Origin of the sequence: Massilia solisilvae (assembly GCF_024753215.1) — a bacterium.
GTDB classification, from domain to species: Bacteria; Pseudomonadota; Gammaproteobacteria; order Burkholderiales; family Burkholderiaceae_D; genus Telluria; species Telluria solisilvae.
Genome location: NZ_JANUGV010000009.1, coordinates 1 through 54,864, shown reverse-complemented (window position 1 = coordinate 54,864; position 54,864 = coordinate 1). Strand labels below are relative to the sequence as shown.

Sequence of the window (54,864 nt, the reverse complement as noted above, 5' to 3'; positions counted from 1 at the left end):
AAGAAGAAATGCACGCCAAGGAGATGGCGCGGCTGAAGAACGCCAGCGCCGCGCGCGCCGCCAAGTCGCAGCCGTCTCTGCCGCTGGCCGCGTACGACGGCGAGTACGAGGACGCCTGGTATGGCAAGGCGCTGATCAGCCACGTGGGCAAGAAGCAGGTGCTCACCTTCACGCGCACGCCGGACCTGGTCGGCGAGCTTGAGCACTTCCAGCATGACACCTTCATCGTGCGCTGGAAGGAGCGCAACTTCAATGCGGACGCCTACGTCACGTTCTCGCTCAACCCGGACGGCAGCATCGAGCGCATGAAGATGAAGCCGATCTCCACCGAGACCGACTTCAGCTACGACTTCCAGGACCTGACCTTCGTGCCGGTCAAAAAAGGCTGACCCCGGCGTAGGGTGGGCAGGTTTCCTGCCCACGCGTTCAAACTATGTTGGATTAGCCCGCGCGGGGGCGATGCCCGCAGGCGTTGAACGCGTGGGCGGGAGACCCGCCCACCCTACGATCATTCAGGCCGACTTCCCGTTCCACACTTCCATCATGTCCGGCGAGCCCTGCGTGCGGATGCCGTTGTCCTGCAGGATGCCGTCGGTCGCATCGAGCATGGCCTTGCGCGGCAGGACCATCGTTTCCCCATAGCGCTGGTCAAAGCGCAGCACGACGTTGTCGTCCTTCAGGTCGCGCAGCACCTGCACCAGGTGCCGCAGGCTCTTCACGTGCACGCCGTTGACCGAATCGACCACCGACGCAAAGTGCGGTCCGTAGCCGTTCACCAGCTTGTGCGGAAAAAACGGCGCTGCGATCACGACCAGCTCATCGTGCTCGGCGTCGGGCTGGTCGCCCCGGCGCGTGACCAGCGGGTTGGCGTTGAAGCTGAACGCGTTCAGCGCCGGCGCATTCGCGCTCAGGAACGACAGGTATTCGGCGGTCGCGCGCGAGAACACGATCGGGCCGTACACGAAGTATGACGGGTAGCCGCCGTTCAGGTCGGGGATGAGCAGCTTGCGCGGGCCGCTTACCGGCACCTGCACCTGCATGGTCTTGCCGGCGCGGACGATCGTCAGCGGCACCTTGCCGTCCCTGGTCACGTGCTGCAGGTGGTACTGGAAGCGCACCCGCAGGTTCTGCCCCAGCTTGACCATGCCCTGGTTGTCGATCGGGTATTCGCCGATGTGCGTCACCACATCCCATTCCTTCAGCGGATACGCGGCGTCCTTGCCGGCCGGGTGGCTCACCACCAGTCCCTCCACCGACTTGTCCAGCTTCAGGAACTGGCGCAGCACGGGGTTCTCAAGCGTCTGCAGGTCGTCGTGGATCGACAGCTTGTCGTTGGCCAGGCCGGTGGCCACGTTCTTGAGGAACAGGTCGATCTCTTCGTTCGGGATGATGTAGCCGATGTTCTGCGCGTTCGTCACGCCCGAGAACGCAAGGCCGGCCAGCTTGTCGCCGACCACCACCGCGCCGCCGCTGTTGCCCGGATTGATCGGCGCGTCCACCTGGATCCGCAGGCCCGAGTTGCCGTAGCTGTAGGGGACGAACTCGATGCGCGAGATGACGCCCTTGGTGGTGGACAGCGAGTTGCCGCCGATCGGATAGCCGTACGCGAACACGGGCTCGCCCACGTCCGGCAGCGCTTTGGCGCGCGGCACTGGCGGGTGCGTGTCGAAGAACGATTCGTCATCCAGCTTGAGCAGCGCAAGGTCCATGCCGCGCGAGATCGCCACCACCGTGGCGGGCATCTTGTCGCCCGACTGGCTGGCCTGCACCTCGACCTGGCTGGCGTAGCCGACCACGTGCGCATTGGTCAGGATGCGCTTGCCCTCGATGACCACGCCAGAGCCGCTGACCGACGAGGGCGCGGCCTTGGTCCACGGCTTGAGCGGGTCCGGGCGGCGCAAGGTGCTGAAGACCTTGACCACCGAGTTGCTCACGACGGCGGCGAGCGCCGGCGCCTGGGCTGGCGGGATGTTTTCGGCGGCGTGTGCGCCAAGGCTGGCGGCGGCGAAGAGTGCAACGACGGTCAGGCGGACGAGGTTCATGGGCGGCATCGATGAGTTAGGGTCATGTTGTTGAGGAAATATACACGACCGTGTTTGCCTGTGGCGTGCACGGCCGCGTTGCGCCAGTGCGTATGCATACATACAGGATTTGTCGCATCTGGGCGAAATCCCCCAACTTGCTGCGGCGCGTCATCGAAAAACGATAAAAAAGTTGCGTGACCGTGACTCGTCTTGCCTATTCAAACTCTTGAGTTGCTGATATGGTTCTTGGGTTTGCCGTTTCGCGCTGTAGGGCAAGCGGCACCCGTTGCAGTTGTAAATACGAGAGCGGCCGACAAAGGCTGCTGCCAAGAAGAGATGGGTTGATTTCAGGAGACAGAATGGAACGTCGCACCTTCCTCAATATCAGCGGTCTGGCCTTCGGGTCGATGCTGGTCCCGGTCTTCGGTCGCGCGATTGCCGCCGAAGAGCTGCTTACCCCGATGGCCGTGGGCCTGAAGAAGACGCTGGCCGACGTCGCGCTGAATGCCGCCACCAAGGCCGGCGCCAGCTACTGCGACGTGCGCATCGGCCGCTACCTCAACCAGTACATCATCACGCGCGACCTGAACGTCGAAAACGTGGCCAACACCGAGTCTGCCGGCGTGGGCGTGCGCGTGGTGTGCAACGGCGCCTATGGCTTCGCCGCGACCTCGGACATGTCGCCCGATGGCGTGGCAGGCGCCGCGCGCCAGGCGGTGGCAATCGCCAAGGCCAATGCCAAGCTGCAGGGCGAGCCGGTGCAGCTCGCGCCGGTCAAGGGCGTGGGCGAGGTGTCGTGGGTCACGCCGGTGAAGAAGGACTGGCGCGCCGTGCCGATCAAGGAAAAAGCCGAACTGCTCATCGCCGCCAACAAGGCCGGCATGGATGGCGGCGCGAACTTCATGCAGTCGATGCTGTTCCAGGTGAACCAGCAGAAGTACTTTGCCTCGACCGACGGCTCGTACATCGACCAGGACATGCAGCGCCTGTGGGCGCCGCTGACCGCGACCGCGGTGGACAAATCGACCGGCAAATTCCGCTCGCGCGCAGGCCTGTCGGCGCCGGTGGGCATGGGCTACGAGTACCTGGACGGCCGCGCCGAGGACAAGATCAAGGCAGCCGGCGGCGTGGCCACGCTGTATGGCAAGTCGTACGACATCATCGAGGACGCGCGCGCCGCGGGCCGCGATGCCAAGGCCAAGCTGACCGCCAAGTCGGTCCTGCCGGGCAAGTACGACCTGATGCTCTCGCCGGAGCACATCTGGCTCACCATCCACGAGTCGGTTGGCCACCCGACCGAGCTCGATCGCGTGCTCGGCTACGAGGCCAACTACGCGGGCACCAGCTTCGCCACGCTCGACAAGTGGAAGACCGGTAAATTCAACTACGGCTCGCCGAACGTGAACATCGTGGCCGACAAGACCACCCCGGGTTCGCTCGGCTGCGTGGGCTACGACGACGAAGGTGTGAAGACGAAGCGCTGGGACATCATCAAGGACGGCATCCTGGTCAGCTACCAGGCCACGCGCGACCAGGCCCACATCATTGGCAAGAAGGAGTCGGACGGCTGCTCGTACGCGGACAGCTGGAGCAGCGTGCAGTTCCAGCGCATGCCCAACGTATCGCTCCAGGCGGGCAAGAAGAAGCTCACGCCGGACGAAATGGTCAAGGACATCAAGAAGGGCATCTACATCGTGGGCGACGGTTCGTTCTCGATCGACCAGCAGCGCTACAACTTCCAGTTCGGCGGCCAGCTGTTCTACGAGATCAAGGACGGCAAGATCGGCCAGATGCTCGAGGACGTGGCCTACCAGGCCAATACACAGGAGTTCTGGAACGCCTGCACGGCCGTGTGCGACGAGCGTGACTGGCGCATGGGCGGTTCCTTCTTCGACGGGAAGGGCCAGCCGCCGCAGATCTCGATCGTCTCGCATGGCGCATCGACCGCGCGCTTCAACGGCATCAACGTGATCAACACCGCCCGCAAGATCGGCTAAGGCAGGAACAGAACATGACCATTTTGACCCAGGACCAAACCAAACGTATCTGCGACCGCGTGCTGTCGTTCTCGAAAGCCGACGAGTGCACCGTGACCGTGAGCGGCGGCCGCAACGGCAATATCCGCTTTGCGCGCAACGCCGTGTCCACCGCCGGCCTCGCGGATGACACCAGCATCGCCGTGCAGGTCGCCTTCGGCAAGCGCCAGGGCACCGCCACCATCAACGAGTTCGACGACAAGTCGCTTGAAAAAGTGGTGCGCCGCGCCGAGGAACTGGCGCGCCTGGCGCCGGAGAACCCCGAGTTCATGCCGGCCGTGGGCAAGCAGGAGTACAAGGCGTCGCAAACCTTCGCCAAGCGCACCGCCGACATCGACCCGGAATACCGCGCGCAAGTGGCGGCGTACAGCATCGAGGCCTGCCGCAAGAACCACCTGGTGGCTGCCGGCTTCTTCACCGATAACGCCTCGTTCCAGGCGGTGGCCAATTCGAACGGCGTGTTCGGCCACCAGGAGACCACCCAGCTGGACTACACCTGCACCGTGCGCACCGAAGACGGCCGTGGTTCGGGCTGGGTCAAGCGCAACGCGCGCGACGCCGCCAAATTCGACGCGCGCGAAGCGATCGAAGTGGCGGTCGAAAAAGCCATGCGCTCGGTGGATGCCAAGGCGCTCGAGCCGGGCCGCTACACGGTCATCCTGGAGCCGGCCGCAACGTCCGACCTGCTCAGCTACATGTTCTTCGGCTTCGATGCGAGGAGCGCCGACGAAGGCCGCAGCTTCCTGTCCAAGAAGGGCGGCGCCAACCGCCTGGGCGACAAGCTGTTCGACGAGCAGGTGAACATCTGGTCCGACCCGTGGAACCCGGACGTGGCCGTGGTCCCGTGGGACAGCAATTCGATGCTGGCGCGCCAGCGCATGGACGTGATCAAGAACGGCAAGGTGGCCAACCTGGGCTACTCGCGCTACTGGGCCAAGAAGAAAGGCGTGGCCGCGACCGGCCTGCCGGGCAACTTCATCATGGCCGGTACCGACAAGTCGACCGCGGAACTGATCGCCAACACCAAGAAGGGCGTGCTGGTCACGCGCACCTGGTACATCCGCATGGTCGATCCGCAGTCGGTGCTGCTCACGGGCCTGACCCGCGACGGCACGTTCTACATCGAGAACGGCAAGATCAAGCACCCGATCAAGAACTTCCGCTTTAACGAGAGCCCGGTCACGATGCTCAACAATATCGAGGAGATCGGCAAGCCGGTCGTCATCGGTGGCGAAGAGTCGCCGTTCTCGATGATGCTGCCGGCGATGAAGGTGCGGGACTTTAACTTCACCTCCTTGTCCGACGCCGTGTAAGCGCCTGTTGAACGCGTGGGCAGACGAGCTGCCCACCCTACAGATGCCCGTAGGGTGGGAGGGTCTTCCGCCCACGCGTCCAGCTCCCGCTCGCACATCGGTAAATTGGAAAGAACAAGATGGAACGACGTACATTTTTGAGAATCGGCGCCGGCGCCGCCGGCTCCATGCTGGTGCCGGTGTTCGGCAATGCGATCGCGGCCGAAGAACTGCTCAACCCGATGGCCGCGAGCTTCAAGAAGTCGCTCGCGGACACCGCGATGAACGCGGCCACCAAGGCCGGGGCCAGCTACTGCGACGTGCGCATCGGCCGCTACCTGAACCAGTTCGTCACCACGCGCGACCTGCACGTGGAGAGCGTGACCAACACCGAGTCGAGCGGCGTGGGCGTGCGCGTGATCGCCAATGGCGCCTACGGCTTTGCGGCGACCAATTCGATGACGCCGGACGGCGTGGCAAACGCGGCGCGCCAGGCGGTGGCGATCGCCAAGGCCAACGCCAAGCTGCAAAGCGAGCCGGTGCAGCTCGCGCCGGTCGAGGGCGTGGGCGAGGTGAGCTGGGCAACGCCGTTCACGAAGGACTGGCGCACCGTGCCGGTCAAGGACAAGGCCGAGATGCTGCTGGCCGCGAACAAGGCCGGCCTGGACGCGGGCGCGAGCTTCATGCGCTCGCAGCTGTTCCAGGTGAACCAGCAGAAGTACTTCGCCTCCACCGATGGCTCGTACATCGACCAGGACATCCACCGTCTGTGGGCGCCGCTGTCGGCCACCGCCGTGGACAAGGCCACCGGCAAGTTCCGCTCGCGTGACGGGCTGGGCGCGCCGGTGGGCATGGGCTACGAGTACTTCGACGCGCGCCCCGAGCACAAGGTGCAGGCGGCCGGCGGCGTGACCACGCTGTACACGAAGTCGTACGACCTGGTGGAGGAAGCCCGTGCGGCCGGGCGCCAGGCGCGCGAAAAGCTGTCGGCCAAGTCGGTCGAGCCGGGCAAGTACGACCTCGTGCTGGCGCCGGAGAACCTGTTCCTGACCATCCACGAGTCGGTGGGCCACCCGACCGAGCTCGATCGTGTGCTTGGCTACGAGGCCAACTATGCCGGCACCAGCTTCTGCACGCTGGACAAGTGGCAGTCGAAGAACTTCAAGTTCGGCTCGGAGCATGTGAACATCGTCGCCGACAAGACGCGCCCGGGTTCGCTCGGCTACGTGGCCTACGACGACGAGGGCGTCAAGTGCAAGGAGTGGGACATCATCCGGAACGGCATCCTGGTCAACTACCAGGCCACGCGCGACCAGGCCCACATCATCGGCGAGAAGGAGTCGCACGGCTGCTCGTACGCGGACAGCTGGAGCCAGGTGCAGTTCCAGCGCATGCCCAACGTGTCGCTCGCGCCGGGCAAGAAGCGCCTCACGCCGGACGAGATGGTCAAGGACGTCAAGAAGGGCATCTACATCCTCGGCCGCGGCTCGTACTCGATCGACCAGCAGCGCTACAACTTCCAGTTCGGCGGCCAGCTGTACTTCGAGATCAAGAACGGCAAGATCGTCGGCCCGCTCGAGGATGTGGCTTACCAGGCAAACACCCAGGAATTCTGGAACGCCTGCACTGCCACCTGCGACGAGCGCGACTGGCGCATGGGCGGTTCGTTCTTCGACGGGAAGGGCCAGCCGAGCCAGGTAAGCGCGGTGTCGCACGGATCGAGCACGACGCGCTTCAATGGCATCAACGTGATCAATACCGCCCGCAAGATCGGGTAAGGGAAGCCGCATGAAACAGCTTAACCAGGAAGAAGCAAAGCGCATCTGCGACCGCGTGATCGGCTTGTCCAAGGCCGACGAATGCAGCGTGCGCATCGACGGCAGGCGCGTGGGCAACGTGCGCTTTGCGCGCAACAGCGTGTCTACCGCTGGCCTGTCGGAAGACACCAGCCTCGCCGTGACGGTCGCCTTCGGCAAGCGCCAGGGCACCGCCACGATCAACGAATTCGACGACAAATCGCTCGAGCGCGCAGTGCGCCGCGCCGAAGACATCGCGCGCCTGGCGCCCGAAAACCCGGAGTTCATGCCGGCCCCTGGCAAGCAGGAGTTCAAGGCATCGCAAACCCTGGTGCGCGAGACCGCGGCCATCGACCCGGACTACCGCGCCGAGGTGGCGTCGCATGCAATCCTCGCCTGCCGAAAGAAGAATCTGGTAGCCGCCGGCTTCTTCACCGACACAACGGGCTTCGAGACCATCGCCAATTCGAAGGGCGTGTTCGGGCACCAGGAATATTCGGGCCTGGACTACACCTGCACCGTGCGCACCGAGGACGGGCGTGGTTCGGGCTGGGTGACCCGCTCGGCCAACGACGTGCGCCGCTTCGACGCGCGCGAGGCATCCGACGTGGCGATCGAAAAGGCGCTGCGTTCGGTGGAAGCCAAGGCGCTGGAGCCGGGCCGCTACACCGTCATCCTGGAGCCGGCCGCCACTTCCGAACTGCTGGGCCGCATGTTCGGCGCGTTCGACGCGCGCCGCGCGGACGAGGGCCGCAGCTTCCTGTCCAGGAAGGGCGGCGGCAACCGCCTGGGCGAGAAGCTGTTCGACGAGCAGGTGAATGTGTGGACCGACCCGTGGAACCCGGACGTGCCGGTGCTGCCGTGGGATGCGGGCTCCATGCTGCCGCGCGAGCGCACCAGCCTGATCAAGGACGGCAAGGTCGCCTCGCTCGAATACTCGCGCTACTGGGCCGGGAAAAAGGGCGCACGCGCGATCGGCCGGCCGGGCAACATGATCATGTCGGGCGGGACCAAGTCGCTCGAGGAGCTGATTGCCGATACCAAAAAGGGCGTGGTGGTCACGCGCACCTGGTACATCCGCATGGTGGACCCGCAGTCGCTGCTGCTGACGGGCCTCACCCGCGACGGCACCTTCTACGTCGAGAACGGCAAGATCAAGTACCCGATCAAGAACTTCCGCTTCAACGAAAGCCCGGTCGCGATGCTCAACAACGTCGAGGAACTGGGCAAGCCGACCGTGATCGGCCCGGACGAGGTGCGGTACCAGATGGTGATTCCGCCCATGCGGCTCTCCGACTTTAACTTCACCTCGCTGTCCGACGCGGTGTAGATGGCGCATTACGATTTCTACTTCACGCGCCTGACTTACGAGTCGGGCGATTGGGACGTGGATATCCGCATGCCCAGCAACGTGCTCAATTCGCTGGTCGAATACACCACATTGCGGGTCGATCCGGCCGAGCGCATGGTCGCGCTGTCCGACCCGAAGATGCTCGAGGCGCCGTTCTGCTACCTGGCGGGCCACAAGCTGGTGCAGTTCACCCCAAGCGAGCGGCGCAACTTCGAGCGCTACGTCAAGGGCGGCGGCTTCGTGTTCGTCGATGACTGCAACCACGACATCGACGGCCTGTTCGCCAAGTCGTTCGAGGCCGAGCTGGCGCGCATGTTCGGGCCGAAGGCTTTGAAGAAGATCCCGAATACGCACCCGCTGTATTCGTGCTTCTTCAAGTTCGACGGTCCGCCCAACACGGCGGTGGAGCTGAACGGCTGGGGCGACGACCTGGTGCACGAATACCTGCGCGCGATCGAGATCGACGGCCGCGTGCGGGTGCTGTACTCGAACAAGGACTACGGCTGCGAGTGGGACTATGACTTTCGCAACAAGCGCTGGCTTGCGGTGGACAATACCCGGTTCGCGGTCAACATCATTCAATACGCTTTGGGAGCTTGAGCTGTGTCGGAACGTGACGCGATAGCATGGAACGAAAACGAGGTCGCGGACCTTGCGGCGAAAGTGGACGCGCTCAAAGGCAGCATGGCGCGCGTGATCATCGGCCAGGCGGACGTGGTCGAGCTGCTCATCACCTGCCTCTTGGGCGGGGGCCATGCGCTGGTTGAAGGCGTGCCGGGGCTGGGCAAGACGCTGCTGGTCAAATCGCTGGCGCAGGCCACCGACATGGACTTCCGGCGCGTGCAGTTCACGCCGGACCTCATGCCCTCCGATATCGTGGGCACCGAGATCCTGGAGGAAGACGTGGAAACGCACCAGCGCGTGTTCCGCTTCCAGCAGGGCCCCGTGTTCACCCAGGTGCTGCTGGCCGACGAGATCAACCGGGCCCCGCCCAAGACCCAGTCCGCGCTGCTGGAAGCGATGCAGGAGCGCGCCGTGACCTTCGCCGGCACAACGCACCGCCTGCCGCGGCCGTTCTTCGTGCTGGCGACCCAGAACCCGATCGAGCAGGCCGGCACCTACCCGCTGCCCGAAGCCCAGCTCGACCGCTTCCTGCTGCGCATCGACGTCGGCTACCCGACCGAGGACGAGGAAGTGCTGATGGTTTCGCGCACCACGCATGCGGGGCTGGATGACGCCGAGCCGGCGATGGACGTGGCAACCCTGCTGCGCCTGCAGCTTCTGGTGCGCGACATCGAGATCGGCGAGCACCTGCTGCGCTACGCCACGCGCCTGGTGCGCGCCACGCGCCCGCGCGAGAGCTCGGTCGAGGCGGTGCGCAAGCACATCGGCTGGGGCGCCGGCCCGCGTGCGGGGCAGGCGCTGGTGCTGGCCTCGAAGGCGCGCGCGCTGATGCACGGGCGCCTGGCGGTCACGCGCGAAGACATCGGCGCCATGCTGCTGCCGGTGCTGGCGCACCGCGTGCTGCGCAATTTCGAGGCCGAGGCGGATGGCATCGAGATTGCCGAGATCCTGCAGTCCCTGCGCCGCGAGATCAAGGTCGACTGAGTTGACGCTGGCAAGTTCGGCGCTGATCGCGCACACGAAAGACCTCGACCTCGTGATCCGTCACGTGCTGGCGGGGCTCGGGCACGGCATTCACGCCGGGCGCGAGCGCGGGGCGGGCGTCGAGTTTTCGGAATACCGTGCGTACGCCCCGGGTGACGAATGGCGTCGGGTGGACTGGAAGCTGCTCGCGCGCGCCGACCGCTACTATGTGCGCGAGGCCGAGCGTGACAGCCATGTGGCCGTGTGGCTGATGCTCGATGCGACGGCATCGATGTCCGAGCCGAGCCGCAGCGTGGAGGGACTGGACAAGATCGCGTATGCGCGCGCGCTGCTCGGGTGCGTGGCGGCGATCGCGCAGCGGCAGGGCGACGCGTTCGGCCTGGTGGTGCTGCGCGACGGCGCCGTGCAGTTCACGCCGGCAGCGCGTGGGCCGCGCCAGTTGCAGCGCGTGCTGGCGCAGCTTGCGCGCGCGGACGTTGCCGGTGCGCTGCCGGATGCCGACGTGCTGCGCAGCTCGCTGCACTTCGCGCGCGCGCCGAGCGTGGTGTTCGCGGCCAGCGATTTGCTCGACTGGCCATCGCCCTTGTCCGAGGCATTGATTCGTCTGCGCCACATGCGCCACGACGTGCGCGTGCTGTGCCTGCAGACGCAGGCCGAATGCGAGGCCAGCTTCGAAGCCGGGCCGGCATACCGCGACCCTGAGCACAAGGCCGGCGTGTTCGGCTTTGATGCAGTGGCGCGCGAGATCTACCGCCGCAACCGTGAGGCGCATTTCGCCAACGTGGCCGCGCAGTGTCGCCAGCACGACATTCCATTGACAGCAGCCCGGATCGAGCAGCCGCCGGGTGAAGTGCTGCGCATGTGGCTGCGCCAGCCGGGGCGGTCATGAACAGCTTGTGGTGGCTGGCACTCCCGGTATTGCTGCTGCCCGTGTGGTGGCATCGGCAGAAGCGCGAGCAGACGCGCACGCTGCCGCTGGCGAGCGCGCGCTTCGTGCCACGCATCGAACCCAACCAGGTACGTGTCTGGCGCTGGGTTGACGTGCTGCTGCTGGTAGTGCGCTGCCTGCTGCTCGCGGCCGTCGTCGCATGGCTGGCCGATCCGGTGCTGCCGTGGCGGCCGGATACCGTGGTCGTGGTGAAGGGAACCGATGCGGCATGGGCGGAAAAGCAGGTCGCGGCCGCTGGCCTGAAGGACCCGCAGCGCATCGAATTGCCGGCTGCGCAGGTGCTGGAGTGGGTGCGCAGGCACCAGCGCGAGTGGCAGATCGATGCCCGTGTGCTCGTGCTGGGCGATGTGCCCATGCCCGCCAGCCTGCCCGGGTTCCGCCACCGCGTCCAACTGGTCACTGCCAGGGTAGCCGCGCAGGGCGCCGTACGCCACGTCGCGATCGTGAGCGAGCGCGCGCAGGAATGGCGGCGGCTGTTCGCCGCGCTGGACGGCGCCGACCGCTACGTGATCGACAGCGAGCCAAGCGCGAAGGCCGACCTGATCATCTGGGACGTGCCGCATGCGCCGGGCGCCGGCCTGCGCGCGCCGCTGTGGTGGGTGGCCGACGCCAGCGCATTCCCGGAGTTGCGCGATGCCCGTCAGGTGGACGGCATGCGCTACGCGGACAGCACGTCGCGTGGCCGCCTGTGGAGCTCTGCGGCATGGCCGCCGAAGGATGCGGACAGCGCGCGCCGCTTGTTCGAAACCTGGCAGCGCATGCATTTTGCGCCCGCGCCGTACACCGCGCCTTCGCAAACCATCGAGACCCGCCGCGTTTGGCGGCCGGACGAAGCCGAAGGCGAGCTGCGCTCCATGCTGGCGTGGCTAATCGTGGCGCTGTTTGCTGTTGAAAGGATCCTGACCCATGCGCGCCGCCGCTGACATCGCATCGCGGATTCGCCGCGCGGCCCTGCTGCGGCGCGCGCCCGTGTGGGCCGGCGGCCTGCTGCCATGGCTTGCGCTGCGCTCGGTGGCCGGTGCCGCGGTGTGGTCGGTATGGTGCGCGTGGGACGCATTTCGGCTGAACCGCGAGGCGACGGCACACTGGCCGCGCTGGCTGGACGACGCGCTCCCCGAGCTGGAAGACAGCAGCGCCCTGCTCCTCGACGCGCAGACCCCGGTCGCGCGACTGCAGCGCGAACGGTTGCTGGCACGGATCGACATGGCGCTGACCGGATCCGCCGCGCGCGCGATCGCAAGCGAAAGGGTCAAGCCGGGCCTGCCCTGGCTCTGCCTGAGCGTGCTCGCGGCGGCCGCCTTGTGGCTTGCCGCCTCCCATCCCTTGGCCACGACGGCAAAGGTATCGGGCATGCGCGCGGCGCTGCCGCAAGCCGTGCCGCCGCGCCAGCAGCTGGTGCTGAAGGTGGTGCCGCCGGCCTACACGGGCATCGCCTCCAGCGAAGGCGCGCCGCGCGACCTGCAGGTGCCTGAATCGAGCCAGGTACAGTGGTGCGAGAAGGGCGGCTCGCCGCTGGATGCGCCGGTGGAACTGAGCTCGGGACAATCGCTCCCGGCGGGCCAGCCTTGCGTGCGCTGGACCGCGAGCGAGTCGGTGTTCTGGCGCTGGAAGGGCACGCGCTACAACCTGAAGGTGACGCTCGACCAACCGCCGGAGATTGTCATCGGTGCGCCGGCCGAGATGGTGCACGAGCTGCGCGAAGGAGCGCAAACGGCGGCCATGGCGGTCAGCGTGCGCGACGACTACCGCGTCCAGCGCGCAACCGTACACATGACGCTGGCGCGCGGCAGCGGCGAGAACATCCGCTTTTCCGACCGTGAGATGCCGCTGCCCGAGTCTCCCGACCCGCGCAAGCGCGACTGGTCGAAGACGTGGGCGCTCAAGGACCTGGGCATGGAGCCGGGCGACGAGCTGTACTTCTTTGTGCGCGCCACCGATAACGCGGCCAAACCCCACTCGGTGCAGTCGCCGACCTACACGCTGCGCCTGCCGGCGCCAAAGCAGGAAGCGGACACCGAAAGCGCCGCGCTGCCCACGCTGGTGAAGCCGGAAAGCCTGCGCAGCCAGCGCCAGATCATCATCGACACCGAGCAGCTCATCGCCGACATGCGCGCGCGCCACATGGATGCGGAAACCGTACGCGAGCGCAGCCAGACAATCGCATCGGACCAGGGCGCGCTGCGGCGCCGCTACGGCCAGTTCCTGGGCGAGGAATCGACCTTGTTCGGCGGCGACGACCACGACGATGACCAGCCTGGCGCAAAGAAGGACGTGCTGCACGAATTTGGCCACGCCCACGACCAGGCCGAGAATGCCACGCTGTTCGACGACGCGACCAAGAAGGTACTGCGGCGCGCGCTGTCGGCGATGTGGGACGCCGAAAAGGCCCTGCGCGCGATCTCGCCCAAGACCGCCCTGCCGCCGGAGTACAAGGCGCTGGACGCGGTGAAGGAACTGCAGCAGGCCGACCGCATTTATCTTCACAAGACGGCCTTCGCGCCGCCGCCCATCAAGGAAGACAAGCGCATGACCGGCGACATGGCCGGCAGCGCGAGCAGCAAGCGGGTGCAGGACGAGGCGCGGGGCAAGGTGCCGCAGCAGCTGCGCGAACTGGTGCAGGCGCTGTCCACGGACGGGCCGCTGCCGGCGCTGTGGACGCGCACGGCGCAGGACTGGGTGCGCGAACGGATTACTGTTGAAGAGCAGCGGCTGGCGGCGCAGCAAGCCATCCAGGACGTGGCCGACGGCTGCGCACCGTGCCGCGCAAACCTGCGCGCGTATCTGCGCGGTGGAATCGGCGCACCTCAGCTGCTGCTGCAGGCAAAGCCGACGGTCGATACGCCGTTCACCAGGGCCTGGCGCGCGGAGGAGAAGAAGTGATCTGGGCGATAGCATGCATTGGCCTTGCGGCGGTCGCCGCCAGCGTCTGGCGCCGTCAGTGGATCGACGCGGCGCTGGTCGCCGTTGCGGCGCTTGCGCTGGCACTGGTCTGCGGCGAGATTGCGCTGCCGGTCAAGCCGGCGGCTACGCTGGATATCGACCCAAAGAATCCGCCGCATTCGCTCGATGGGGTGGCAGCGCTGCGGCTGAAGGGTGATGGATTGCGTGCCGCGCAATGGGACGACCTGCCGGCGCGGCCGCTGGCATGGGACGGCGCCGGCACTGGCGGCATCGCGCTGGACTTCCCGCGCCAGCTCGCGCTTGGCCGCATGTTCGTGCTGACCGTGCACCGGCCGGCCGGGGCGCCGGCGCGCCTGCAGCTGCTGGCCGAGAACGGCTGGGTGCTGTCGGAGGCGAAGGGCGAGGGCGACCTGTCGGTGCAGTGGCTGCCGTCGGTTGCGGAACAGCTGGTGTTGCGCGCGCGCCTGCTTGCCAGCGACGGCAGCGTCATCGACGAGGGACCGGTGCCGTTTCGGGTGAGCGAGGCGCAGCCGCTGCGCGTGCAGGGCCGCTTTGGCGCGCCCTCGTTCGACCTGCGCGTGCTGGACGAACTGCTCGCCGGCAGCAACGCCTTGCTGGACTGGCAGATCTCGCTTGGAAAAGCGCTCACCCGTAGCGAAACCCCGCGCGAGGCCATCGGCGAGCCCAACCTGCTGCTGGTCGACGCGGCCTGGTTCGAACATGCGACCCCGGCCCAGCGCGGCGCGATGCTGGCGCAGGCCGAGCACGGCGCAACGCTGCTGATCCTCGGTGCGAACGCGGCCGATCCCGCCATCTGGTCGCGCATTCTGCAGCTGGACCTCAAGCCACAGCCGGACAAGGCCACCGAAGGCGCGCCGCTCGCCATGTCCGTGGCGCCGTTCAATCCATCGGAGCACGGCCCCTGGCACGCGGCGGGCAAGCTGCTCTGGACCCGCCAATGGCACATGGGCCGCATCGGCTGGCTTGGCGCAGCCGACTGGCACCGGTACGCGATCAGCGATCCGCATGCGCTTGCATTGTGGTGGCAGTCGACGCTGGATGCGCTGGGCGTAACGCGCGCGGAGCCGGTCGAGTGGCTGGCCCCGGACGAAATGCCCCTGCCAGGCCAGCGGCTCGAGGTGTGCGCGCGTGGCGTGAAGGGCACGGCGGTGTTCCCCGGCCTGCGCCAGAAACTGGCCTGGCAGCGCCGGCCGGATCGCGTGGACGCCTCGTGCGTGGCGGTATGGCCGCAGAAGAGCGGCTGGCTCCAGGTCGAGAGCCCGGACAGCGACGCCAGCAGCGCCGTCTATATCTTTGCGCCGGCCGACTGGCGAGAGTGGCAGGCGCAGGAGCGCCGCCACGCCACCGCACGCTATGCCGCGCGCACGCCGGTTGCGGCGCAGGGCTTCCCCGCGGCGCTGCCGCGCTGGCCCTTTGCCGTCGTGTTCGCGCTGGCGATGCTCGCGCTGTGGTGGCGCGAGCGCCGCTAGCCGGTCAGAAGCTGTAGTCGGCGCGCACGTACATGCTGCGCCCGTTGATGCCGAACGGGCAGCTCTCCCAGCAGTAGGTAAAGCCCAGCTGGGGGAAGGGCGCCGCCTTCACCGGGTCCCAGCGCGTGGGATAGGTGTCGAACACGTTGTTGGCCCCGGCCGAGAAACTGAGCTGCCTGCTGAACGCGTAACGTGCCGACAGGTCGGCCAGCCACTTGCCTTCCCAGGTCTGGATGTACGGCGCCGTGAAGCCCTGGCCCTGCACGGGTCCGTAGTAGTTGGCGCGCGCGTTCAGCTCCCACGGCCCGGTGCTGAAGTCGGCCGCCACGACGTGGTGCTGGCGCGGCTGGCCGCGTTCGATCAGGGTCACCTGCGCATCGTCGAACAGCTGCGCGCCGGAGAGCACGGGCGAGGACGAATGGCGCCCGCTCACCTCGGTGCGGTTCAGCCCGAGCTGGCCGGACAGGACCAGCTTGCCCGCGCTGCCGCGCAGCGTTTTCTCGAGCACGATGTCCAGCCCACGTGTGGCGGTGTCGATGGCGTTGGTGAAGAACTGCGCCTGGCCCACGCGCAGCGGCGCCAGGATCGCCTTGACCGGGCACGCAGCCGGCGTCAGGCAGGCGCCGGTCTCCGGTTCGATATTGCTGGAGAAGACGATGCGGTCGTAGATCAGCGTGCGATACACGTCGGCGGTGAGCGTCAGGTCGCGCGCCGGCCGCAGCACCAGCCCGGCGCTGTAGCTCTTCGATTGTTCCTGCTTGAGCGGCGCAATGCCGAACGCCCTGGTGACGGCGCTGCCTTCGCGGGCGGTGAGGGTGTCGGTGAGCACGCCCGCGGCGTTCAGGTTGGTCGATACCGAACTGTAGAACTTCTGCTGCACGCCCGGCGCGCGAAATCCCGTGGACGCGCTGCCGCGCAGGCCCAACTGCTGCAGCGGATCCCAGCGCAGCGTCATCTTGCCGGTCGTGGTGTCGCCAAAATCGGAATAGCGCTCGCGCCGCAACGCCGAGCCGATGGTCACGCTCTTGCCGAACTTCTGTTCCAGGTCGAGGTACAGCGCAACGTTGTGGCGCGACTCGTTCACTTCGGTGGACGGCGTGTAGCCCGGGAAGCCCTGGATGCCCGCCGCCGCGATGTGCCCGGTCTGGTCGAGGATCTTGATCGCGGTGTTGTTGGTGCGGCCGTACTGGTACGACACCGGCTCGCCGGCGACGATCTGGTAGCCTTCGCGCCGGTACTCGGCGCCGATCGCGACGAACGTCTCGAAGCCGAGCAGCATCATCGGCCCCTTGACGTCCAGGTTGACCGTGGTCTGCTTGAAGCGCAGCTTGCCGGTATCGGCCTCACGCGGCGATTCGCCGTAGATGCTGCAGCTGCATTGGGGCTCGTACCAATAGCTCACGTTGATCGAGTTCCGCTCGTGGAAGGCGAGCTCGTTGCGGCCGTGGTTCACGCTCGCGTCGAAGTCCCACTGGCCGCCCAGGGCGTGCCGGTAACCCAGCGCGAGTGAGGCGTCGCGCACGGTGGTCAGGATGTTCGGCAAAAAGCCTTCCGGGTACACGGCCGGCACGTTGCGGCCGTCGCCCTTGGGGCGGAAGAAGCCGCCCGCGTCGCCAGTGCGGCGCGAGAGGCCGCCGAACGCGTAGAACTCGCCCTCGGTGCTGGTCGGCAGCACGGAGTTCAACCACAGGTAGGCGTCCTTTGCCAGGCTGTCGCCAATGCGCTGGGTCACGCGCGGCGGCTGCACGCGCAGGCTGTCTGCGCCGGCGCGGTTGGTCTCGCCGCGCTTGCGCGCTTCCACGGCCAGGTCGATGTAGCCGTCGCCCAGCGCAAAGCCGCGCCAGGCGCTGGCGCCGACCTGCTTGCCGTCGCCTTCGGACGTGGCGCCGCCGGTGGCGCTCAGCTGGCCCTTGCCGGCGCCCTTCTTCAGCACGATGTTGATCACGCCCGCGATCGCGTCCGACCCGTACTGGGCGGCCGCGCCATCGCGCAGCACTTCGATGTGGTCGATGGCCGACAGCGGGATCGCGTTGATGTCGGTGCCCGCCGAGCCGCGCCCGATGGTCTGCTGCACGTTGACCAGCGCCTGCTGGTGGCGCCGCTTGCCGTTCACGAGCACCAGCAGCTGGTCCGGGCCGAGCCCGCGCAGCGTGGCCGGGCGGATGATGTCGGTGCCGTCGCTGATGAAGGTGGTGCTGAAATTGAAGGACGGGTCAAGGTCCTGCAGCACCTTGCCCAGTTCGAGCATGCCGGTCGATTGCATGTCCTTCAGGCTCACCAGCCCCACCGGCACCGCCGTTTCAAGCGCGGTCTTGGCCGGCGCGCGCGAGCCCAGCACCACCACGGTTGGCGTCGCATCGCCCCCGGATTGGCCCCGGGCCGGGCCGAAGGCAGCAAACAGCGCGGCAGAGATCAGCAAACGATGACAAGTCTTGGTCCGCATCATGGTCCCCCTTTAAGTGTTGTCATTGCCCGGCAATCTTGCTCGCCGTCACTGATCACTTATTGATGAAGGACAAATCTTGCGGAATTACAAGCCCTCACTGTGCTGCCGAGGCAACACTGCTAGTCCGCGTGGTCGCGCATCCACTCCTTCAGGCCGTTGACCCACTGCTTGGCCGGCAGGTTGTAGCGGCGCTTGATCTCGCCGGCGCGCTCGTACAGCGCCGAGAAATCGACCTGCGGCGCGTCCTTGAACGCGACCACCACGATGTTCGCGTCATGCACCTCGGGTAGCCACACGACGGCGTCGAACACCTGTTCCATCACCTGCAGGTTCTTGTCGTAGTTGCTGAAGTCGTCGCCGAACACGTTGGTGGTCATGATGCCGCCCGGCGCCAGGCAGTCCAGGCAGGCCTGGTAGAACTCGGGGGTGTCGAGCACCGGGCCGCGCGCCTCTTCGTCGTACAGGTCCACCTGCAGCACGTCGATCTTGCCGTGGTTGGCAGGGTCGAGCACGAAGTCGAGCCCGTTCATTTCGCGCACCGACAGGCGCGCGTCGTCCGGCGGCAGGCCGAACAGCGCGCGGCAGATCGCGATCACGTTCGGGTTCAGCTCGATGGCGGTGACGCGCGCATCGGGAAAGCGCAGGTAGCTGAACTTGGTGAGCGCAGCGCTGCCAAGGCCCAGCTGCACGATGTGGCGCGGCGACGGCTGGAACAGCATCCAGGTCATCATCATCTGCACGTATTCGAGCTCGATCGCATCCGGGCGCGACAGGCGCATCGCACCCTGCACCCACGAAGTACCGAGGTGAAGCGAGCGCACGCCCTCGAACTCGGTGATGGTGGCGGGGGGATGGCCGGGCTGGGAGAAGCGCGGGTCGGTGCGGGGATCAATGGAAGACATGATGCGGTGATTCGGCGGTAAGGGGCCGATGTTACCAGATCGCGCGCGCCGGGCGGGTCAGGCGGGCACCGCGACCAGCGGCAGGACCAGGGTCACCGCCAGTCCGCCGCCTTCGCGGTTGGCGAGCGTGATGCGGCCACCGTGCGCTTCGGCGATCTCGCGCGCAAGCGCAAGGCCCAGTCCCGTACCGCTGCGCTTGGTGGAATAGAACGGCACCAGCGCGTTGGTCAGCACGGCGTCGCTCATGCCGCTGCCGCGATCCAGCACGTCGATGCGTACCACGTCATGCGCGCGCCGCACTTGCAGTTCCACCTGCTCGGGACGCGAGCCCGATTCGTGCGCGTTCTTGAGCAGGTTGAGCAGCGCCTGCTCCAGCTGGGCCGGATCGAATTGCGCCGGATCGGCCGGCAGCGCGCCGACCAGCGAGAACCGCACCTGCGAGGCCAGCCGGGCCACAAACTCGCTCCACTCGCAGGTTTCCAGCCGGGGCGTGGGCAGCTTGGCAAAGCGCGCGTAGCCGAGGATGAAGCTCTCCAGGTGGCGCGTGCGCTCGCCGATCGTTTCGAGGATCTGCGGCAGGCGCTCGGGCTGGCCGCGCCGCACCAGCTCGGCCCCCGAATGCGCGAGCGACGCCAGCGGCGCCAGCGAGTTGTTCAGCTCATGGCTGATCACGCGTATCACCTTCTTCCAGGTCTGCACTTCCTGGCGCCGCAGTTCGGACGTCAGGTGGCGCAGCAGGAGCAGCTCGTGCTTGCGGCCGTTGAGGGTGAAGCTGCTGCGCGCAAGGTGATAGACCTCGTCCTCGCCGCCCTCGCTGCCTTCCACGCTGAACAGGCCGTCGCCGCCACGCGCGAGCGCATCGGACAAAGCCGGCGCCGCGCTCTGCAGCAGCTCGCCCAACTGCATGCCTTCGAGCTTGCGGCCCTTGGCCAGCAGCTGGCGCGCGGCCACGTTCGCGTACACGACCGGGCCCGAACGGCTGGCGTTGCCGGCCACCAGCAGCATCGCCACCGGCGTGTTCTGCACCATCGTTTCCAGCAACAGCTCGCGCTGCACCAGGTCCAGCCGCTGGTCGCGCAGCACGCTCCCCAGGTCGTTGTGCGCGGCCACCAGGTCCGCCAGCTCGTCGTTGTGCGGCCAGTGCAGGCTGAACGAAAAGTCGCCGTCGCGGTAGCTTGCCACCGTGCCTTCGAGCGCGCGGAACAGCGACAGGATCGGGCGGATTTCGGAGCGGATCGTGATGACCGCAATCGGCACCACGCACGCCAGGCAGATCGCCAGCACCAGCCACGGCTGGCCCGGCAACAGCATGGTGAGGCCGAGCGCGGCGCCGATGCCCAGCGTGAGCAGGGTTCCCACCAGCGCCGACCAGCGCGTCACCAGCGAAAAGCGACGCCCGCGCGGCGGCCGGATGCCCTTGCGGCTCATGTGGCGCGGGCGATGCCCAGGCGTTCCATGCGCCGGTACAGAGACTGGCGCGACAGGCCCAGCTCGGCGGCGGCTTGCGCCACCACGCCGCCCGCGCGCGCCAGCGCCTGCGCAATCGCGTCACGGTCAGGTTCGTTGTCGGCGCTTGCCGCCGGCACCGGCGGCAAGCCCAGGTCTTCGGCCTTGATCACGTCGCCGCGCGCGAGCAGGCTGGCGCGCGCCATCACGTTCTTCAGTTCGCGCACGTTGCCCGGCCAGGCGTGGGCCTGCAGGGCCGCCTCGGCGCCCGGGTGCAGGGTCTTGCCGCTGGCAAGGAAGCTGTGCGCCAGCGGCACGATGTCGGCCGGGCGCGATGCCAGCGGCGGGATGCGCAGCTCGATCACGTTCAGGCGGTAATACAGGTCTTCGCGAAAGGTGCCGGCCCGGATCATCGCCTGCAGGTCGGCGTTGGTGGCGCTGATCACGCGCACCTTGACCTGGCGTTCGCGGTTCGATCCCAGCCGCTCGAAGCGCCCGGTCTCGAGCACACGCAAGAGCTTCATCTGCCCGGCCGGCGGCAGGTTGCCGATCTCGTCCAGGAACAGGGTGCCGCCGTCGGCCGCCTCGAACTTGCCCTCGCGCGCCTTGGACGCGCCGGTGTAGGCGCCGGCCTCGGCGCCGAACAGCTCGGCCTCGATCAGTTCGGCGGGCAGGGCGCCGCAGTTGAGCACCACGAAGGGGCCGCCGGCGACCGGCGAGTTGGCCTGGATGATCTCGGCGATGCGTTCCTTGCCGGTGCCGTTCGGTCCGGTGACCAGCACCGGCACGTCCGAGCGCGCGACCTGGCAGGCCAGGTGCAGTACGCGCTCGGTGGCCGGGTCGGCCCAGACCATGCCGCGCAGGTCGAAGCCTTGCTCCAGCTCGCGCCGCGCGCGCCGTTCCTGCTGCAGGCGCTGGCGCAGCGCGCGGTTGGCCTGCGACAGCTCGACCAGGTTGGTGACGGTGGCCAGCAGCCGGTCGTCGTTCCACGGTTTGGACAGGTAGTCGGCCGCGCCGGACTTGACCAGCTCCACCGCCGCGTCCAGGTGGGTCCACGCGGTCAGCAGGATCACCGGCAGGTCGGGGTGGCGCCGGCGGATCTCGCGAAACAGCGCAGTGCCTTCTTCGCCCGAGGTGGTGTCGGCCGAAAAGTTCATGTCCTGGATGACCAGGTCGACCGGCTCGCGGTCGAGCAACGCCAGCCCTTCCTCGGGCGAGGCCGCGCGCAGGGCCGCGATGTCGTGCAGGGAGAACAGCACTTCCAGCGCGATCGCGACCGCCGCGTTGTCGTCGATGATCAGTACGGTGGGCATGGCCGCTAGCATACCATCGTAAAGACGAGCTTACGCGGTGCGCGTGGCCATCGCCGGCGAGATCGACGCGGCGCGCCAGGCCGGCCCGTACACGGCCGCGATCCCGAGCGCCCAGAACAGGCCCCAGCCGGCCAGCAGGTAGCCGAGCGGCAGGCGCGCCATCTCCAGCTTGGTGACCATCAGGTTGTTCAGGCCGATCGCCAGCAGCACCCCGGCCACCACCCCGGCGCTGGTGATCATCAGGTTCTCGGTGATGAAGTAGCGCAGGATGTCCACTCGGCGCGCGCCCAGCGCGCGGCGCACCCCGATCTGCTTGCGGCGCTGCGTGACCCACAGGCTGGCCATGCCGACGATGCCGCTGACGGTGACCAGCAGCAGCAGGGCGCACACCGTGATCAGCATCCACGACAGGGTGCGGTCGCCGCGGTAGCAGTCGCGGCGCTCTGCCGACAGCTGCTTGCTGTCGATGATCTTGGGGACCGCCGAGCCGCGCCGCAGCGCTTCCTCGGCCTCGCGCATCACGCGGTCGGCCTGGCCGGGTTCGACGCGCATGCTGTACATCGCCGAGTTGGAGCCGACGAAGCGCAGTGGCCGGATCTCGGAGTACTCGACCGTGTCGTCGGTCTGCGCCCATGGCGTCTGCAGCCGCTCGACCACGCCCACCACGCGCATCTCGAACGCGCTCTCGCCGGTGCCGTTGTAAATCATCTTGCCGACCGCGTGCCCGTCGGGGAACAGCTTTTTCGCCATCGCCGAGGTGATGATGACGATGTGCGGGCCCTCGGTGTCCTTGTTCGGGTCGAAGTTCATGTATTCATCGGGGGTGAAGTCGCGGCCTTCGACCAGCTTCAGGCCCCAGGTCTTGATCAGCCCCCCGGACGTGTCGTAGGCGGCAGCGGAGCCGGTTGCCTGCAGCTGGCTGCGGCTGCCGCCGAAGGTATTGCTGTTGCCGCTGCGCGTGAGCGGCACCTGGTTCACTTCGGCCACGCTGATCACGCCGCGCACGGCGCGCAGCGTGGCCAGCTCGCGCTCGCGGTTGGCGATGATCTCTTCGGGCCCGCGCTTGTCGAGGTTACGCACGCGCATCGTGACCACCGACTGCTCGTCTTCGACGCCGCTCGGGCGCACGCTGATCTGCTGGCGCAGGTTCACCACATGCAGGGCATTGGCCAGGATCGCCATCGACAGCGCGACCTGGATCGCCACCAGGACGGGACCGGTCTTGTTGCGCATGAGCGCAGAGAGGATGGGACGGATTTCCATGTCGGCTTCCTTATTGGGATTTGAGTTGCAGCGCCGGGGTCACCTGGCAGGCGCGCCAGGTCGGCAAGAGGCCCGCCACGACCGCCGCGGCGATCGACAGCACGAAGGTCAATGCCAGCATCTCCAGGTCCATGTGCGCCAGGTTCTTCATCGACGGCGTGGACAGCCCCATCAGCGCAAGCGCGCCGTACGACAGCAACAGGCCGAGCGTGCCGCCGACCAGGCCGACCACCGCGGTCTCGACCAGGAACTGGCTGAAGATCTCGCGCCGCGATGCGCCCAGCGCGCGGCGGATGCCCACTTCCGGCGCGCGCACCGAGAACTTGGCCAGCAGCAGGCCGATCGTGTTCACCAGGCACAGCGCCAGGAAGCCGAAGGCCAGCCACACCGACAGCTTCTCGTCGCTGCCCACCACCTTGCGCTCTTCCAGCCATTCCATCACGTTGTACAGCTTGGCCGGCTGGTTGCGCTCCATGCGGCCCAGGCGGTGCTGTTCCTTCACGTAGCTGTCCAGGTAGGACTGCACGTCGACGCGGTCGCCGGGCGACGCCGTCTCGAACCAGAACTGGAGCCAGGTGCAGTCGCCTTCCAGGCGGCCGGCAAAGCCGGGTTTTGCGTTGCGCACGTTGCAGCTCATGCTGCCGGCGTGGCCCATTTCGTGGCGGATCGCGGTGGAAAACGGCAGGAAGAACGCTTCCTCGTCGCCGTACTCGCCGTTGCCGGAGATGATGTGGTAGTAGCGCGGCAGCGGCTTCCAATGGTCGGCCACGCCCACCACCTGGTACGAATAACCGCTCATGCGCACCTGCTTGCCGACCGGGTTGGTCTTGCCGAACAGGCGCTCGGCCAGGTCGGTGGACAGCACGACTACGTCGGCGCCAGCCTTATCCTCGGCTTCGGTCCAGGCCTGGCCGTACTTGAACGGCACCTCGAACATGGCGAAGAAGTCGTGGGTGGGCGCCAGTCCCTGCTGCTGGAACGCGGGCAGGTCGGTGCGCGCCGGTTCCACCGCAAGGTTGATCCCGTACATAGCGGTGCGGCGCACGCCCACCGGAGCAGACAGCAGGTTCTTCACGTCCGGGTAGGTGGCCTGCACGTCGTCCGGCGGCGAGCCCGGGGTGTAGCCTTCCTTCGGGCCGACGTCGAGCACCGGCACCAGCAGCCGGTCGCTCTTGTGCGGGATCGGGTTCCCCGACATCATGTGCAGGATCGTGAGGGTGGACATCGACGCCGCCACGCCCACCGCGAGCGTGAGCACCATCAGCGCGGTCAGCGCCGGGTTGCGGCGCAGGCTCTTCACGCCAAGCTTGAAGTAGTAGCCGAACATGGTCAGCTCCTTACGCGACCAGGGTCGGGGTGGGGCGCACCAGGTCCGACACGCGGCCGTCGATGATGTGCACGTTGCGCTGGGTGCGCACCGCCAGCTCGGGGTCGTGCGTGACCATCAGGATGGTGGTGCCTTGCGCGTTGATCTCTTCCAGCAGTTCCATCACGCCGCGCGCCATTTGGGTGTCCAGGTTGCCGGTCGGCTCGTCGGCCAGCAGCAGCTTGGGCGAGCCGGCCAGCGCGCGCGCGATCGCCACGCGCTGCTGCTGGCCGCCGGACAGCTCGGCCGGGTAGTGCTTCATGCGCGAGGCCAGGCCCACCTTGGACAGCGCATCCTCGATGCGCTCGCGGCGCTCGGCGGCGTTGAAGCCCCGGTAGCGCAGCGGCACGTCCACGTTGTCGAACAGGTTCAGGTCCGGAATCAGGTTAAAGCCCTGGAAGATGAAGCCGAGCTTTTCGTTGCGCAGCTTCGAGCGGGCGTTGTCGTCCATGCCCTTCACGTTCACGCCGTCGAGGATGTACTCGCCGTCGTTGAAGGTCTCGAGCAGGCCGGCGATGTTCAGGAAGCTGGTCTTGCCCGAGCCGGACGGGCCGGTCACGGTGACGAACTCGCCCTGCTTGACGTCGATCTCGAAGCCACGCAGCGCATGGGTCTCGATCATGTGGGTACGGTATACCTTGGACAGGTTTTTCATGCGCAGCATGGTGGACTCCTTGTGTCGTTTTCGGTTAGTTGTTGATGGCCACACGTTGGGCGTTCTTGAAGGTGTCGGTGCCGGAGATGACGATCTTGTCGCCCGGCCTGGCGCCGGACAGGATCTCGACCGACGAGATCGAGGTCGCGCCGATCTGCACCGGCGTCCTCACCGCGATGCCGTCCTTGACGAGATAGGCGAAGCGCCCGCCTTCGCTTTCCACGAACGGGCCGCGCGCCACCATCACCACGTTCGGTTTTTCCTCGATCAGGAGGCGCGCGCTCACGCGCTGGCTCTGGCGCAGGCCCTCGGGCTGCTTGCCCTCGAAGCGCACGCGCGCCAGCACGATGTTCTTGACCACCTCGGGCGAGAGCGCCGACAGCTTGCCCTTCACGGTGGCGTTCCCGATGGTGATCTCGGCGTTCATGCCAATGCCAAGGTCGGCGGCGAAGGTCTCGGGCACCTCGACCTCCACTTCCAGCCGCGACAGGTCCACCAGCGTCATGAGCGGCGCGTTGGCCGGCACCACGGCGCGGTCCTGTACGTTGAGCGTGCCGATGAAGCCGTCCACCGGCGCGCGCACGGTCAGCTCGTCCACGCGGCGCTGGGCCTCGGCCAGCGACAGCTTCTGCGTCTGCAGCTGGCTGGTCTTGGTCTTGAGCGCGAGCGCCACGTCGTCCTTTTCCAGCGCGGCGGCGGAGGCGGCGTGGCGGGCGCGGATCTCGGCCGAGTTGAGCGCGTCCTTGGCCTTCTGGTAGTCGATCTTGGCGATCACGCCCTCGTTGGCCACCGACTGGTAGCGCTCGAGCGTGCGCTGCGCCGACAGGCGCTCGATCTCGGCGGTGTCCGCTTCCTTTTGTGCCAGCAGCTTCTGCTTGCGCGACAGGATCTCCTGGCGCGCCACCTCGGCCTGCAGCTGCTCGTAGGCGGTCTGTTCGCGCTTGAGGGCGTCGGCCAGGTCGGGCGAGGTGAGCACGGCCAGTACCTGGCCCTTCTTGACCGTGTCGCCTGCCTGTACCTTGAGCGACACCGTGGCGGAGGCGGTCGAGAACAGGGTGGGGCTGACCGCGGCCACGACCCGGCCATTGACGGCGGCGTCGCGCACCAGCGTGCCGCGCCCCACTTCGGCGATGCGAATGCGTGCGGCGTTCACCGTTTCGTCGCTGCTGCGGTAGGCCGACAGCAGCATGGCGCCGACAGCGGCGAGGGCGATCGCGCCGCCGATGACGAAAGCGCGTTTCTTGAATTTGCTCGCCGGATGCGAGGCGATCACGGCGTCCTGGGCTGAAGTATCGCGAATCATGGCTTTGCCTTTTGTATTGACCGCGATTGCTGTTGCACGAAGTGTGCCATGTGCTAAGTGATTGATTTGAAAGGAATGGTGGTGTGTCCGCGGCGTCCGGACAGCGTGCGGACGGACACTCGCGCGGACAGTGCCGCCACGCTTGAATATTCACGAGCAGGCTTTATATGATGGCAACGCATGCCGGGGCATGCGCCCTACCACCGAAAGGCGAGATGAGCCAAACCCTGACCGGCCTTGCCGGCCTTGCCCGCCACCTGTTCGCGTACGCGCGTGCCGTGGCCACGATTCCCGAGCCGGAACCGATCGACTATCCCTTCGCTCCCAGCGACGTCGCGCAGCTGCACCGCGTCATGCGGGCAGGCGGCGCGCCATCGCTGGACGACCAGACCTGGAACGACCTGCTGCTCGAGCGCTACCTGGGCGAGCTGTCGGGCGAGGCGAGCATCTTCGGCCGCCAGGAACTGTACCGGCGGCTGCGAGCAGGCGCGACGGACGACGCCCGGCAAGCGCAGCGCGAGCGCGTCGAGGCACTGATGCGCGACCCGGCCGCGCTGCAGGACATCCACCGCCGCATGCGTTCGCAGCGCGCCGCCGAAACCGAGGTGGCCGAACTGCTGTTCGAGGGCGAGCGGCCGGCGATCCCGCGCTGGGCCGGGCGCACCTGGCCGCTGCCGCTGGGCCTGGTGGCCAGCCTGGCGGCGCTGGCGCTGTCGCCGCTCGCGTGGCTGGGCGTCGCCGCCGTCATGTACGTCCTGATCACGGCGCAGGTGCGTTACTACGAGCGCGTGCAGGCATGGGAACGCAGCACCCACGCGTTGCGGCTGCTGCTGCGATCCTGCACCCTTCTGGCTGACGTCCCGGGCCTTGCCGCGCGCGGCTTTCCGGGCACGCGTGAACAGACGGGGCGGATCAGCCGTGCCCTGTCGCGCTCGGCGCTGGCCAGGGTGATCCCCGGGGCGCAGGGGTATCGCGACTGGTTCATGCTCGCCAACGTGAACCATTATTTCAAGACCGTGGCACTGGTGTTCGACAACCGCGCCTTCCTGCGCGACTGCCTGCTGCGCTGCGCCACGCTCGAGGCCGATGTGGCGCTCGCGCGGCACTTGCTTGTGCGCGAAGACTGGTGCTGGGCGCGGGCCGGTGGCAGCCGCGAGATCGCACTCGATGGCGCGCTGCACCCGCTGCTGCCGGCGCCCGTGCCGCTGTCGCTGGCGCTGGGCGGCAACGGCGCCTTCATCTCGGGGCAGAACGGGGTGGGCAAGAGCACCTTCCTGCGCACGCTCGGCGTGAACCTCGTGGCGGCCAATGCCTTCGGCTTTTGCTATGCCAGGCGGGCGCGCGTGCCGATGCTGCCGGTGTACGCCAGCATGCAGGGCGAGGATTCGCTCCTGGGCGGCGAAAGCCTGTACATGGCCGAGCTGCGGCGCGCGCGCGAACTGCTGTCCGTACCGCACGGGGCGATCTACCTGGTTGACGAGATCTTCCGCGGCACCAATCACGTCGAGTCGGTGTCGGCTGCCGCCGCGGTGCTCGACACGCTGGCCGCGCGCGCGCTGGTCGTGGTCGCGTCGCACCACCTCGAGCTGGCCTCGCTGCTGGCGCACCGGCTCGAGCCATACTGCATCAAGCGCGGGGACACGGCGCTGGCGCTGGAAGGCGGCGTGCTGGCCGAGACCAACGGCATTGCGCTGCTCGCGGCGCAGGGCTTCGACCCGGTTGTGCAGCACAAGGCCGCGCGGGTCGCGCGCTGGCTGGGGCACTACCTGGCCGAGCCGGAGGCGGGCAAGGCGGTGCTTGGCATGGTGGGCACCGTTTGAAGGCGTGGGCAGGAGACCTGCCCACGCTACGCAGACCAGGCGTGAGCGCGCTAGCGGCGCGCCGGCTTCGTCCTTGCAACCACTTCGTGGCAGTCGCCCTTGATCACCGCGTTGTCGTAGTCGGTCCAGCCGTAGCTGTCCACGTAGCGCTTGTGCAGCCTGAAGCGGCTGTTCACGAAGCTCCACTCCAGCCGGTCGTTGGGATAGCGGATGTCGCCCAGGTCCAGCAGCGTGTGGAACATGTTCTCGGTGGCCAGGTGGGCGCTGCGATGGCGCAGCAGCTGCCCGATCTTGTCCGGGAAGCGCTCGCGGTAGCTGTCCGAGTACCAGACGAAGGCCGGCACATGGAATTCGTACTGGTGGTTATGGCCGTGGAACGCCACCTTGCAGCTGCCGTCGTACAGGGTCTGGCCGTGGTCGGCCACGTACACCATCGACGCCGCCGCGCCGCTGGCCTTGATGGTGCCGATCACGTGCGACAGGAACCAGTCGGTGTACAGGATCGAGCTGTCGTAGCTGTTGTTCAGCTGCTGCTTGATCTTCAGGTCGGTGTACACCGGCTTGTCCACGCCCCACAAGGATGGCAGCCACTTGTCGAAGCTGGCCGGGTAGCGGTGGCTGTAGTTCCAGTGGCTGCCCAGCGTATGCAGCACCACCAGCTTCCTCGGCGCCGGGTCGGCAAGCGCGTTCTTCAACGGATCGAGCATCACTTGGTCCAGGCTCGACTTGTCGTTGTAGCTGCCCAGGTTGAGGAACTCGATCACGTTCGCTTCCTTGGCGAACACCGACACCGGCGTATCGAATTTGCCGAACGAGATCTGGTTCGACAGCCAGAAGGTTTTGTAGCCGGCCTCCTTGAACGCGGTCAGCATCGATTTTTCGGCGAAGCCATCCTTCAGGCTTTCGGTGGCGGGCTTTCTTGAAATGATGACCGGGACCGACAGGCGCGTGGCCGACACCGAGGTGATCACGTCCGGCAGCATGACCAGGTTGGGCTCTTGCGCCAGCAGCGGGTTGGTGTCGCGCGCGTAGCCGTTCAGGCGCCAGCGGTCGTAGCGCGACGATTCGCCGATCACCAGCACCACCAGTTGCGGCTGGGTGTCGGCTTGCGCCGGGTGGGCGCCAAAGCGGAAGTTGGCGCTGGCCCGGTTCAGGTCGGCCAGGTAAACCCGCTCGCGGTAGAAGTCCAGCCCCCGCGCGACCAGCCCGAACGGCCAGGACTGGGCGAACGCTTCGCGGTCGAACGGCATCCTGGCCCAGTGCGGCAGGGCGGGCAGCGGCGCCGAGGCGCCCGGCGCTGGCGCGGCGGCCGGCTGGGCGCTGGCGGCCGCCGGACCATTCGGCTTGAACGCGGCCGTGCGCGCCGACGCCTGCACCGATGCCGCCGGCGCCGCCACCGGCGGCGGGGCCACCCCGAATGCCGCGCCGTAGCCCAGCACCGCCGCGCCGAGCGCGAGCACCGCCGCCACCACCGGGCGCGACCCGTCGTGCCAGTCGAGGTCGCGCGTGACCCAGGCGGCGCGCCAGCTGCTCGCCCACCACGCCAGCACGCCCACCAGCACGGCCAGCATCAGCCAGACCTTCTGCCCCAGGAATTCCATCGCCTCGACCGGGCTGGTCTCGAACATGATGCCCAGGTGGTGGGTCGAGATGCCCTTGCCGTAGAATTTGAACAGGTACACCTCGACCGGCAGCGCAAGGAAGGCCGGCAGCAGCAGCCAGTGGAAGCGCGCCGGGCGTCCGAACACGGCCCAGGCCGCGACCCAGCAGATGAATTCGATGCCGAGCACCTGCCCGGGACGCTCGACCACGCCGCCGAACAGTTTCGGCGCGAACGGCACCGCCGACAGCGCCAGGTAGGTGAGCGCGACATACAGGTTGGCGGGGCGTAGCAGGAATCGCATCGGGCAGGGGCGGGACGGCAAAAAGTCAGCTATTATCCAACCATTGCCGTGAGAAAATCCATGGCGCCGGCGCGCCCTGCCGGCTGTCTCTCGTGCGCCACACCGCGGCCCGGTCAACCCGGCCGGAATGGCCGTCCGGGCCGGTCCGGGCAGCAAATCGGTTGACCGGTTCCTGCTTCGCGTCTATACTCGCGAGTTCTCGAATTTATTCTGCACATCGTATTGCCTTCGCAGCCGCTCCTTCGGAGAGTGGCTTTCGTCGCCTGTGTGCGTCCAAAGTCGGGACTAGGTTTCAGTCCCCGGATTCGCGTCCGGGTCATCAACGCAGTAATTTTGTTGGATTTATTTACGATGCCAACCATCAATCAACTGATTCGCAAGCCGCGCGTTGCCGCGGTTGTGAAGAGCAAGTCGCCGGCACTGGAGAACTGCCCGCAGAAGCGCGGCGTGTGCACCCGTGTCTACACGACGACCCCGAAGAAGCCGAACTCGGCACTGCGTAAGGTCGCCAAAGTTCGCCTGACCAACGGTTTCGAAGTCATTTCGTACATCGGCGGTGAAGGCCACAACCTGCAGGAACACTCGGTCGTGCTGCTGCGCGGCGGTCGTGTGAAGGACTTGCCGGGTGTGCGTTACCACATGGTGCGCGGCGCGCTGGATACCCAGGGCGTGAAAGACCGTAAGCAGGCCCGTTCGAAGTACGGTGCCAAGCGCGCTAAAGCTGCCAAGAAGTAATCCCAAGCCGCTTTGGCTTTAATCTATTGAGTTGAGCCGGCCGGAAGGCCGAGTAAGTGAAGGGTCATGATGGCCTTTCGCGAGTGCGGAAAAAGCACTCAACTGAAGACAGGAAGGAATTGAAATGCCACGTCGTCGTGAAGTCCCCAAGCGCGAGATTCTGCCGGATCCGAAATTCGGCAACACCGATGTCGCCAAGTTCGTCAACGTTCTGATGCTGTCCGGCAAGAAGTCGGTCGCTGAGAACATCATCTATGGCGCGTTCGAGCATATCCAGCAAAAATCGGGCAAGGACCCGCTGGAAGTGTTCACGGCCGCGATCAACAACTGCAAGCCGATGGTCGAGGTGAAATCCCGCCGCGTCGGCGGCGCCAACTACCAGGTGCCAGTGGAAGTTCGTCCGGTCCGTCGCATGGCGCTGTCTATGCGTTGGTTGCGCGAAGCCGCAAACAAGCGCAGCGAAAAATCCATGCCGCAGCGCCTCGGTGGCGAGCTGATGGAAGCCGCGGAAGGCCGTGGCGGCGCAATGAAGCGCCGTGACGAGGTGCACCGCATGGCTGAAGCGAACAAGGCGTTCTCGCACTTCCGCTTCTAAGGCACGCGGCCGCCCCCGCGGGGGCGGTCCCAGTAGTATTCGTTGTTCAAGCCGGGCACATTTTGGCAATCAAAATGCTGCTCGGTTTTGTCCATTCAAAGATTTAGGAAAATTTATGGCACGCACTACCCCCATCGAGCGCTACCGTAACATCGGTATCTCCGCTCACATCGACGCCGGTAAGACGACCACCACCGAGCGTATCCTGTACTACACCGGCGTGAACCACAAGATTGGTGAAGTGCACGACGGCGCCGCTACCATGGACTGGATGGAGCAGGAGCAAGAGCGCGGCATCACCATTACCTCGGCAGCGACGACCTGCTTCTGGAAGGGCATGGCCAACAACTTCCAGCCGCACCGCTTCAACATCATCGACACCCCGGGCCACGTCGACTTCACCATCGAGGTGGAGCGTTCGATGCGCGTGCTGGACGGCGCCTGCATGGTCTACTGCGCCGTGGGTGGCGTGCAGCCGCAGTCGGAAACCGTGTGGCGCCAGGCTAACAAGTACAAGGTGCCGCGTCTGGCATTCGTCAACAAGATGGACCGTACCGGCGCCAACTTCTTCAAGGTGTACGAGCAGATGCGCGCGCGCCTGAAGGCCAACCCGATTCCGCTGCAGATCCCGATCGGCGCCGAAGACAACTTCCAGGGCGTGGTTGACCTCGTCAAGATGAAGGCGATCTACTGGGACGACGCGTCGCAGGGCATGAAATTCGACTACCGCGACGTGCCGGCCGAGCTGCTCGAGCAGGCCAAGGAATGGCGCGAAAAGCTGGTCGAGACCGCTGCCGAGGCGACCGAAGACCTGATGAACAAGTATCTCGAAGAGGGCGACCTGTCCGAAGAAGAGATCAAGAAGGCGCTGCGCGCCCGTACCATCAACGGCGAAATCGTGCCGATGATGTGCGGCACCGCGTTCAAGAACAAGGGCGTGCAGGCCATGCTCGACGCCGTGATCGAGTACCTGCCGTCGCCGGTCGACATCCCGCCGGTCAAGGGCACCACCGAAGAGGACGAGCCGACCGAGCGTAAAGCTTCGGACGACGAGAAGTTCTCGGCGCTGGCATTCAAGATCATGACCGACCCGTTCGTCGGCCAGCTGATCTTCTTCCGCGTGTATTCGGGCGTGATCAACTCGGGCGACACCGTGTACAACCCGATCAAGGGCAAGAAAGAGCGCGTCGGCCGTATCCTGCAGATGCACGCCAACCAGCGCGAAGAGATCAAGGAAGTGCGCGCAGGCGACATCGCCGCAGCCGTCGGCCTGAAGGAAGCGACCACCGGTGAAACCCTGTGCGACCCGGCCGCTCCGATCATCCTGGAAAAGATGGTGTTCCCGGAGCCGGTGATCCAGCAGGCAGTCGAGCCGAAGACCAAGGCCGACCAGGAAAAAATGGGCCTGGCGCTGAACCGCCTGGCACAGGAAGACCCGTCGTTCCGCGTGCGCACCGACGAAGAGTCGGGCCAGACCATCATCGGTGGTATGGGCGAGCTGCACCTGGAGATCATCGTTGACCGCATGAAGCGCGAATTCGGCGTGGAAGCGACCGTCGGCAAGCCGCAGGTGGCTTACCGCGAGACCATCCGCAAGGCCGTCACCGACGTCGAAGGCAAGTTCGTCAAGCAGTCGGGCGGCCGCGGCCAGTACGGCCACGCCGTGCTGTCGATCGAACCGCAGGAGCCGGGCAAAGGCTTCGAGTTCGTGGACGCCATCAAGGGCGGCGTGGTGCCGCGCGAGTACATCCCGGCAGTGGAAAAGGGTGTGCGCGAGACCCTGACCACCGGCGTGCTGGCTGGCTACCCGGTGGTGGACGTGAAGGTCACCCTGACCTTCGGTTCGTACCACGACGTGGACTCGAACGAGAACGCGTTCCGCATGGCTGGCTCGATGGCATTCAAGGAAGGCTGCCGTAAAGCCAACCCGGTCATCCTCGAGCCGATGATGGCCGTGGAAGTGGAAACGCCGGAAGACTACGCCGGTACCGTGATGGGCGACCTGTCGTCCCGCCGCGGCATGGTGCAGGGCATGGACGAAATCCCGGGCGGCGGCGGCAAGATCATCAAGGCCGAAGTCCCGCTGTCGGAAATGTTCGGCTACTCGACCTCGCTGCGTTCGGCGACCCAGGGCCGCGCGACCTACACGATGGAGTTCAAGCACTACGCCGAAGCTCCGAAGCACGTGATCGACGCAATCGTCACCGCGAAAGCCAAGTAATGAAATCGGGGGGGCAGGACTGGCGTCCTGCCTCCTTTGAAAAACAACACCAAGTACATCGTCTTTTAAAGGAAGATCAAAATGGCAAAGGAAAAATTCGAGCGGACTAAGCCGCACGTCAACGTCGGCACCATCGGCCACGTCGACCACGGCAAGACCACCCTGACCGCAGCAATCGCCACCGTTCTGTCGAAGAAATTCGGCGGCGAAGCGAAAGCCTACGACCAGATCGACGCCGCTCCGGAAGAGAAGGCACGCGGCATCACCATCAACACCGCGCACGTCGAGTACGAAACCGCGAACCGCCACTACGCCCACGTTGACTGCCCGGGCCACGCTGACTACATCAAGAACATGATCACCGGCGCCGCCCAGATGGACGGCGCGATCCTGGTCTGCTCCGCTGCTGACGGCCCGATGCCGCAGACCCGCGAGCACATCCTGCTGGCTCGCCAGGTGGGTGTTCCGTACATCATCGTGTTCCTGAACAAGTGCGACCTGGTCGACGACGCAGAACTGCTGGAACTGGTCGAAATGGAAGTGCGCGAGCTGCTGTCGAAGTACGAGTTCCCGGGCGACGACCTGCCGATCATCAAGGGTTCGGCACGTATGGCGCTGGAAGGCGACACCGGCGAGCTGGGCGAGCAGGCCATCATGAAGCTGGCCGATGCACTGGACAGCTACATCCCGACCCCGGAACGTGCTGTTGACGGTACCTTCCTGATGCCGGTGGAAGACGTGTTCTCGATCTCGGGCCGCGGTACCGTGGTGACCGGTCGTGTCGAGCGCGGCATCATCAAAGTCGGCGAAGAGATCGAAATCGTCGGTATCGTCGACACCGTGAAGACCACCGTGACCGGCGTCGAAATGTTCCGCAAGCTGCTGGACCAGGGTCAAGCTGGCGACAACGTCGGCCTGCTGCTGCGCGGCACCAAGCGTGAAGAAGTCCAGCGTGGCCAGGTGCTGGCCAAGCCGGGTTCGATCAAGCCGCACACCGAGTTCACCGGCGAAGTGTACGTGCTGTCGAAGGACGAGGGCGGCCGTCACACCCCGTTCTTCAACAACTACCGTCCGCAGTTCTACTTCCGTACCACTGACGTGACCGGTTCGATCGTGCTGCCGGCCGACAAGGAAATGGTCATGCCGGGCGACAACGTGTCGATCACCGTCAAGCTGATCGCCCCGATCGCGATGGAAGAAGGCCTGCGCTTCGCAATCCGCGAAGGTGGCCGTACCGTCGGCGCAGGTGTGGTCGCCAAGATCATCGCCTAAGACGATCTGCACGGGCGGCGCACGCTGCCCGTTCTCTCTACAAATGCCGGGCTTGCCCGGCATTTGTTTTTTGCCCCCCCACCGGTGGGGCAAGTGTTCTCCCCACGGGCAAACGCCGTTGCCCGGCACAACCAAAAGCCCTATCCTTTGCGCCGACCTGTAGTTACAGCCGGACAAAGGAGACTCTCTTGGCTCACCGCTCGCTTACCCGCAACCGCATCGCCCCGCTCGTCCTGGCGGGTGCGCTTGGCACGTTCGCCGCCTGTGGCGGGCGCATCGCGCCGCCCATTTCGGTCGATGCCAGCGCCGACGGCGGCCCAGTGGCGCCAGCCGTAACGCCGCCGACCGTGCTGCGCCAGCGCTGGAGCCCCTACGTCATTCCGGAGACCCAGGCCGAGCCGGTGCTGTTCGAGGCCCAGGTCAGCGGCAAGACCACCGCAGCCACCCTGACCATCGACGGCAAGCCCTATCCGCTGCGCGACGATGGTGCCGGCGGCGACAGGACCGCAGATGATGGCATCTGGACCGTGCAGTTGCCGGCCGCGACCGTGCTGGCACAGAACAAGCCGGAGTGGGTCAACCGGCCGTACGTCGGCGCGCTGCGGGTCGCCGGCGCCGATGCCACCTACAACGTGTTTGCGGAGGTGTGGACGGCCGCGATCGGCAATGCCCAGCTGTATCCGGTCGATCTTGGGCAGGAAACCGACTACGTCGTCAGCTACCTGGCCCGGTCCGACCAGCTGGCCAGCCTGGACCCCGCGTTCTGGGCCAGGCGCTTCTACACGACCCACCCCGACCAGTTCGACTTCCTGAACATCGTCCTGGTGGACGGCGTGCGCGACAACCGCCACCACGGCATGGTCAGGAATGCCGTGTCGGGCATCGGCGCCCAGCGCATGGACGTGGGCGCCACCTTCGGCAGCGCAGCCAGGCTGATGGGCTACAACGTGTTCCCGCTGTCCGCCTTCTTCGACCACGGCGGCGTCGGCTTCCTGCACGAAACGGGACACCAGTGGATCAATTATCTGCCCAACGCGCCGCTGGCGGGCGGCACGCCGCACTGGCCGAAGGGCAGCGTGGCGATCAATGTGATGGGTTTCAGCATCCCGCCCAGCGCGCAGGGCGGCCAGTACCTGTACAGTTTTGCGCCGGACAGCAACGGCGGCTACGTCGTCGGCGAGCCAAACCCGGGGGACCTGACCACCTTCAACATGCTCGAGCTGTACCTGATGGGCCTGGCGAGCGCCGCCGAGGTGCCCGAGTATTTCGCGCTGAAAGACCAGAACCTGGAAATACGCGCCGGGCAGGCGCTGGCCGCCGCCGACATCACGCCGATCCGCGTGGCCGACATCATCGCCGCGGCCGGCCCCCGGGTACCGGATGCGGCAAGCGCCCAGAAGCAATTCCGCAGCGCGACCATCGTCCTGTCGGAGCGGCCGCTGGACGCCTACGCGATGTCGCTGTACGACCATTTCGCCCGCCGCGGCGAAGCGAAGACCGAGCTCGACTGTTCTGCCGGCCTGGTGGCGGGGATGCGCTGCAAGCCGTGGTTCCTGGCCACCCGCGGCCGCTCGACCATGGCGACCCGGATCCGCTGACACCCGGTGGCAAACGCAACAGAAGCCGACAAGAAGGTATACCTCGGGCACGAAACCGTGTTACGATACTGACCCTGCTGCGCATCCGGTCCCCCGGCTGCGTTTTTTTATTGCCGCGAGTCCCTGCTGCGCGGTTCGTTCTTTAAGGAATAGTAATGTCCGCTCCGAATCAAAAAATCCGCATCCGCCTGAAAGCGTTCGACTACAAGCTGATCGACCAGTCCGCCCTGGAAATCGTCGATACCGCCAAGCGCACCGGCGCAGTGGTCAAGGGCCCGGTCCCGCTGCCGACCCGCATCCAGCGTTTCGACGTGCTGCGTTCGCCGCACGTGAACAAGACCTCGCGCGACCAGTTCGAAATCCGTACGCACCAGCGCCTGATGGACATCGTGGACCCGACCGACAAGACCGTTGACGCGCTGATGAAGCTGGACCTGCCGGCTGGCGTGGACGTCGAAATCAAACTGCAGTAATCCGTCGCGGCCCGGCCGCCGACGCAAAAAAGCCGGATGCGCGCGAGCGCTCCGGCTTTTTTTATGGCGGCGGGCGGCCTGGCGCGGCCGCATCTGCAATTTCTTTCGTGTGGCAGTTGCACAACCAGGCAATACCTATTTATAATGCCGGTCCCCGGGCGGTTAGTTCAGCTGGTTAGAATACTTGGTCGACATCCAAGGGGTCGCAGGTTCGAATCCTGCACCGCCCACCAGTTCCCTTCCTCTGAGCATGCGTGCTCAGCTTCCTGGATGTTCCTGGGAGTTCTTCCAGGCCTCGATCCTCGGTAGCAGCGCCGCCCTGCGCGCCAGGCTCTCGGCTGGCCAGTACTGGTCCCGATCGTAATACTCGGCCATGACAGGCGCGCCTTGCGGCAGCACCACCCACGGCTGTTTCGACGCCGTATAGATGTGAATGTCGGGCGGCAGCGCGTCGGGGTTGTCGAGCGTTCCCACGCGCACGAAGCGCAGCAGCGGGCCATTGCTCGAGTAATGGCTCCAGAGCGCGATCAGGCAGTGCGGGCAGCGCGCGATCATCTGACCCTTGCCGCTGGCGGAAGGCGTGTTGACCACCTGCGGCGCGCCGTGCAGCAACTCAACATGGTCGGCCTCGATCATGGCGTTGAGCACGAAGGCCGAGCCGGTCTCGCGCTGGCACCACCGGCAATGGCAGCAATGCACGAACAGCGGGTTGCGATGCATGCGGTAGCGGATATGGCCGCAATCGCAGCCGCCGTCGAGCGGGAAGCCGGTATCGGAGCGCATCGTCTTACTTGGCCAGTGGCAGCCCCAGCTTCTGGCGGCAGGTGTTGCGCATAGTCAGGTCGCGTTTGGTGGCCTCGTCGGCGGTGGGCGGCTTGGCCTTCGGGTCCACCTTCATGACGCTCTCGGCAAACTGCGCGCCGAAGCAGCCGCAGTAGGCGTCCAGCTTGGGGTTGCCCTTCAGGTCGTACTCGCCGTAGGGCTTGGGCATGCTGGCCGCCTGCATGCACATGTCCTTGTAGCCTTCGATTGCCTGTTTCTTGTCCTGGGCCTGAGCGGGCGCGGCCAGGCCGGCCGCGATGGCCAGCAGCGATACGATGATCGGTTTCATTGGTGTGCGTGGGTGGTTGTGGGCAGCGGCCCGGGACTACCAATCTAACATCATGCGCCCACGCGTTGGCGGGGCCGGCGCACGATTCCCCACCGGGTGGGGGGATTGCCCGGCCCGCTGTCGGCTGGCGCGCACGGCCGGCAGGCATTGCGTGCGTTAACCCGACATACCTCCAAATTACTTGTTGCGTCAAGTCCTTCTGCGGGCTATACTAGCCGGCTTCGGTATGGATTCGTCTTTTTTGGGTCCGTACGTTTTTAGTAGTTGAACTAGCCCCGCCCAATCGTAGGTGGGAATGGAGAAAAAATGAGCCTGGGCCTCCTCGGTCGCAAGGTTGGCATGATGCGCATCTTCACGGATGACGGGGATTCGATCCCTGTCACCGTGCTGGACGTGTCGAACAACCGTGTTGCGCAAGTAAAAACTCCTGAAACTGACGGCTACGCCGCTGTTCAGGTCGCATTCGGTCAGCGTCGCGCCTCGCGCGTGAACAAGGCCGCTGCGGGTCACTACGCCAAAGCTGGCGTCGAAGCCGGCACGATGCTGAAGGAATTCCGCGTCGACGCCGCTAAAGCTGCCGAACTCAAAACCGGCGACACCATCAACGTTTCGATGTTCGAAGTCGGCCAGAAAATCGACGTGCAAGGCACCTCGATCGGTAAAGGCTACGCCGGTACCATCAAGCGCTACAACTTCGCCTCCGGCCGTGCTACCCACGGTAACTCGCGTTCGCACAATGTGCCGGGCTCGATCGGTATGGCGCAGGATCCGGGCCGCGTGTTCCCGGGTAAGCGCATGACCGGTCACCTGGGTGACGTCACTGTCACCACCCAGAACCTGGAAATCGCTCGCATCGACGCCGAACGCCAGCTGCTGCTGGTCAAAGGCGCGGTCCCTGGCGCAAAGAACGGCCAAGTGGTCGTCAAGCCCGCCGTCAAAGCCAAAGCACAGAAAGGAGCGTAAACGATGGAACTGAAGCTCCTGAATGAGCAAGGCCAGGCTGGCGCCGCCGTCGCCGCCGCCGACACCGTGTTCGGCCGCGACTACAACGAAGCGCTGATCCACCAGATCGTGGTCGCCTACGCTGCCAACGCACGCAGCGGCAACCGCAAGCAGAAGGATCGCGAAGAAGTCTCGCACACCACCAAGAAGCCGTGGCGCCAGAAGGGCACCGGCCGTGCGCGTGCCGGTATGTCGTCGTCGCCGCTGTGGCGCGGCGGTGGCCGTATCTTCCCGAACTCGCCGGAAGAGAACTTCTCGCACAAGGTCAACAAGAAGATGTTCCGTGCAGGTATCTGCTCGATCCTCTCCCAGCTGGCCCGCGAAGACCGTCTGTCCGTGATCGAGAACCTGTCCGTGGAAGCCCCGAAGACCAAGCTGCTGTCGCAAAAGCTGCAGGGCATGGGCCTGGACTCGGTGCTGGTGATCACCGATAACCTCGACGAGAACCTGCTGCTGGCCTCGCGCAACCTGCCGAACGTGCTGGTTGTCGAGCCGAAGCACGCCGATCCGATGTCGCTGGTGTTCTACAAGAAAGTCCTGGTCACCAAGGGTGCGCTGGCCAAGATCGAGGAGATGTACGCATGAGCGCCGCAATCAAATTTAGCGAAGAGCGCCTGATGAAGGTGCTGCTGGCTCCGGTCATTTCCGAGAAGGCGACCTTCGTCGCTGAAAAGGCCGAGCAGATCGTGTTCAAGGTCCTGCCGGACGCGACCAAGCCGGAGATCAAAGCCGCCGTCGAACTGCTGTTCAAGGTGGAAGTGGAATCGGTGCAGACCGTGAACCGCGAAGGCAAGGTCAAGCGCTCGGGCCGTTTCATCGGCCGTCGCAACCACACCAAGCGCGCGTTCGTGTGCCTGAAGCCGGGCCAGGAAATCAATTTCGTCGAGGAGGCTAAATAATGGCACTCGTTAAGATGAAGCCGACCTCGCCAGGCCGCCGCGGCATGGTCAAGGTGGTCAACGCCGACCTGTACAAGGGTCGTCCGTTCGCCGCCCTGGTCGAGAAGAAATCGAAAACTGCTGGCCGTAACAACAACGGCCACATCACTACCCGCCACATCGGCGGTGGCCACAAGCAACACTACCGTGTGGTCGACTTCAAGCGCAACAAGGACGGGATCCCCGCCAAGGTCGAGCGCATCGAGTACGACCCGAACCGCAGCGCCCACATCGCGCTGGTGTGCTACGCCGACGGCGATCGCAAGTACATCATCGCCACCAAGGGCATGGCCGTGGGTGACGTGGTCCAGAACGGCTCGGAAGCGCCGATCAAGTCGGGCAACTGCCTGCCGATCCGCAACATCCCGGTCGGTACCACGATGCACTGCGTCGAAATGCTGCCTGGCAAGGGCGCGCAGATGGCGCGTACCGCCGGTGCCGGCGTCGTGCTGATGGCACGTGAAGGGACCTACGCCCAGGTGCGCCTGCGCTCGGGTGAAGTGCGCCGCGTGCACATCGAGTGCCGCGCCACGGTTGGCGAAGTCGGCAACGGCGAGCACAACCTGCGCAAGATTGGTAAGGCTGGTGCAATGCGCTGGCGCGGTGTCCGCCCGACCGTTCGCGGTGTGGTGATGAACCCGATCGACCACCCGCACGGTGGTGGTGAAGGTCGTACGGCTGCCGGTCGTCATCCTGTGTCGCCTTGGGGCCAGCAGACGAAGGGTAAGAAGACGCGTTCGAACAAGCGCACGTCTTCGATGATCGTCTCGCGCCGTGGTAAGAAATAAGGGGATCTAGATGACTCGTTCACTGAAAAAAGGGCCGTTCTGCGACGCCCACCTGATGAAAAAGGTCGAGACCGCACAGTCGACCAAGGACAAGAAGCCCATCAAGACCTGGTCGCGCCGTTCGACGATCATGCCGGACTTCATCGGCCTGACCATCGCTGTCCACAACGGCAAGGTGCACGTACCGGTGTACGTTTCCGAGAACATGGTTGGTCACAAGCTCGGCGAGTTCGCGCTGACCCGCACGTTCAAGGGCCACGCCGCTGACAAGAAGGCGAAGAAATAATGGAAACTAAAGCTATCCTCAAGGGCGTGCGCCTGTCGGAACAGAAGGGCCGCCTGGTTGCAGACCTGATCCGTGGCAAGAAAGTTGACGCTGCGCTCAACATTCTGCAGTTCAGCCCGAAGAAGGGCGCGGCCATCGTCAAGAAAGTGCTGGAGTCCGCCATCGCGAACGCCGAGCACAACGACGGCGCCGACATCGACGAGCTGAAAGTCACCCAGATCTACGTCGAAAAGGGTCCGATCCTGAAGCGCTTTACGGCACGTGCCAAAGGCCGCGGTGATCGCATTTCGAAACAATCCTGTCACATCTACGTGACTGTCGGCAATTAAGGGGTCACACGATGGGACAGAAGATTCACCCGACTGGCTTTCGCCTGGCAGTAACCCGTAACTGGGCTTCGCGTTGGTACGCGGGCAACGGCAACTTCGCAGAAATGCTGAAGGAAGACCTGGAAGCCCGTGCCTTCCTGAAGAAGAAACTGAAGAACGCTTCGGTGGGCCGCATCGTCATCGAGCGTCCGGCCAAGAACGCGCGCTTCACCGTGTTCAGCTCGCGTCCGGGCGTCGTGATCGGCAAGAAAGGCGAGGACATCGAAGTTCTGAAGTCGTCGCTGACCAAGATCATGGGTGTTCCGGTGCACGTGAACATCGAAGAGATCCGCAAGCCGGAAATCGACGCGCAACTGATCGCCGACTCGATCTCGCAGCAGCTCGAGAAGCGCATCATGTTCCGCCGCGCCATGAAGCGCGCGATGCAGAACGCGATGCGCCTGGGCGCCCTGGGCATCAAGATCATGTCGTCGGGCCGCCTGAACGGCATCGAGATCGCCCGTACCGAATGGTACCGCGAAGGCCGTGTGCCCCTGCACACCCTGCGCGCCGACATCGACTACGGCACCAGCGAAGCCTCGACCACCTACGGCATCATCGGCGTCAAGGTCTGGGTTTACAAGGGCGACCGCTCGGCTACCGGCGAAGCACCGGTGATCGAGACCCCGGCCGAAGAGAAGAAGCCGCGCGGCCCGCGCCGCGACGACGGCAAACCGGCTGGCCGTGGCCGCCCGGGCGCCAAGCCGGCAACCGCACCAGCAGGCCGCCGCGCTGCCAAGCCGGCTGCTGACAAAGCAGGAGAATAAAGATGCTGCAGCCATCCCGCAGAAAGTATCGTAAAGAGCAGAAAGGCCGCAACACCGGCATTTCGCATGACCGCGGCACCGCGGTCTCGTTTGGCGAGTTCGGCCTGAAAGCGACCGTCCGCGGCCGTATCACCGCGCGCCAGATCGAGGCAGCGCGTCGTGCCATGACCCGTCACATCAAGCGTGGCGGCCGGATCTGGATCCGTATCTTCCCGGACAAGCCGATTTCGAACAAGCCGGCCGAAGTCCGTATGGGTAACGGTAAAGGTAACCCGGAGTACTACGTCGCCGAGATCCAGCCAGGCAAGGTCCTGTACGAGATGGACGGTGTCGCCGAAGAACTGGCGCGCGAAGCGTTCCGCCTGGCCGCTGCCAAACTGCCGCTGGCAACCACCTTCGTGGTGCGCCAGGTCGGCCAATAACAGGAGTTGAATATGAAAGCTAGTGAACTCCGCGGCAAAGGCGCAGACGAGCTGCAGAAAGAACTGAGCGACCTGCTCAAGGCCCAGTTCGGCCTGCGCATGCAGATCGCGACGCAGCAGTTGACCAACACCGCGCAGCTCAAGAAAGTCCGCCGCGACATCGCGCGTGTGAAGACTGTGATGAACCAGAAGGAAGCCAAATGAACGACACCACTAAAACGGCGCTGAAGCGCACGCTGGTCGGCAAGGTCGTGTCCGACAAGATGGACAAGACGGTGACCGTACTGGTTGAGCGTCACGTCAAGCACCCGCTGTACGGCAAGATCATCGTGCGCTCGAACAAGTACCACGCGCACGACGAGACCAACCAGGCCAAGACCGGCGACACGGTCGAGATCTCGGAAGGTCGCCCGATCTCGAAGACGAAGGCGTGGAGCGTGACCCGTGTTGTGCAGGTAGCACAGGTTATCTAAGCCGCCCAAAAATTAGTCTTGCGGGGCCCGCTGGTATGTGACATACTAGCGGGCTTCGTTCATGTGTTGCCGCAGTGGTCCCCGCGATCGCCGCGGCCTGCAACGAAGTTATTGGAAAGTCCAATCACCCAAACGGACGCGCTTGCAATGAGGGCGGACGGCGGGACCAAGACTGACCGCAGGCCCACGACGCTGTCGTGGGGTTTCTTCGGCTTAAGTTGGGAAAGAAAATACTATGATTCAAACTGAAAGCCGGCTCGAAGTGGCCGACAACACCGGTGCGAAAGAAGTTCTGTGCATCAAGGTGTTGGGCGGCTCCAAGCGCCGTTACGCGAGCATTGGCGACGTGATCAAGGTCACCGTGAAGGTGGCCCAGCCGCGCGGCCGTGTGAAAAAAGGTGAAATTTACAACGCCGTGGTTGTGCGTACCGCCAAGGGCGTGCGCCGCCAGGACGGCTCCCTGGTCAAGTTCGACGGCAACGCCGCTGTCCTGCTGAACAACAAGCTGGAGCCGATCGGTACCCGTATCTTTGGACCGGTCACGCGCGAACTGCGTACCGAGAAGTTCATGAAGATCGTGTCCCTGGCACCGGAAGTTCTGTAAGGGGATCGCAATGGATAAGATTCGTAAAAACGACGAAGTCGTCGTCCTGGCCGGCAAGGACAAGGGCAAGCGCGGTGTCGTGCAGCAGCGCGTGGACGCCGAGCACGTCATCGTCGAAGGCGTGAACGTGGCCAAGAAGGCCGTCAAGCCGAACCCGATGACCGGTGTTACTGGTGGTATCGTCGATAAGACCATGCCGATTCACGTGTCGAACGTTGCTCTGTTCAACGCTGCGACCGGCAAGGCAGACCGCGTGGGCTTCAAGACGGTGGACGGCAAAAAAGTCCGCGTCTTCAAGTCGAACGGCGAAGTAGTGAAAGGGTAATACACAATGGCCCGTCTCCAACAACTGTATAAAGACAAAGTCGTCGGCGAGCTGACCGAGAAGTTCGGTTACAAGTCGATCATGGAAGTGCCGCGCCTGACCAAGATCACCCTGAACATGGGTCTGGGCGAAGCGGTGGCCGACAAGAAGGTCATCGAGCACGCCACCGGCGACCTGACCAAGATCGCCGGCCAGAAACCGGTCGTGACCAAGGCCCGCAAGGCGATCGCCGGCTTCAAGATCCGCGAAGGCTACCCGATCGGTACGATGGTGACCCTGCGCGGCGCCCGCATGTACGAATTCCTGGACCGCTTCATCACCGTGGCCCTGCCGCGCGTGCGTGACTTCCGTGGTGTCAACGGCCGTTCGTTCGATGGCCGCGGCAACTACAACATCGGCGTCAAAGAGCAGATCATCTTCCCGGAAATCGATTACGACAAAATCGACGCGCTGCGTGGCCTGAACATCTCGATCACCACCACCGCTAAGACCGACGAAGAAGCCAAAGCGCTGCTCGCCGCATTCAAATTCCCGTTCCGGAACTAAGAACATGGCAAAACTTGCACTGATTAACCGCGAACAGAAGCGTGCAGACCTGGTGGAGAAATTCGCCGCGAAGCGTGCCGCTCTGAAAGCGATCATCGACGACCAGACCAAGTCGGACGAAGAGCGTTACGAAGCCCGCCTGAAGCTGCAGGCGCTGCCGCGCAACGCCAACCCGACCCGCCAGCGCAACCGTTGCGCGCTGACCGGCCGTCCCCGTGGCACTTTCCGTAAATTCGGTCTGGCCCGTACCAAACTCCGTGAATTCGCTATGCGTGGCGAGATCCCGGGCATGACCAAAGCTAGCTGGTAATAGGAGAACAAGCAATGAGTATGAGCGATCCTATCGCCGATATGCTGACCCGTATCCGCAACGCACAAGGCGTGCAGAAGACCGCCGTGTCGATGCCGTCGTCGAAGTTGAAAGTTGCGATTGCCAACGTCCTGAAGGACGAGGGTTACATTGAGGATTTCGCCGTGTCCACCGAAGGTGGCAAGTCGGAACTGAAAATCGGTTTGAAATATTACGTCGGCCGTCCGGTCATCGAGCGCCTCGAGCGCGTGTCGCGTCCTGGCCTGCGCATCTACAAGGGCAAGGATGAGATCCCGTCGGTCATGAACGGCCTGGGCGTGGCAATCGTCTCGACCCCGCGTGGCGTGATGACCGACCGCAAAGCACGCGCTACCGGTGTCGGTGGCGAAGTGATTTGCTACGTGGCTTAAGGAGTAGACGATGTCTCGAGTAGCTAAGATGCCAATCGCCGTGCCGGCCGGTACGGACGTAGCGATCAGCGCCGGCGCGATCACGGTCAAGGGCCCGCTGGGCTCGCTGACCCAGCCGCTGAACGGCCTGGTCAAGGTGGAAAACAACAACGGCACGCTGACTTTCGACGTGGTCGACGAGTCGCGTGAATCGAACGCGATGAGCGGCACCCTGCGCGCCCTGGTCAACAACATGGTGACCGGCGTGACCCGCGGCTTCGAGAAGAAGCTGACCCTGGTCGGCGTGGGCTACAAGGCAGCCGTCCAGGGCAACGCCCTGAACCTGTCGCTGGGCTTCTCGCACCCGGTGCTGCATGCGATGCCGGAAGGCGTGACCGCCGCTACCCCGACCCCGACCGAGATCGTGATCAAGGGTATCGACCGCCAGAAGGTGGGCCAGGTCGCCGCTGAAGTGCGTGCTTACCGCTCGCCTGAGCCTTACAAGGGCAAGGGTGTCCGCTATGCGGACGAAGTGGTGAAGCTGAAAGAAACCAAGAAGAAATAATCGGAGCTGACGATGGACAAGAAAGAATCGCGTCTGCGTCGCGGACGCCAAACCCGCATCAAGATCGCGCAGCTGGGCGTGAACCGCCTGCAGGTGCATCGCACCAACCTGCACATCTATGCGAACCTGATCAGCCCGGAAGCCAAGGTGCTGGTGTCGGCTTCGACGCTGGAAGCCGAAGTGCGCGCCGAGCTGGCTGGCCAGACCGGCAAGGGTGGCAACGCCGCTGCCGCGGCCCTGGTGGGCAAGCGCGTCGCAGAGAAAGCACTGAAAGCTGGAATCACCGAGGTAGCGTTCGACCGCTCCGGTTTCCGTTATCACGGCCGTGTCAAGGCGCTGGCGGAAGCCGCCCGTGAAGCCGGTCTGAAGTTCTAAGGAAGAATCGTCATGGCAAAAATGCAAGCGAAAATGGCAAGCGACAAGCCGGATGATGGCATGCGCGAAAAAATGATCGCGATCAACCGCGTGACCAAAGTGGTCAAGGGCGGTCGCATCATGGGTTTTGCAGCGCTGACCGTTGTCGGTGACGGCGATGGCCGCATCGGCATGGGCAAGGGCAAGTCGAAGGAAGTTCCGGTCGGCGTGCAGAAGGCAATGGAAGAAGCCCGCCGCAACCTGATCAAGGTGCCCCTGAAGAACGGTACCCTGCAGCACAGCGTCGAAGGCCGCCACGGCGCCTCGCGCGTGATGATGTCGCCGGCCAAGCCGGGTACCGGCGTCATCGCGGGCGGTGCAATGCGCGCGATCTTTGAAGTGATGGGCGTGACCGACGTGGTCGCCAAGTCGACCGGTTCGAGCAACCCGTACAACCTGGTGCGCGCAACCCTCGACGGCCTGTCGAAGATGAGCACCCCGGCCGACATCGCCGCCAAGCGTGGCAAGTCGGTCGAAGAGATCCTGGGCTAAGAGGAACCATCATGGCAAACACCGTCAAAGTTAAACTGGTCAAGGGCCTGATCGGCACCCGCCAGGACCACCGCGCTACCGTGCGTGGCCTGGGCCTGCGTCGCGTGAACTCTGTTTCCGAGCTGCAGGACACCCCGGCCGTGCGCGGCATGATCAACAAGGTCGCCTACCTGGTCAAGGTAATCGACTAAGCCGCGCGCATAAGGAGAAATCAATGGAACTGAATACCATTCAACCGGCAGAAGGCGCCAAGCACGCCAAGCGCCGCGTCGGCCGTGGCATCGGCTCGGGCCTGGGCAAGACCGCCGGCCGCGGCCACAAGGGCCAGAAGTCGCGTTCGGGCGGCTTCCACAAGGTCGGCTTCGAAGGCGGCCAGATGCCGCTGCAGCGTCGTCTGCCCAAGCGTGGCTTCAAGTCGCTCAACGCCACCTTCAAGGCCGAAGTGCGCCTGTCCGACCTGAACACCCTGGCCGTCGGCGACGTCGACATCCTGGTGCTCAAGCAAGCTGGCATCCTGTCGACCCTGGCACGTGACGTGCGCGTCATCCAGTCCGGCGAGATCACCCGTGCGGTGAACCTCAAGGGCCTGAAAGTGACCGCCGGCGCGAAAGCGGCGATCGAGGCAGCGGGCGGTTCGGTCGCGTAATTGCGACTAACCAGCCTGATCGGAGCACAAATTGGCGACTAATACACAACTTGGTAAAAGCGCCGCAGCCGGCTTCCCCTGGAACCGGCTGTGGTTCTTGCTTGGCGCGTTGGTCGTGTACCGCATCGGAGCTCACATCCCGGTCCCCGGGATTGACCCGGCAAGGCTTGCCGCTCTGTTCAAGCAGAACGAAGGCGGCCTCCTTGGCATGTTCAACATGTTCTCGGGCGGCGCCATGTCGCGCTTTGCCGTGTTCGCTCTTGGCATCACGCCTTACATTTCGGCTTCGATCATCATGCAGCTGGTGTCGATCGTCTCGCCGCAGATGGAAGCGCTGAAGAAGGAAGGCGAGGCAGGACGCCGGAAGATCACCCAGTACACCCGTTACTTCACGGTGGCACTGGCGCTGTTCCAGGCGTTCGGCATCGCGGTCGCGCTCGAGGCCCAGCAGGGCCTGGTGCTCGACCCCGGCTTCGGCTTCCGCTTCGTCACCGTCGTGACCCTGCTCACGGGCACGATGTTCCTGATGTGGCTGGGCGAGCAAATCACCGAGCGTGGCCTTGGAAACGGCATTTCGATCATCATCTTCGCCGGTATCGCGGCAGGTTTGCCGAGCGCCCTGGGTAGCCTGTTTACCCTGGTGTCGAACGGTTCGATCAGCTCGATCGCCGCGATCTTCATCGTGGCCCTGGTGGCCGTGGTGACCTACGCGGTGGTGTTCGTGGAGCGCGGCCAGCGCAAGATCCTCGTGAACTACGCCAAACGCCAGGTCGGCAACAAGGTGTACGGTGGCCAAACCAGCCACCTGCCCCTGAAGCTGAACATGGCCGGCGTGATTCCGCCGATCTTCGCCTCGTCGATCATCCTGTTCCCGGCGACGATCGTCGACTGGTTCACCCGCGGCAAGGACACCACGAACCCGGTGATCGGGTTCCTGAAGGACCTGGCTGCGTCGCTGAGCCCTGGCGAGCCGATCAACATGCTGCTGTATGTGGTGGCGATCGTGTTCTTCTGCTTCTTCTATACCGCCCTGGTGTTCAACAGCCGGGAAACCGCGGACAACCTGAAGAAGAGCGGTGCGTTCGTGCCGGGCATCCGCCCGGGCGAGCAGACCGCGCGCTACATCGACAAGATCCTGATGCGCCTGACCCTCGCGGGGGCGGTGTACATCACCCTGGTGTGCCTGGTGCCACAATTCCTGCAAAGCCAGTGGAAAGTGCCTTTCTACTTTGGCGGCACGTCACTCCTGATTATCGTGGTGGTGACGATGGATTTCATGGCTCAGGTTCAGAACTATGTGATGTCGCAGCAATATGAATCGCTGCTGCGCAAGGCAAACTTCAAGGGTGGTCTTCCGACCCGGTGATAGAGCGAATGGCAAAAGACGACGTCATCCAAATGCAGGGGGAGATTCTGGAGAATCTCCCGAACGCGACATTTCGCGTGAAGCTGGAAAACGGCCACGTGGTGCTGGGACATATCTCGGGTAAAATGCGGATGAACTACATCCGCATCCTCCCGGGCGACAAGGTGACGGTGGAGTTGACGCCGTACGATTTGTCGCGGGCCCGCATCGTGTTCCGCACCAAGTAAAACAATCAAGTAATCGAACCGAAAGAGAGTGCAAAATGAAAGTTAACGCTTCAGTTAAGCGCATCTGCCGCAACTGCAAGATCATCAAGCGCAAGGGTGTGGTCCGCGTCATCTGCGTGGAGCCGCGTCACAAGCAGCGTCAAGGTTAATTTCGAGGAAATAACGAATGGCACGTATTGCAGGGGTCAACATCCCCAACCATAAGCACGCCGTCATCGGCCTGACCGAGATCTACGGCATCGGCCGTCCGCGTTCGCAGAAGATCTGCGCTGCCGCTGGCGTCGCGACCGACAAGAAGGTCAAGGACCTGGACGACAACGAACTCGAGAAGCTGCGTGACGAAATCGCGAAGTTTGTCGTGGAAGGCGACCTGCGCCGCGAACTGTCCATGAACATCAAGCGCCTGATGGACCTGGGCTGCTACCGTGGCATGCGTCACCGCAAGGGCCTGCCGGTTCGTGGTCAGCGTACCCGTACCAACGCTCGTACCCGCAAGGGCCCGCGCAAGGCAGCACAAGCTCTCAAGAAATAATCTAGGAACCTGACATGGCCAAGCAACAAAGCAGCGCAGCAGCAGCTCGCGTACGCAAGAAAGTGAAGAAAAACGTGGCTGAGGGCATCGCCCACGTCCACGCTTCGTTCAACAACACCATCATCACCATCACCGACCGCCAGGGCAACGCCCTGTCGTGGGCGACCTCGGGTGGCGCAGGCTTCAAGGGCTCGCGCAAATCGACCCCGTTCGCCGCGCAGGTCGCTGCTGAAGCTGCCGGCAAGGTGGCCCAGGAGCAGGGCGTGAAGAACCTGGAAGTGCGCATCAAGGGCCCGGGCCCGGGCCGCGAGTCGGCTGTGCGCGCACTGAACAACCTCGGCATCAAGATCACCGAGATCCAGGACGTGACCCCGGTGCCGCACAACGGCTGCCGTCCGCCGAAGCGTCGCCGCATCTAAGCCGGCCTTGCCGGCGCCGGGTGTTGTTGCACTCGCGCCGCGCATCGCCTGCGATGCATCGGCTCAAAGCCGAAACCGTTGTGTGTGAGAGATCGCCGGTGCAGTGCCCTGGAAAATGGGTTATACTGCCCGGCTATTGTCGCCTGCGGCCCTGTCGCGGGTGGTATTGTCAGCCACGTCCGGTCTCATCGAAGAACTGGACTAGCGCCTGTTGAGTCCTCGGGACCTTCTGGGGCGTGATTTTTAATTTATAAAGGTATCTAACGTGGCACGTTATATCGGACCAAAAGCAAAACTGGCACGCCGTGAAGGCACCGACCTGTTCCTGAAGAGCGCACGCCGCTCGCTCGACTCCAAGTGCAAACTGGACGTCAAGCCGGGCCAGCACGGCGTCAAGTCGGGCGCCCGTACCTCGGACTACGGCAACCAGCTGCGCGAAAAGCAGAAAGTCAAGCGCATCTACGGCGTGCTCGAGCGCCAGTTCCGCCGCTACTTCGCAGAAGCAGCCCGCCGCAAGGGCAACACCGGTGAGACCCTGCTCAAGCTGCTGGAAGCTCGCCTGGACAACGTCGCCTACCGCATGGGCTTCGGCTCGACCCGCGCCGAAGCGCGCCAGCTGGTCAGCCACAAAGCCTTCACCGTGAACGGCAACGTCGTGAACATCGCTTCGTACTCGGTCAAGGCTGGCGACGTGGTCGCCGTGCGCGAAAAGGCCAAGAAGCAGACCCGTATCGTCGAGGCGCTGTCGCTGGCCGAGCAGGTCGGCTTCCCGAGCTGGGTCTCGGTCGATGCCAAGAAGATGGAAGGCACCTTCAAGTCGTTCCCGGAGCGTAACGAAATCGCTGCCGACGTCAACGAAGCCCTGATCGTCGAACTGTACTCGCGTTAATCGACTTCGTCGCGGTCTCCCCGCGACGAAGTCGTCCCGGCGCAGGCCGGGATCCATGCTGAGCTGGCTAAGCCGCCGCATGGGTCACGGCGGGGGCGCCGAGCCTTCCGCCGGGACGACACCAGAGTAGCTAGTAGCACCGCCTGCTTTCGAAGCAGGCTTTTCACTTTAATGCCATCAGCCTTATCGGTGTAACGAGCCGAGGGTATTGAAAAGGACATTTCATGCAAAATAGTTTGTTGAAGCCACGTATCATCGATGTAGAAGCCATCGGCCCCGGCCACGCCAAAGTCGTGATGGAGCCGTTCGAACGTGGTTATGGCCACACGCTGGGCAACGCGCTGCGCCGCGTGCTGCTGTCGTCGATGATCGGCTACGCGCCGACCGAAGTGACGATCGCCGGCGTCGTGCACGAGTACTCGTCGCTCGACGGCGTGCAGGAAGACGTGGTTGACCTGCTGCTGAACCTGAAGGGCGTGGTGTTCAAGGTGCACAACCGCGACTCCGTCACCCTGAGCCTGAAGAAGGAAGGCGAAGGCCCCGTGCTGGCATCGGACATCGACCTGCCGCATGATGTGGAACTGATCAACCCGGATCACGTGATCGCCCACCTGACCGCCGGCGGCAAGCTCGACATGCAGATCAAGGTCGAAAAGGGCCGCGGCTATGTGCCGGGCAACGTGCGCCGCCTGTCGGAAGACACCAACAAGACCATCGGCCGCATCATCCTGGACGCCTCGTTCTCGCCGGTGCGCCGCGTGTCGTACGCCGTGGAATCGGCTCGCGTCGAGCAGCGTACCGACCTGGACAAGCTGATCATCAACATCGAGACCAACGGCGTCATCACCCCGGAAGAGGCGATCCGCCAGTCGGCCCGCGTGCTGGTGGACCAGCTGAACGTGTTCGCCGCCCTGGAAGGTACCGAAGCCGCCGCGGAAGCCCCGTCGCGCGCGCCGCTGGTCGATCCGATCCTGCTGCGTCCGGTCGACGACCTGGAACTGACGGTGCGTTCGGCCAACTGCCTGAAGGCCGAGAACATCTACTACATCGGCGACCTGATCCAGCGTTCGGAAAACGAGCTGCTCAAGACCCCGAACCTGGGCCGCAAGTCGCTCAACGAAATCAAGGAAGTGCTCGCTTCGCGCGGCCTGACCCTCGGCATGAAACTCGAGAACTGGCCGCCGGCTGGGCTCGAAAAATAATCAACCGAAAGTACACCCCTACTTTCGGTTGGGTTTAGCCAAAAAGGACTGGCGGAGCCAGATCCTTTTTGGAGGAAAAACCGCCAAAAGAAGTAAATGCAGTACCTGCCCGCGCAATGGTGCGCGGGGAGTTTAAACCCATAAAACCGGTCCGCGAGCTTATGCGACTTGCATAAAATCGATCGAAGAACTGGAATGTAAACACTCGAAAGGAAGTACCATGCGTCACCGTCACGGCCTCCGTAAGCTGAACCGTACCTCGTCCCACCGCCTGGCCATGCTGCGCAACATGACCGTCTCGCTGCTGCGTCATGAAGCCATCAAGACCACGCTGCCGAAAGCCAAGGAACTGCGCCGCGTCGTCGAGCCGATCCTGACCCTGGGCAAGACCGACACCCTGGCCAACAAGCGCCTGGCGTTCTCGCGCCTGCGCGACCGCGAAATGGTGCAAAAGCTGTTCGCCGAACTGGGCCCGCGCTACGCGACCCGCAACGGCGGCTACCTGCGCATCCTGAAGATGGGTTTCCGCGTCGGCGACAACGCTCCGATGGCCTTCGTCGAGCTGGTCGATCGTCCGGAAGTCACCACTGCCGAAGAAGCACCGACCGCTGAGTAATTGCTCAACGCTCTGAAAAAACCAGGCCTTTGTGCCTGGTTTTTTTTCGCGCCAAGCATTTGCTGTCAAAAGAACACGCGCATTCCCGCCCGGATGTTTTTTGCGCCCTGACTGCTTCGTTCTAATGCTCGCTTAATTCTATTGCTCTACAGTCAGGCATGGCGGTCCCTAACCCGGCTCGCCGCCGTCGGTGTAAGATTCTATTAGGCAGTACAACTTCCCAGGAAGCCATGTCACGATCCATGTCCCATTCCGCCTTTCGCTGGCTTGCCGGCGTGTTCCTGCTGCTTGCCGGGCTGGTGCTCGCCGCGGGCGCGCGCGCTGACGACGACTTCCTCGATCCCCAGGTTGCCTTCAAGTTCTCGGCCCGCATGGACGGCCCGAAGACGGCGGTGGTCAGCTATGTCATCGCGGACGGCTACTACATGTACCGCGAGCGCTTCAGCTTCAAGGCGCAAGGGGCCACGCTCGGTGCGCCGCAAATCCCGGCGGGCAAGGTCCACTTCGACGAGAACTTCGGCAAGGATGTCGAAACCTATCACCACGGCGTGACAATCCGCATTCCGGTCGAGGGCAATAGGCCGTTCACCCTGACCGTCACCGGCCAGGGCTGCGCCGACAAGGGGCTGTGCTATCCGCCGCAGGAGGCGAGTGCGCAACTGGTGGCCGGCGGCGGTGCGGGCGCGGCAGCGCTGCAGACCGCGCCCACGGCACCCGGTAGCGCCAATGACAGCACCGGCGGCACAGCGCCGGCATCGGCCGCGCCCCAGGCGAGCGCGCCCGCGCCTTCCGCGGCGCTCGCGCAGGCAGCCGCGCCAGCCGCGGCGCCGACACAGTCCGAGCTGTCGGGGATTTCCTCGATCCTGCAGGGTGGTCGCATGCTCGCGATTGTCCCGGCCTTCATCCTGCTTGGCCTGGGCCTGGCGTTCACACCGTGCGTGCTGCCGATGGTGCCGATCTTGTCGTCGATCATCGTGGGCGAGGGCGGCCAAATGCGCAAGGCGCGCGGCTTCGTCCTGTCGCTGTCGTATTCGCTGGGCATGGCGATCGTGTACACGCTGCTGGGCGTGGCGGCCGGCCTGGTCGGCGAGGGCTTGTCGGCCGCGCTGCAGAACCCGTGGGTGCTGGGTGGCTTTGCCCTGCTGATGGTCGCGATGGCGATGTCCATGTTCGGTTTTTACGAACTGCAGATGCCCGCCGCGCTGCAGACCCGGCTGGCGGGCGCCTCCGGGCGCCAGAAGTCCGGCAAGCTGGCCGGCGTGTTCGCGATGGGCGCCATCTCCGCGCTGATCGTCGGCCCGTGCGTGGCCGCGCCGCTGGCCGGCGCGCTGGTGTACATCAGCCAGACCCGCGACGTGCTGATCGGCGGCGCCGCGCTGTTCTCGATGGCGATCGGCATGAGCATTCCGCTCATCCTGGTCGGCGTCTCGGCCGGCTCGCTGCTGCCGCGCGCCGGCATGTGGATGGAGTCGGTCAAGATCTTCTTCGGCGTGCTGATGCTCGCGATGGCGCTGTGGATGGTGACGCCGCTGCTGCCGGCCGTGGCGCAAATGCTGCTGTGGGCCACGCTGCTGCTCGGCTACGGCTCCTGGCTGCTGCGTCGCAAGGGCAACTGGGCCAGCATGGCGGCAGGTCTGGTGTTCGCGGTGCCGGGCGCGATGCAGGTCGTTGGCGTGGCCAGCGGCGGGCGCGATGCGCTCGATCCGCTGGCGGAGCTGCGCGGCAGCCAGGTGCAGCACCTGGTCTTTCAGCGCGTCAAGTCCGTGGACCAGCTCGACGCCATCCTTGCCAACACCGGCGGCAAGACCGTGATGCTGGATTTTTACGCCGACTGGTGCGTGTCGTGCAAGGAGATGGAGCGCCTGACCTTCCCCGATGCGCGCGTGAAGGAAAAGCTCGCCAACACCATCCTGCTGCAGGCCGACGTCACCGCCAACGACGATGCCGACAAGGCCCTGCTCAAGCGCTTTGCCCTGTTCGGACCGCCGGGCATCATCCTGTTCGACCACAACGGCAAGGAAATCGCCGACAGTCGCGTCATCGGCTACCAGGACGCCAACAAATTCCTGAGGTCGCTACAAAAACTGAACTAAGAGGACGATATGGGCCGTTCGCTTGACACCAACGATGGTCAGCCAGAAGATGGTCGCATGGAAGAGCGGCTGGACAAGGTTGAGCAACGACTCGCGGTGCTTGAGCGAGATGTGGCGGTTATTCGCTCAAATTCCGTCACGAAAGAAGACCTGCATCGAGAAATCGGCGCGGTACTGCGCGAAATGAATGCGCAGACATGGAAAATTCTTACGTTTGTCGCGGGCTTTGGAACAGTGCTGGTGAGCGCGACTTATTTCATCGCCACTCATACAAAATAGGCGAGTTCGCAAGAAAAAGGGACGCCAGAGCGTCCC

Annotated in this window: 60 protein-coding genes and 1 tRNA gene (1 of these 61 only partly in view); 49 read left to right on the top strand and 12 right to left on the bottom strand. The window is 64.9% G+C overall.

Annotated features, from left to right (window positions below):
* On the top strand, nucleotides 1–389 hold the final stretch of the coding sequence (locus NX773_RS21905) for a serine hydrolase (protein WP_258858367.1). It extends 1,216 nt beyond the left edge of the window; 389 of the gene's 1,605 nt are visible here — the last part of the coding sequence; its start codon lies beyond the left edge, outside the window; it ends in the stop codon at nucleotides 387–389.
* A gap of 123 nt (nucleotides 390–512) precedes the next feature.
* Here the strand turns inward: NX773_RS21905 and NX773_RS21900 are convergent, their stop codons facing one another.
* Entirely contained in the window at nucleotides 513–2,042 is a 1,530-nt protein-coding gene (locus NX773_RS21900) for a S1C family serine protease (RefSeq protein WP_258858366.1), read from the bottom strand.
* Between the two features lie 341 nt (nucleotides 2,043–2,383).
* Here NX773_RS21900 and NX773_RS21895 point away from each other — a divergent pair, with 341 nt between their 5' ends.
* From NX773_RS21895 to NX773_RS21850, 10 genes are all read left to right on the top strand, one after another.
* Complete coding sequence (locus NX773_RS21895) at nucleotides 2,384–4,021, top strand: TldD/PmbA family protein (RefSeq protein ID WP_258858365.1); 1,638 nt, start codon at nucleotides 2,384–2,386, stop codon at nucleotides 4,019–4,021.
* A 14-nt stretch (nucleotides 4,022–4,035) separates the two neighbouring features.
* A complete protein-coding gene (locus NX773_RS21890) occupies nucleotides 4,036–5,373 on the top strand; it encodes a TldD/PmbA family protein (RefSeq protein WP_258858364.1) in 1,338 nt (445 codons plus the stop codon).
* A 119-nt stretch (nucleotides 5,374–5,492) separates the two neighbouring features.
* Nucleotides 5,493–7,130 (top strand): TldD/PmbA family protein, encoded by a 1,638-nt coding sequence (locus NX773_RS21885; protein ID WP_258858363.1) that lies wholly within the window; start codon nucleotides 5,493–5,495, stop codon nucleotides 7,128–7,130.
* Nucleotides 7,131–7,140: 10 nt separating this feature from the next.
* A complete protein-coding gene (locus NX773_RS21880) occupies nucleotides 7,141–8,478 on the top strand; it encodes a TldD/PmbA family protein (protein WP_258858362.1) in 1,338 nt (445 codons plus the stop codon).
* Nucleotides 8,479–9,099: a DUF4159 domain-containing protein gene (locus NX773_RS21875; protein ID WP_258858361.1), complete on the top strand. Its 621-nt coding sequence runs from the start codon at nucleotides 8,479–8,481 to the stop codon at nucleotides 9,097–9,099.
* A gap of 3 nt (nucleotides 9,100–9,102) precedes the next feature.
* Nucleotides 9,103–10,107: an AAA family ATPase gene (locus tag NX773_RS21870; RefSeq protein ID WP_258858360.1), complete on the top strand. Its 1,005-nt coding sequence runs from the start codon at nucleotides 9,103–9,105 to the stop codon at nucleotides 10,105–10,107.
* Nucleotide 10,108: 1 nt separating this feature from the next.
* Nucleotides 10,109–10,996, top strand: coding sequence for a DUF58 domain-containing protein (locus tag NX773_RS21865; RefSeq protein ID WP_258858359.1), 888 nt, complete (start codon nucleotides 10,109–10,111; stop codon nucleotides 10,994–10,996).
* Entirely contained in the window at nucleotides 10,993–11,979 is a 987-nt protein-coding gene (locus tag NX773_RS21860; protein ID WP_258858358.1) for a BatA domain-containing protein, read from the top strand. The genes NX773_RS21865 and NX773_RS21860 overlap by 4 nt, the downstream gene beginning before the upstream one ends.
* The gene (locus NX773_RS21855; protein ID WP_258858357.1) at nucleotides 11,963–13,936 is read left to right on the top strand and encodes a DUF4175 domain-containing protein; all 1,974 of its coding nucleotides are present in this window, start codon (nucleotides 11,963–11,965) and stop codon (nucleotides 13,934–13,936) included. Before NX773_RS21860 ends, NX773_RS21855 begins: the two co-directional genes overlap by 17 nt.
* Nucleotides 13,933–15,447 (top strand): hypothetical protein, encoded by a 1,515-nt coding sequence (locus NX773_RS21850; RefSeq protein ID WP_258858356.1) that lies wholly within the window; start codon nucleotides 13,933–13,935, stop codon nucleotides 15,445–15,447. Before NX773_RS21855 ends, NX773_RS21850 begins: the two co-directional genes overlap by 4 nt.
* Nucleotides 15,448–15,451: 4 nt before the next feature.
* Here the strand turns inward: NX773_RS21850 and NX773_RS21845 are convergent, their stop codons facing one another.
* The 8 genes from NX773_RS21845 to NX773_RS21810 form a co-directional block, all read right to left on the bottom strand.
* Complete coding sequence (locus NX773_RS21845) at nucleotides 15,452–17,893, bottom strand: TonB-dependent receptor plug domain-containing protein (RefSeq protein WP_258858355.1); 2,442 nt, start codon at nucleotides 17,891–17,893, stop codon at nucleotides 15,452–15,454.
* Nucleotides 17,894–18,012: 119 nt separating this feature from the next.
* Nucleotides 18,013–18,795 (bottom strand): spermine/spermidine synthase domain-containing protein, encoded by a 783-nt coding sequence (locus NX773_RS21840; protein ID WP_258858354.1) that lies wholly within the window; start codon nucleotides 18,793–18,795, stop codon nucleotides 18,013–18,015.
* Nucleotides 18,796–18,852: 57 nt separating this feature from the next.
* Complete coding sequence (locus tag NX773_RS21835; RefSeq protein WP_258858353.1) at nucleotides 18,853–20,223, bottom strand: sensor histidine kinase; 1,371 nt, start codon at nucleotides 20,221–20,223, stop codon at nucleotides 18,853–18,855.
* Nucleotides 20,220–21,554 carry a sigma-54-dependent transcriptional regulator gene (locus NX773_RS21830; RefSeq protein ID WP_258858352.1) on the bottom strand — a complete coding sequence of 445 codons (1,335 nt, stop codon included), beginning with the start codon at nucleotides 21,552–21,554 and terminating at the stop codon, nucleotides 20,220–20,222. Before NX773_RS21830 ends, NX773_RS21835 begins: the two co-directional genes overlap by 4 nt.
* 30 nt (nucleotides 21,555–21,584) lie before the next feature.
* The gene (locus NX773_RS21825; RefSeq protein WP_258858351.1) at nucleotides 21,585–22,817 is read right to left on the bottom strand and encodes an ABC transporter permease; all 1,233 of its coding nucleotides are present in this window, start codon (nucleotides 22,815–22,817) and stop codon (nucleotides 21,585–21,587) included.
* A 10-nt stretch (nucleotides 22,818–22,827) separates the two neighbouring features.
* Complete coding sequence (locus NX773_RS21820; protein ID WP_258858350.1) at nucleotides 22,828–24,144, bottom strand: ABC transporter permease; 1,317 nt, start codon at nucleotides 24,142–24,144, stop codon at nucleotides 22,828–22,830.
* Between the two features lie 10 nt (nucleotides 24,145–24,154).
* Entirely contained in the window at nucleotides 24,155–24,847 is a 693-nt protein-coding gene (locus NX773_RS21815) for an ABC transporter ATP-binding protein (RefSeq protein WP_258858349.1), read from the bottom strand.
* Nucleotides 24,848–24,872: 25 nt separating this feature from the next.
* Complete coding sequence (locus NX773_RS21810) at nucleotides 24,873–26,141, bottom strand: efflux RND transporter periplasmic adaptor subunit (RefSeq protein WP_258858348.1); 1,269 nt, start codon at nucleotides 26,139–26,141, stop codon at nucleotides 24,873–24,875.
* 215 nt (nucleotides 26,142–26,356) lie between these two features.
* Between NX773_RS21810 and NX773_RS21805 the strand changes: the two genes are divergently transcribed.
* Nucleotides 26,357–27,961: a MutS-related protein gene (locus NX773_RS21805; RefSeq protein WP_258858347.1), complete on the top strand. Its 1,605-nt coding sequence runs from the start codon at nucleotides 26,357–26,359 to the stop codon at nucleotides 27,959–27,961.
* 50 nt (nucleotides 27,962–28,011) lie between these two features.
* Here NX773_RS21805 and NX773_RS21800 read toward each other — a convergent pair whose 3' ends face one another.
* A complete protein-coding gene (locus tag NX773_RS21800; protein ID WP_258858346.1) occupies nucleotides 28,012–29,865 on the bottom strand; it encodes a phosphoethanolamine transferase in 1,854 nt (617 codons plus the stop codon).
* 351 nt (nucleotides 29,866–30,216) lie between these two features.
* Between NX773_RS21800 and rpsL the strand changes: the two genes are divergently transcribed.
* The 7 genes from rpsL to NX773_RS21765 all read left to right on the top strand — a co-directional run bounded on the left by rpsL (nucleotide 30,217) and on the right by NX773_RS21765 (nucleotide 36,992).
* The gene (gene rpsL, locus NX773_RS21795) at nucleotides 30,217–30,600 is read left to right on the top strand and encodes a 30S ribosomal protein S12 (protein ID WP_091877422.1); all 384 of its coding nucleotides are present in this window, start codon (nucleotides 30,217–30,219) and stop codon (nucleotides 30,598–30,600) included.
* Between the two features lie 124 nt (nucleotides 30,601–30,724).
* The gene (gene rpsG, locus NX773_RS21790; RefSeq protein WP_258823142.1) at nucleotides 30,725–31,195 is read left to right on the top strand and encodes a 30S ribosomal protein S7; all 471 of its coding nucleotides are present in this window, start codon (nucleotides 30,725–30,727) and stop codon (nucleotides 31,193–31,195) included.
* A 115-nt stretch (nucleotides 31,196–31,310) separates the two neighbouring features.
* Entirely contained in the window at nucleotides 31,311–33,416 is a 2,106-nt protein-coding gene (gene fusA, locus NX773_RS21785) for an elongation factor G (protein WP_258858345.1), read from the top strand.
* Nucleotides 33,417–33,497: 81 nt separating this feature from the next.
* Nucleotides 33,498–34,688, top strand: coding sequence for an elongation factor Tu (tuf, locus tag NX773_RS21780; protein ID WP_258823144.1), 1,191 nt, complete (start codon nucleotides 33,498–33,500; stop codon nucleotides 34,686–34,688).
* A 188-nt stretch (nucleotides 34,689–34,876) separates the two neighbouring features.
* Entirely contained in the window at nucleotides 34,877–36,286 is a 1,410-nt protein-coding gene (locus NX773_RS21775) for a choice-of-anchor X domain-containing protein (protein WP_258858344.1), read from the top strand.
* 155 nt (nucleotides 36,287–36,441) lie between these two features.
* The gene (gene rpsJ, locus NX773_RS21770) at nucleotides 36,442–36,759 is read left to right on the top strand and encodes a 30S ribosomal protein S10 (protein ID WP_005663509.1); all 318 of its coding nucleotides are present in this window, start codon (nucleotides 36,442–36,444) and stop codon (nucleotides 36,757–36,759) included.
* Nucleotides 36,760–36,915: 156 nt separating this feature from the next.
* A tRNA-Val gene (locus NX773_RS21765) sits at nucleotides 36,916–36,992 on the top strand.
* Between the two features lie 25 nt (nucleotides 36,993–37,017).
* Here NX773_RS21765 and NX773_RS21760 read toward each other — a convergent pair.
* Together NX773_RS21760 and NX773_RS21755 are read right to left on the bottom strand one after the other, a co-directional pair.
* On the bottom strand, nucleotides 37,018–37,542 hold the full coding sequence (locus NX773_RS21760) for a GFA family protein (protein ID WP_258858343.1): 525 nt from the start codon (nucleotides 37,540–37,542) through the stop codon (nucleotides 37,018–37,020).
* A 4-nt stretch (nucleotides 37,543–37,546) separates the two neighbouring features.
* On the bottom strand, nucleotides 37,547–37,870 hold the full coding sequence (locus NX773_RS21755; protein WP_258858342.1) for a hypothetical protein: 324 nt from the start codon (nucleotides 37,868–37,870) through the stop codon (nucleotides 37,547–37,549).
* A 306-nt stretch (nucleotides 37,871–38,176) separates the two neighbouring features.
* On the opposite strand from NX773_RS21755, the gene rplC reads away from it, so the two are divergent.
* The 30 genes from rplC (at nucleotide 38,177) to NX773_RS21605 (ending at nucleotide 54,828) form a co-directional block, all read left to right on the top strand.
* Nucleotides 38,177–38,833: a 50S ribosomal protein L3 gene (rplC, locus tag NX773_RS21750; protein ID WP_258823148.1), complete on the top strand. Its 657-nt coding sequence runs from the start codon at nucleotides 38,177–38,179 to the stop codon at nucleotides 38,831–38,833.
* 3 nt (nucleotides 38,834–38,836) lie between these two features.
* Nucleotides 38,837–39,457 (top strand): 50S ribosomal protein L4, encoded by a 621-nt coding sequence (gene rplD / locus NX773_RS21745; protein WP_258823149.1) that lies wholly within the window; start codon nucleotides 38,837–38,839, stop codon nucleotides 39,455–39,457.
* Entirely contained in the window at nucleotides 39,454–39,771 is a 318-nt protein-coding gene (rplW, locus tag NX773_RS21740; RefSeq protein WP_258823150.1) for a 50S ribosomal protein L23, read from the top strand. Before rplD ends, rplW begins: the two co-directional genes overlap by 4 nt.
* Complete coding sequence (rplB, locus tag NX773_RS21735) at nucleotides 39,771–40,598, top strand: 50S ribosomal protein L2 (protein ID WP_258823151.1); 828 nt, start codon at nucleotides 39,771–39,773, stop codon at nucleotides 40,596–40,598. Before rplW ends, rplB begins: the two co-directional genes overlap by 1 nt.
* 10 nt (nucleotides 40,599–40,608) lie before the next feature.
* A complete protein-coding gene (gene rpsS, locus NX773_RS21730) occupies nucleotides 40,609–40,884 on the top strand; it encodes a 30S ribosomal protein S19 (protein ID WP_258858341.1) in 276 nt (91 codons plus the stop codon).
* Nucleotides 40,881–41,213: a 50S ribosomal protein L22 gene (gene rplV, locus NX773_RS21725; RefSeq protein ID WP_258858416.1), complete on the top strand. Its 333-nt coding sequence runs from the start codon at nucleotides 40,881–40,883 to the stop codon at nucleotides 41,211–41,213. The genes rpsS and rplV overlap by 4 nt, the downstream gene beginning before the upstream one ends.
* Nucleotides 41,214–41,224: 11 nt before the next feature.
* Nucleotides 41,225–42,019, top strand: a complete 795-nt coding sequence (gene rpsC / locus NX773_RS21720; protein WP_258858340.1) for a 30S ribosomal protein S3 — start codon at nucleotides 41,225–41,227, stop codon at nucleotides 42,017–42,019.
* A 2-nt stretch (nucleotides 42,020–42,021) separates the two neighbouring features.
* Nucleotides 42,022–42,441, top strand: a complete 420-nt coding sequence (gene rplP, locus NX773_RS21715) for a 50S ribosomal protein L16 (RefSeq protein WP_258811905.1) — start codon at nucleotides 42,022–42,024, stop codon at nucleotides 42,439–42,441.
* Between the two features lie 12 nt (nucleotides 42,442–42,453).
* The gene (gene rpmC / locus NX773_RS21710; RefSeq protein WP_258823154.1) at nucleotides 42,454–42,645 is read left to right on the top strand and encodes a 50S ribosomal protein L29; all 192 of its coding nucleotides are present in this window, start codon (nucleotides 42,454–42,456) and stop codon (nucleotides 42,643–42,645) included.
* Nucleotides 42,642–42,914, top strand: coding sequence for a 30S ribosomal protein S17 (gene rpsQ, locus NX773_RS21705; protein ID WP_258823155.1), 273 nt, complete (start codon nucleotides 42,642–42,644; stop codon nucleotides 42,912–42,914). Before rpmC ends, rpsQ begins: the two co-directional genes overlap by 4 nt.
* 235 nt (nucleotides 42,915–43,149) lie before the next feature.
* On the top strand, nucleotides 43,150–43,518 hold the full coding sequence (gene rplN, locus NX773_RS21700) for a 50S ribosomal protein L14 (RefSeq protein WP_258823156.1): 369 nt from the start codon (nucleotides 43,150–43,152) through the stop codon (nucleotides 43,516–43,518).
* 10 nt (nucleotides 43,519–43,528) lie between these two features.
* Nucleotides 43,529–43,843, top strand: coding sequence for a 50S ribosomal protein L24 (gene rplX / locus NX773_RS21695; protein WP_258858339.1), 315 nt, complete (start codon nucleotides 43,529–43,531; stop codon nucleotides 43,841–43,843).
* A 6-nt stretch (nucleotides 43,844–43,849) separates the two neighbouring features.
* A complete protein-coding gene (gene rplE / locus NX773_RS21690; protein ID WP_258823158.1) occupies nucleotides 43,850–44,389 on the top strand; it encodes a 50S ribosomal protein L5 in 540 nt (179 codons plus the stop codon).
* Between the two features lie 4 nt (nucleotides 44,390–44,393).
* Nucleotides 44,394–44,699, top strand: coding sequence for a 30S ribosomal protein S14 (rpsN, locus tag NX773_RS21685; RefSeq protein WP_258823159.1), 306 nt, complete (start codon nucleotides 44,394–44,396; stop codon nucleotides 44,697–44,699).
* Nucleotides 44,700–44,713: 14 nt separating this feature from the next.
* Nucleotides 44,714–45,109 (top strand): 30S ribosomal protein S8, encoded by a 396-nt coding sequence (gene rpsH / locus NX773_RS21680; protein ID WP_258823160.1) that lies wholly within the window; start codon nucleotides 44,714–44,716, stop codon nucleotides 45,107–45,109.
* A 10-nt stretch (nucleotides 45,110–45,119) separates the two neighbouring features.
* A complete protein-coding gene (gene rplF, locus NX773_RS21675; protein ID WP_258858338.1) occupies nucleotides 45,120–45,653 on the top strand; it encodes a 50S ribosomal protein L6 in 534 nt (177 codons plus the stop codon).
* Nucleotides 45,654–45,665: 12 nt separating this feature from the next.
* On the top strand, nucleotides 45,666–46,028 hold the full coding sequence (gene rplR / locus NX773_RS21670) for a 50S ribosomal protein L18 (RefSeq protein WP_135191940.1): 363 nt from the start codon (nucleotides 45,666–45,668) through the stop codon (nucleotides 46,026–46,028).
* A gap of 12 nt (nucleotides 46,029–46,040) precedes the next feature.
* Nucleotides 46,041–46,559 (top strand): 30S ribosomal protein S5, encoded by a 519-nt coding sequence (gene rpsE, locus NX773_RS21665; RefSeq protein WP_258823162.1) that lies wholly within the window; start codon nucleotides 46,041–46,043, stop codon nucleotides 46,557–46,559.
* Nucleotides 46,560–46,570: 11 nt separating this feature from the next.
* The gene (rpmD, locus tag NX773_RS21660) at nucleotides 46,571–46,750 is read left to right on the top strand and encodes a 50S ribosomal protein L30 (protein ID WP_258823163.1); all 180 of its coding nucleotides are present in this window, start codon (nucleotides 46,571–46,573) and stop codon (nucleotides 46,748–46,750) included.
* A gap of 23 nt (nucleotides 46,751–46,773) precedes the next feature.
* Nucleotides 46,774–47,205 (top strand): 50S ribosomal protein L15, encoded by a 432-nt coding sequence (rplO, locus tag NX773_RS21655; RefSeq protein ID WP_258823164.1) that lies wholly within the window; start codon nucleotides 46,774–46,776, stop codon nucleotides 47,203–47,205.
* 31 nt (nucleotides 47,206–47,236) lie between these two features.
* Nucleotides 47,237–48,571, top strand: coding sequence for a preprotein translocase subunit SecY (gene secY / locus NX773_RS21650; RefSeq protein WP_258823165.1), 1,335 nt, complete (start codon nucleotides 47,237–47,239; stop codon nucleotides 48,569–48,571).
* An 8-nt stretch (nucleotides 48,572–48,579) separates the two neighbouring features.
* Nucleotides 48,580–48,798, top strand: coding sequence for a translation initiation factor IF-1 (gene infA, locus NX773_RS21645; RefSeq protein ID WP_005663428.1), 219 nt, complete (start codon nucleotides 48,580–48,582; stop codon nucleotides 48,796–48,798).
* 35 nt (nucleotides 48,799–48,833) lie between these two features.
* On the top strand, nucleotides 48,834–48,947 hold the full coding sequence (gene rpmJ, locus NX773_RS21640; protein WP_005663407.1) for a 50S ribosomal protein L36: 114 nt from the start codon (nucleotides 48,834–48,836) through the stop codon (nucleotides 48,945–48,947).
* Between the two features lie 17 nt (nucleotides 48,948–48,964).
* Nucleotides 48,965–49,330 carry a 30S ribosomal protein S13 gene (gene rpsM / locus NX773_RS21635; protein ID WP_258823166.1) on the top strand — a complete coding sequence of 122 codons (366 nt, stop codon included), beginning with the start codon at nucleotides 48,965–48,967 and terminating at the stop codon, nucleotides 49,328–49,330.
* Between the two features lie 14 nt (nucleotides 49,331–49,344).
* On the top strand, nucleotides 49,345–49,749 hold the full coding sequence (gene rpsK / locus NX773_RS21630) for a 30S ribosomal protein S11 (protein ID WP_258811892.1): 405 nt from the start codon (nucleotides 49,345–49,347) through the stop codon (nucleotides 49,747–49,749).
* 265 nt (nucleotides 49,750–50,014) lie between these two features.
* On the top strand, nucleotides 50,015–50,638 hold the full coding sequence (rpsD, locus tag NX773_RS21625; protein WP_258823167.1) for a 30S ribosomal protein S4: 624 nt from the start codon (nucleotides 50,015–50,017) through the stop codon (nucleotides 50,636–50,638).
* 224 nt (nucleotides 50,639–50,862) lie between these two features.
* Nucleotides 50,863–51,840 carry a DNA-directed RNA polymerase subunit alpha gene (locus NX773_RS21620; protein WP_258823168.1) on the top strand — a complete coding sequence of 326 codons (978 nt, stop codon included), beginning with the start codon at nucleotides 50,863–50,865 and terminating at the stop codon, nucleotides 51,838–51,840.
* Between the two features lie 220 nt (nucleotides 51,841–52,060).
* A complete protein-coding gene (gene rplQ / locus NX773_RS21615) occupies nucleotides 52,061–52,456 on the top strand; it encodes a 50S ribosomal protein L17 (RefSeq protein ID WP_258823169.1) in 396 nt (131 codons plus the stop codon).
* Between the two features lie 242 nt (nucleotides 52,457–52,698).
* On the top strand, nucleotides 52,699–54,549 hold the full coding sequence (gene dsbD / locus NX773_RS21610) for a protein-disulfide reductase DsbD (protein WP_258858337.1): 1,851 nt from the start codon (nucleotides 52,699–52,701) through the stop codon (nucleotides 54,547–54,549).
* Between the two features lie 9 nt (nucleotides 54,550–54,558).
* Nucleotides 54,559–54,828 carry a hypothetical protein gene (locus NX773_RS21605; RefSeq protein WP_258858336.1) on the top strand — a complete coding sequence of 90 codons (270 nt, stop codon included), beginning with the start codon at nucleotides 54,559–54,561 and terminating at the stop codon, nucleotides 54,826–54,828.
* Nucleotides 54,829–54,864: the final 36 nt, after the last annotated feature.

Excerpts from the sequence above, each read along its gene's own strand:
- rplX (WP_258858339.1), top strand. The coding sequence starts at position 43,529 with ATGGATAAGATTCGTAAAAACGACGAAGTCGTCGTCCTGGCCGGCAAG.
- rpsK (WP_258811892.1), top strand. The coding sequence starts at position 49,345 with ATGGCCAAGCAACAAAGCAGCGCAGCAGCAGCTCGCGTACGCAAGAAA.
- rplP (WP_258811905.1), top strand. The coding sequence starts at position 42,022 with ATGCTGCAGCCATCCCGCAGAAAGTATCGTAAAGAGCAGAAAGGCCGC.
- rplO (WP_258823164.1), top strand. The coding sequence starts at position 46,774 with ATGGAACTGAATACCATTCAACCGGCAGAAGGCGCCAAGCACGCCAAG.
- NX773_RS21620 (WP_258823168.1), top strand. The coding sequence starts at position 50,863 with ATGCAAAATAGTTTGTTGAAGCCACGTATCATCGATGTAGAAGCCATC.
- NX773_RS21890 (WP_258858364.1), top strand. The coding sequence starts at position 4,036 with ATGACCATTTTGACCCAGGACCAAACCAAACGTATCTGCGACCGCGTG.
- tuf (WP_258823144.1), top strand. The coding sequence starts at position 33,498 with ATGGCAAAGGAAAAATTCGAGCGGACTAAGCCGCACGTCAACGTCGGC.
- NX773_RS21810 (WP_258858348.1), bottom strand. The coding sequence starts at position 26,141 with ATGATTCGCGATACTTCAGCCCAGGACGCCGTGATCGCCTCGCATCCG.
- rpsL (WP_091877422.1), top strand. The coding sequence starts at position 30,217 with ATGCCAACCATCAATCAACTGATTCGCAAGCCGCGCGTTGCCGCGGTT.
- NX773_RS21875 (WP_258858361.1), top strand. The coding sequence starts at position 8,479 with ATGGCGCATTACGATTTCTACTTCACGCGCCTGACTTACGAGTCGGGC.
- NX773_RS21805 (WP_258858347.1), top strand. The coding sequence starts at position 26,357 with ATGAGCCAAACCCTGACCGGCCTTGCCGGCCTTGCCCGCCACCTGTTC.
- NX773_RS21800 (WP_258858346.1), bottom strand. The coding sequence starts at position 29,865 with ATGCGATTCCTGCTACGCCCCGCCAACCTGTATGTCGCGCTCACCTAC.
- NX773_RS21885 (WP_258858363.1), top strand. The coding sequence starts at position 5,493 with ATGGAACGACGTACATTTTTGAGAATCGGCGCCGGCGCCGCCGGCTCC.
- fusA (WP_258858345.1), top strand. The coding sequence starts at position 31,311 with ATGGCACGCACTACCCCCATCGAGCGCTACCGTAACATCGGTATCTCC.
- rpsE (WP_258823162.1), top strand. The coding sequence starts at position 46,041 with ATGGCAAAAATGCAAGCGAAAATGGCAAGCGACAAGCCGGATGATGGC.
- rplR (WP_135191940.1), top strand. The coding sequence starts at position 45,666 with ATGGACAAGAAAGAATCGCGTCTGCGTCGCGGACGCCAAACCCGCATC.
- rpmC (WP_258823154.1), top strand. The coding sequence starts at position 42,454 with ATGAAAGCTAGTGAACTCCGCGGCAAAGGCGCAGACGAGCTGCAGAAA.
- rpmD (WP_258823163.1), top strand. The coding sequence starts at position 46,571 with ATGGCAAACACCGTCAAAGTTAAACTGGTCAAGGGCCTGATCGGCACC.
- rpsQ (WP_258823155.1), top strand. The coding sequence starts at position 42,642 with ATGAACGACACCACTAAAACGGCGCTGAAGCGCACGCTGGTCGGCAAG.
- NX773_RS21820 (WP_258858350.1), bottom strand. The coding sequence starts at position 24,144 with ATGTTCGGCTACTACTTCAAGCTTGGCGTGAAGAGCCTGCGCCGCAAC.
- NX773_RS21860 (WP_258858358.1), top strand. The coding sequence starts at position 10,993 with ATGAACAGCTTGTGGTGGCTGGCACTCCCGGTATTGCTGCTGCCCGTG.
- NX773_RS21815 (WP_258858349.1), bottom strand. The coding sequence starts at position 24,847 with ATGCTGCGCATGAAAAACCTGTCCAAGGTATACCGTACCCACATGATC.
- NX773_RS21605 (WP_258858336.1), top strand. The coding sequence starts at position 54,559 with ATGGGCCGTTCGCTTGACACCAACGATGGTCAGCCAGAAGATGGTCGC.
- rplE (WP_258823158.1), top strand. The coding sequence starts at position 43,850 with ATGGCCCGTCTCCAACAACTGTATAAAGACAAAGTCGTCGGCGAGCTG.
- NX773_RS21895 (WP_258858365.1), top strand. The coding sequence starts at position 2,384 with ATGGAACGTCGCACCTTCCTCAATATCAGCGGTCTGGCCTTCGGGTCG.
- NX773_RS21900 (WP_258858366.1), bottom strand. The coding sequence starts at position 2,042 with ATGAACCTCGTCCGCCTGACCGTCGTTGCACTCTTCGCCGCCGCCAGC.
- NX773_RS21845 (WP_258858355.1), bottom strand. The coding sequence starts at position 17,893 with ATGATGCGGACCAAGACTTGTCATCGTTTGCTGATCTCTGCCGCGCTG.
- rplC (WP_258823148.1), top strand. The coding sequence starts at position 38,177 with ATGAGCCTGGGCCTCCTCGGTCGCAAGGTTGGCATGATGCGCATCTTC.
- rpsC (WP_258858340.1), top strand. The coding sequence starts at position 41,225 with ATGGGACAGAAGATTCACCCGACTGGCTTTCGCCTGGCAGTAACCCGT.
- NX773_RS21760 (WP_258858343.1), bottom strand. The coding sequence starts at position 37,542 with ATGCGCTCCGATACCGGCTTCCCGCTCGACGGCGGCTGCGATTGCGGC.
- rpsH (WP_258823160.1), top strand. The coding sequence starts at position 44,714 with ATGAGTATGAGCGATCCTATCGCCGATATGCTGACCCGTATCCGCAAC.
- rplN (WP_258823156.1), top strand. The coding sequence starts at position 43,150 with ATGATTCAAACTGAAAGCCGGCTCGAAGTGGCCGACAACACCGGTGCG.
- NX773_RS21825 (WP_258858351.1), bottom strand. The coding sequence starts at position 22,817 with ATGGAAATCCGTCCCATCCTCTCTGCGCTCATGCGCAACAAGACCGGT.
- rplB (WP_258823151.1), top strand. The coding sequence starts at position 39,771 with ATGGCACTCGTTAAGATGAAGCCGACCTCGCCAGGCCGCCGCGGCATG.
- rpsM (WP_258823166.1), top strand. The coding sequence starts at position 48,965 with ATGGCACGTATTGCAGGGGTCAACATCCCCAACCATAAGCACGCCGTC.
- rplW (WP_258823150.1), top strand. The coding sequence starts at position 39,454 with ATGAGCGCCGCAATCAAATTTAGCGAAGAGCGCCTGATGAAGGTGCTG.
- NX773_RS21855 (WP_258858357.1), top strand. The coding sequence starts at position 11,963 with ATGCGCGCCGCCGCTGACATCGCATCGCGGATTCGCCGCGCGGCCCTG.
- rpsS (WP_258858341.1), top strand. The coding sequence starts at position 40,609 with ATGACTCGTTCACTGAAAAAAGGGCCGTTCTGCGACGCCCACCTGATG.
- dsbD (WP_258858337.1), top strand. The coding sequence starts at position 52,699 with ATGTCCCATTCCGCCTTTCGCTGGCTTGCCGGCGTGTTCCTGCTGCTT.
- NX773_RS21755 (WP_258858342.1), bottom strand. The coding sequence starts at position 37,870 with ATGAAACCGATCATCGTATCGCTGCTGGCCATCGCGGCCGGCCTGGCC.
- rplF (WP_258858338.1), top strand. The coding sequence starts at position 45,120 with ATGTCTCGAGTAGCTAAGATGCCAATCGCCGTGCCGGCCGGTACGGAC.
- NX773_RS21880 (WP_258858362.1), top strand. The coding sequence starts at position 7,141 with ATGAAACAGCTTAACCAGGAAGAAGCAAAGCGCATCTGCGACCGCGTG.
- rpmJ (WP_005663407.1), top strand. The coding sequence starts at position 48,834 with ATGAAAGTTAACGCTTCAGTTAAGCGCATCTGCCGCAACTGCAAGATC.
- rplD (WP_258823149.1), top strand. The coding sequence starts at position 38,837 with ATGGAACTGAAGCTCCTGAATGAGCAAGGCCAGGCTGGCGCCGCCGTC.
- rpsG (WP_258823142.1), top strand. The coding sequence starts at position 30,725 with ATGCCACGTCGTCGTGAAGTCCCCAAGCGCGAGATTCTGCCGGATCCG.
- NX773_RS21835 (WP_258858353.1), bottom strand. The coding sequence starts at position 20,223 with ATGAGCCGCAAGGGCATCCGGCCGCCGCGCGGGCGTCGCTTTTCGCTG.
- rpsN (WP_258823159.1), top strand. The coding sequence starts at position 44,394 with ATGGCAAAACTTGCACTGATTAACCGCGAACAGAAGCGTGCAGACCTG.
- rplQ (WP_258823169.1), top strand. The coding sequence starts at position 52,061 with ATGCGTCACCGTCACGGCCTCCGTAAGCTGAACCGTACCTCGTCCCAC.
- NX773_RS21840 (WP_258858354.1), bottom strand. The coding sequence starts at position 18,795 with ATGTCTTCCATTGATCCCCGCACCGACCCGCGCTTCTCCCAGCCCGGC.
- infA (WP_005663428.1), top strand. The coding sequence starts at position 48,580 with ATGGCAAAAGACGACGTCATCCAAATGCAGGGGGAGATTCTGGAGAAT.
- NX773_RS21830 (WP_258858352.1), bottom strand. The coding sequence starts at position 21,554 with ATGCCCACCGTACTGATCATCGACGACAACGCGGCGGTCGCGATCGCG.
- rpsJ (WP_005663509.1), top strand. The coding sequence starts at position 36,442 with ATGTCCGCTCCGAATCAAAAAATCCGCATCCGCCTGAAAGCGTTCGAC.